The organism is Caldanaerobius polysaccharolyticus DSM 13641 (assembly GCF_000427425.1).
In the GTDB taxonomy this organism is placed as follows: domain Bacteria; phylum Bacillota; class Thermoanaerobacteria; order Thermoanaerobacterales; family Caldanaerobiaceae; genus Caldanaerobius; species Caldanaerobius polysaccharolyticus.
On sequence record NZ_KE386494.1, the window covers coordinates 845,279 to 902,949 of the forward strand.

General features: G+C 45.8%; 55 protein-coding genes and 2 other annotated features (2 of these 57 running past the window's edge). Of the genes, 9 read left to right on the forward strand and 46 right to left on the reverse strand.

What is annotated here, in order from left to right:
- The 36 genes from CALPO_RS0105000 to CALPO_RS0105175 all read right to left on the reverse strand — a co-directional run.
- Positions 1-869 carry the 5' portion of a SpoVR family protein gene (locus tag CALPO_RS0105000; protein WP_026486348.1) on the reverse strand. 442 nt of this gene lie to the left of the window's left edge, so only the first 869 of its 1,311 coding nucleotides appear in the window; its start codon is at positions 867-869; its stop codon lies off the left edge, out of view.
- A 4-nt stretch (positions 870-873) separates the two neighbouring features.
- Entirely contained in the window at positions 874-2,034 is a 1,161-nt protein-coding gene (yhbH, locus tag CALPO_RS0105005; RefSeq protein WP_026486349.1) for a sporulation protein YhbH, read from the reverse strand.
- Between the two features lie 3 nt (positions 2,035-2,037).
- The gene (locus CALPO_RS0105010; protein ID WP_026486350.1) at positions 2,038-3,960 is read right to left on the reverse strand and encodes a PrkA family serine protein kinase; all 1,923 of its coding nucleotides are present in this window, start codon (positions 3,958-3,960) and stop codon (positions 2,038-2,040) included.
- 116 nt (positions 3,961-4,076) lie between these two features.
- Positions 4,077-4,727 carry a DNA repair protein RecN gene (locus tag CALPO_RS0105015; protein WP_026486351.1) on the reverse strand — a complete coding sequence of 217 codons (651 nt, stop codon included), beginning with the start codon at positions 4,725-4,727 and terminating at the stop codon, positions 4,077-4,079.
- A 3-nt stretch (positions 4,728-4,730) separates the two neighbouring features.
- Positions 4,731-5,006 carry a hypothetical protein gene (locus tag CALPO_RS0105020; protein ID WP_051585835.1) on the reverse strand — a complete coding sequence of 92 codons (276 nt, stop codon included), beginning with the start codon at positions 5,004-5,006 and terminating at the stop codon, positions 4,731-4,733.
- 20 nt (positions 5,007-5,026) lie between these two features.
- Positions 5,027-6,475, reverse strand: coding sequence for an AAA family ATPase (locus tag CALPO_RS14150; RefSeq protein WP_051585836.1), 1,449 nt, complete (start codon positions 6,473-6,475; stop codon positions 5,027-5,029).
- 1 nt (position 6,476) lies between these two features.
- Positions 6,477-7,460, reverse strand: coding sequence for a metallophosphoesterase family protein (locus tag CALPO_RS0105030; protein ID WP_026486353.1), 984 nt, complete (start codon positions 7,458-7,460; stop codon positions 6,477-6,479).
- Positions 7,461-7,468: 8 nt separating this feature from the next.
- Positions 7,469-9,334, reverse strand: a complete 1,866-nt coding sequence (locus tag CALPO_RS0105035) for an ATP-binding protein (RefSeq protein WP_026486354.1) — start codon at positions 9,332-9,334, stop codon at positions 7,469-7,471.
- 12 nt (positions 9,335-9,346) lie between these two features.
- Positions 9,347-10,312 (reverse strand): DNA double-strand break repair nuclease NurA, encoded by a 966-nt coding sequence (locus CALPO_RS0105040; protein WP_026486355.1) that lies wholly within the window; start codon positions 10,310-10,312, stop codon positions 9,347-9,349.
- Between the two features lie 12 nt (positions 10,313-10,324).
- Positions 10,325-12,790, reverse strand: a complete 2,466-nt coding sequence (locus CALPO_RS0105045; protein ID WP_026486356.1) for an O-antigen ligase family protein — start codon at positions 12,788-12,790, stop codon at positions 10,325-10,327.
- 21 nt (positions 12,791-12,811) lie between these two features.
- Positions 12,812-13,237, reverse strand: a complete 426-nt coding sequence (fabZ, locus tag CALPO_RS0105050) for a 3-hydroxyacyl-ACP dehydratase FabZ (protein ID WP_026486357.1) — start codon at positions 13,235-13,237, stop codon at positions 12,812-12,814.
- Positions 13,238-13,244: 7 nt separating this feature from the next.
- Positions 13,245-13,574: a rod-binding protein gene (locus CALPO_RS13295; RefSeq protein WP_051585837.1), complete on the reverse strand. Its 330-nt coding sequence runs from the start codon at positions 13,572-13,574 to the stop codon at positions 13,245-13,247.
- 5 nt (positions 13,575-13,579) lie between these two features.
- Positions 13,580-14,380, reverse strand: coding sequence for a flagellar basal-body rod protein FlgG (gene flgG, locus CALPO_RS0105060; protein ID WP_026486358.1), 801 nt, complete (start codon positions 14,378-14,380; stop codon positions 13,580-13,582).
- A gap of 18 nt (positions 14,381-14,398) precedes the next feature.
- The gene (flgF, locus tag CALPO_RS0105065; protein WP_026486359.1) at positions 14,399-15,148 is read right to left on the reverse strand and encodes a flagellar basal-body rod protein FlgF; all 750 of its coding nucleotides are present in this window, start codon (positions 15,146-15,148) and stop codon (positions 14,399-14,401) included.
- A gap of 9 nt (positions 15,149-15,157) precedes the next feature.
- Entirely contained in the window at positions 15,158-16,195 is a 1,038-nt protein-coding gene (mreB, locus tag CALPO_RS0105070; RefSeq protein WP_026486360.1) for a rod shape-determining protein, read from the reverse strand.
- 31 nt (positions 16,196-16,226) lie between these two features.
- Positions 16,227-16,526 (reverse strand): sporulation transcriptional regulator SpoIIID, encoded by a 300-nt coding sequence (gene spoIIID, locus CALPO_RS13300; protein WP_051585838.1) that lies wholly within the window; start codon positions 16,524-16,526, stop codon positions 16,227-16,229.
- A 63-nt stretch (positions 16,527-16,589) separates the two neighbouring features.
- The gene (locus CALPO_RS0105080) at positions 16,590-17,417 is read right to left on the reverse strand and encodes a M23 family metallopeptidase (RefSeq protein ID WP_051585839.1); all 828 of its coding nucleotides are present in this window, start codon (positions 17,415-17,417) and stop codon (positions 16,590-16,592) included.
- A 54-nt stretch (positions 17,418-17,471) separates the two neighbouring features.
- The gene (spoIID, locus tag CALPO_RS0105085) at positions 17,472-18,542 is read right to left on the reverse strand and encodes a stage II sporulation protein D (RefSeq protein WP_026486362.1); all 1,071 of its coding nucleotides are present in this window, start codon (positions 18,540-18,542) and stop codon (positions 17,472-17,474) included.
- A gap of 61 nt (positions 18,543-18,603) precedes the next feature.
- A complete protein-coding gene (locus CALPO_RS0105090) occupies positions 18,604-20,091 on the reverse strand; it encodes an S-layer homology domain-containing protein (protein ID WP_026486363.1) in 1,488 nt (495 codons plus the stop codon).
- Positions 20,088-22,619, reverse strand: a complete 2,532-nt coding sequence (locus CALPO_RS0105095) for an S-layer homology domain-containing protein (RefSeq protein WP_026486364.1) — start codon at positions 22,617-22,619, stop codon at positions 20,088-20,090. Before CALPO_RS0105095 ends, CALPO_RS0105090 begins: the two co-directional genes overlap by 4 nt.
- Positions 22,616-28,057, reverse strand: coding sequence for an IPT/TIG domain-containing protein (locus CALPO_RS0105100; protein WP_026486365.1), 5,442 nt, complete (start codon positions 28,055-28,057; stop codon positions 22,616-22,618). Before CALPO_RS0105100 ends, CALPO_RS0105095 begins: the two co-directional genes overlap by 4 nt.
- Before the next feature lie 53 nt (positions 28,058-28,110).
- Positions 28,111-28,794 (reverse strand): endonuclease III domain-containing protein, encoded by a 684-nt coding sequence (locus CALPO_RS0105105; protein WP_026486366.1) that lies wholly within the window; start codon positions 28,792-28,794, stop codon positions 28,111-28,113.
- A 91-nt stretch (positions 28,795-28,885) separates the two neighbouring features.
- Positions 28,886-30,139 (reverse strand): UDP-N-acetylglucosamine 1-carboxyvinyltransferase, encoded by a 1,254-nt coding sequence (murA, locus tag CALPO_RS0105110; RefSeq protein ID WP_026486367.1) that lies wholly within the window; start codon positions 30,137-30,139, stop codon positions 28,886-28,888.
- Between the two features lie 14 nt (positions 30,140-30,153).
- Positions 30,154-30,885, reverse strand: coding sequence for a YwmB family TATA-box binding protein (locus CALPO_RS14155; protein ID WP_026486368.1), 732 nt, complete (start codon positions 30,883-30,885; stop codon positions 30,154-30,156).
- 143 nt (positions 30,886-31,028) lie between these two features.
- Complete coding sequence (locus CALPO_RS0105120; protein WP_026486369.1) at positions 31,029-31,424, reverse strand: hypothetical protein; 396 nt, start codon at positions 31,422-31,424, stop codon at positions 31,029-31,031.
- Positions 31,425-31,543: 119 nt separating this feature from the next.
- Complete coding sequence (locus tag CALPO_RS13310) at positions 31,544-31,771, reverse strand: AtpZ/AtpI family protein (RefSeq protein WP_169736183.1); 228 nt, start codon at positions 31,769-31,771, stop codon at positions 31,544-31,546.
- A gap of 23 nt (positions 31,772-31,794) precedes the next feature.
- Complete coding sequence (gene hydF / locus CALPO_RS0105130; RefSeq protein ID WP_026486370.1) at positions 31,795-33,024, reverse strand: [FeFe] hydrogenase H-cluster maturation GTPase HydF; 1,230 nt, start codon at positions 33,022-33,024, stop codon at positions 31,795-31,797.
- A complete protein-coding gene (locus CALPO_RS0105135; protein ID WP_026486371.1) occupies positions 33,024-34,436 on the reverse strand; it encodes an aspartate ammonia-lyase in 1,413 nt (470 codons plus the stop codon). Before CALPO_RS0105135 ends, hydF begins: the two co-directional genes overlap by 1 nt.
- 48 nt (positions 34,437-34,484) lie before the next feature.
- A complete protein-coding gene (gene wecB / locus CALPO_RS0105140; RefSeq protein ID WP_026486372.1) occupies positions 34,485-35,636 on the reverse strand; it encodes a non-hydrolyzing UDP-N-acetylglucosamine 2-epimerase in 1,152 nt (383 codons plus the stop codon).
- 13 nt (positions 35,637-35,649) lie between these two features.
- Positions 35,650-36,690: a glycosyltransferase family 4 protein gene (locus CALPO_RS0105145; RefSeq protein ID WP_026486373.1), complete on the reverse strand. Its 1,041-nt coding sequence runs from the start codon at positions 36,688-36,690 to the stop codon at positions 35,650-35,652.
- Between the two features lie 93 nt (positions 36,691-36,783).
- On the reverse strand, positions 36,784-37,221 hold the full coding sequence (locus CALPO_RS0105150) for a deoxycytidylate deaminase (protein WP_026486374.1): 438 nt from the start codon (positions 37,219-37,221) through the stop codon (positions 36,784-36,786).
- A gap of 15 nt (positions 37,222-37,236) precedes the next feature.
- Positions 37,237-37,884, reverse strand: a complete 648-nt coding sequence (gene upp / locus CALPO_RS0105155) for a uracil phosphoribosyltransferase (RefSeq protein WP_026486375.1) — start codon at positions 37,882-37,884, stop codon at positions 37,237-37,239.
- Positions 37,885-37,897: 13 nt separating this feature from the next.
- Positions 37,898-38,338 (reverse strand): ribose 5-phosphate isomerase B, encoded by a 441-nt coding sequence (rpiB, locus tag CALPO_RS0105160; protein ID WP_026486376.1) that lies wholly within the window; start codon positions 38,336-38,338, stop codon positions 37,898-37,900.
- The gene (locus CALPO_RS0105165) at positions 38,335-38,811 is read right to left on the reverse strand and encodes a low molecular weight protein arginine phosphatase (RefSeq protein ID WP_026486377.1); all 477 of its coding nucleotides are present in this window, start codon (positions 38,809-38,811) and stop codon (positions 38,335-38,337) included. Before CALPO_RS0105165 ends, rpiB begins: the two co-directional genes overlap by 4 nt.
- An 11-nt stretch (positions 38,812-38,822) precedes the next feature.
- Positions 38,823-39,875 carry an L-threonylcarbamoyladenylate synthase gene (locus tag CALPO_RS0105170; RefSeq protein ID WP_026486378.1) on the reverse strand — a complete coding sequence of 351 codons (1,053 nt, stop codon included), beginning with the start codon at positions 39,873-39,875 and terminating at the stop codon, positions 38,823-38,825.
- Between the two features lie 15 nt (positions 39,876-39,890).
- Complete coding sequence (locus tag CALPO_RS0105175) at positions 39,891-40,625, reverse strand: ZIP family metal transporter (RefSeq protein ID WP_026486379.1); 735 nt, start codon at positions 40,623-40,625, stop codon at positions 39,891-39,893.
- Positions 40,626-40,743: 118 nt separating this feature from the next.
- Positions 40,744-40,978, forward strand: a binding site (T-box leader).
- A 51-nt stretch (positions 40,979-41,029) separates the two neighbouring features.
- Between CALPO_RS0105175 and CALPO_RS0105180 the strand changes: the two genes are divergently transcribed.
- Entirely contained in the window at positions 41,030-41,542 is a 513-nt protein-coding gene (locus CALPO_RS0105180) for a tryptophan transporter (RefSeq protein WP_026486380.1), read from the forward strand.
- Between the two features lie 34 nt (positions 41,543-41,576).
- Here the strand turns inward: CALPO_RS0105180 and prfA are convergent, their stop codons facing one another.
- The 3 genes from prfA to metG all read right to left on the reverse strand — a co-directional run bounded on the left by prfA (position 41,577) and on the right by metG (position 45,413).
- Positions 41,577-42,650, reverse strand: a complete 1,074-nt coding sequence (gene prfA, locus CALPO_RS0105185; RefSeq protein WP_026486381.1) for a peptide chain release factor 1 — start codon at positions 42,648-42,650, stop codon at positions 41,577-41,579.
- Positions 42,651-42,731: 81 nt separating this feature from the next.
- Positions 42,732-43,493 (reverse strand): TatD family hydrolase, encoded by a 762-nt coding sequence (locus CALPO_RS0105190; protein ID WP_026486382.1) that lies wholly within the window; start codon positions 43,491-43,493, stop codon positions 42,732-42,734.
- Entirely contained in the window at positions 43,494-45,413 is a 1,920-nt protein-coding gene (gene metG / locus CALPO_RS0105195) for a methionine--tRNA ligase (protein WP_026486383.1), read from the reverse strand. It abuts the gene before it with no gap.
- A 47-nt stretch (positions 45,414-45,460) separates the two neighbouring features.
- Positions 45,461-45,699 (reverse strand) — a binding site (T-box leader).
- 114 nt (positions 45,700-45,813) lie between these two features.
- On the opposite strand from metG, the gene CALPO_RS0105205 reads away from it, so the two are divergent.
- The 3 genes from CALPO_RS0105205 to rsmI are packed head-to-tail and all read left to right on the forward strand — an operon-like array spanning position 45,814 to position 48,797.
- Complete coding sequence (locus CALPO_RS0105205) at positions 45,814-47,178, forward strand: hypothetical protein (protein WP_026486384.1); 1,365 nt, start codon at positions 45,814-45,816, stop codon at positions 47,176-47,178.
- Positions 47,179-47,213: 35 nt separating this feature from the next.
- Positions 47,214-47,942, forward strand: coding sequence for a tRNA1(Val) (adenine(37)-N6)-methyltransferase (locus CALPO_RS0105210; protein WP_035172185.1), 729 nt, complete (start codon positions 47,214-47,216; stop codon positions 47,940-47,942).
- A gap of 24 nt (positions 47,943-47,966) precedes the next feature.
- Positions 47,967-48,797: a 16S rRNA (cytidine(1402)-2'-O)-methyltransferase gene (gene rsmI / locus CALPO_RS0105215; protein ID WP_026486386.1), complete on the forward strand. Its 831-nt coding sequence runs from the start codon at positions 47,967-47,969 to the stop codon at positions 48,795-48,797.
- A 2-nt stretch (positions 48,798-48,799) separates the two neighbouring features.
- On the opposite strand, the gene CALPO_RS0105220 is transcribed toward rsmI, so the two are convergent.
- Positions 48,800-49,051, reverse strand: coding sequence for an AbrB/MazE/SpoVT family DNA-binding domain-containing protein (locus tag CALPO_RS0105220; protein ID WP_026486387.1), 252 nt, complete (start codon positions 49,049-49,051; stop codon positions 48,800-48,802).
- A 161-nt stretch (positions 49,052-49,212) separates the two neighbouring features.
- Here CALPO_RS0105220 and CALPO_RS0105225 point away from each other — a divergent pair, with 161 nt between their 5' ends.
- The 4 genes from CALPO_RS0105225 (at position 49,213) to argF (ending at position 52,085) form a co-directional block, all read left to right on the forward strand.
- Positions 49,213-49,788 carry a nucleoside recognition domain-containing protein gene (locus CALPO_RS0105225; protein WP_026486388.1) on the forward strand — a complete coding sequence of 192 codons (576 nt, stop codon included), beginning with the start codon at positions 49,213-49,215 and terminating at the stop codon, positions 49,786-49,788.
- Between the two features lie 6 nt (positions 49,789-49,794).
- A complete protein-coding gene (locus tag CALPO_RS0105230) occupies positions 49,795-50,325 on the forward strand; it encodes a spore maturation protein (RefSeq protein ID WP_026486389.1) in 531 nt (176 codons plus the stop codon).
- A gap of 59 nt (positions 50,326-50,384) precedes the next feature.
- Positions 50,385-51,026 carry an MtnX-like HAD-IB family phosphatase gene (locus CALPO_RS0105235; RefSeq protein ID WP_026486390.1) on the forward strand — a complete coding sequence of 214 codons (642 nt, stop codon included), beginning with the start codon at positions 50,385-50,387 and terminating at the stop codon, positions 51,024-51,026.
- Between the two features lie 117 nt (positions 51,027-51,143).
- Positions 51,144-52,085, forward strand: coding sequence for an ornithine carbamoyltransferase (gene argF, locus CALPO_RS0105240; RefSeq protein WP_026486391.1), 942 nt, complete (start codon positions 51,144-51,146; stop codon positions 52,083-52,085).
- A gap of 14 nt (positions 52,086-52,099) precedes the next feature.
- Here argF and CALPO_RS0105245 read toward each other — a convergent pair whose 3' ends face one another.
- From CALPO_RS0105245 to tmk, 5 genes are read right to left on the reverse strand one after another with little or no spacing between them, the layout of a single operon-like run.
- Positions 52,100-52,969: a PSP1 domain-containing protein gene (locus CALPO_RS0105245; protein ID WP_026486392.1), complete on the reverse strand. Its 870-nt coding sequence runs from the start codon at positions 52,967-52,969 to the stop codon at positions 52,100-52,102.
- Between the two features lie 2 nt (positions 52,970-52,971).
- Positions 52,972-53,889, reverse strand: a complete 918-nt coding sequence (locus CALPO_RS0105250) for a DNA polymerase III subunit (protein WP_026486393.1) — start codon at positions 53,887-53,889, stop codon at positions 52,972-52,974.
- An 11-nt stretch (positions 53,890-53,900) separates the two neighbouring features.
- A complete protein-coding gene (locus tag CALPO_RS13315) occupies positions 53,901-54,344 on the reverse strand; it encodes a YaaR family protein (protein WP_051585841.1) in 444 nt (147 codons plus the stop codon).
- Positions 54,345-54,346: 2 nt separating this feature from the next.
- Positions 54,347-54,676 (reverse strand): cyclic-di-AMP receptor, encoded by a 330-nt coding sequence (locus CALPO_RS0105260; RefSeq protein ID WP_026486394.1) that lies wholly within the window; start codon positions 54,674-54,676, stop codon positions 54,347-54,349.
- Complete coding sequence (tmk, locus tag CALPO_RS0105265) at positions 54,673-55,284, reverse strand: dTMP kinase (RefSeq protein WP_245589889.1); 612 nt, start codon at positions 55,282-55,284, stop codon at positions 54,673-54,675. The genes CALPO_RS0105260 and tmk overlap by 4 nt, the downstream gene beginning before the upstream one ends.
- A 138-nt stretch (positions 55,285-55,422) precedes the next feature.
- Between tmk and thrC the strand changes: the two genes are divergently transcribed.
- Positions 55,423-56,919, forward strand: coding sequence for a threonine synthase (gene thrC, locus CALPO_RS0105270; protein ID WP_026486396.1), 1,497 nt, complete (start codon positions 55,423-55,425; stop codon positions 56,917-56,919).
- 25 nt (positions 56,920-56,944) lie between these two features.
- Here the strand turns inward: thrC and CALPO_RS0105275 are convergent, their stop codons facing one another.
- Positions 56,945-57,671 carry the 3' portion of an aminotransferase class I/II-fold pyridoxal phosphate-dependent enzyme gene (locus CALPO_RS0105275; RefSeq protein WP_026486397.1) on the reverse strand. Its footprint extends 719 nt past the window's final position, so only the last 727 of its 1,446 coding nucleotides appear in the window; the start codon falls outside the window, past its right edge; the stop codon is at positions 56,945-56,947.

The following is a 57,671-nucleotide window of genomic DNA, read 5'->3' on the forward strand; positions in this document are numbered from 1 at the left end:
TAAATTTTAAAGCCTAAATAGTAAGGGTTTATACCCCCTTTTACAGGGGCTATCACCTGATTGTGGTGGCTTAAAAATTCTATGTAAAAGCCTTGGGGCAAACCTATAGACTTGAGTATCTTGTAATGCCATAGGCTGGCCCATCCTTCGTTCATTATCTTGGTCTCTATTTGAGGGATGAAGTAAAGCGTTTCTTCTTCCACAATTTCCAGTATGTCCTTCTGCCACTCCTCCAGATCACCGTATTCCCTCAAAAAATACAGCAAATCGTCCTGAAATTCCTGTCTCACTTTGTTTAAATCCCTGGGCTTATCCCGCACCTCACCCTGTTCTTCTGGCTCATACGCCTTTTTAACAGCAACCCTCGGTACCTGAAACCTTATTCCATGAGCGGCGTTGAGCATTTTCTCCACTCTTTCATAACCTATACTCGGATTAGCTATATACCCCCTAACCCTGTCAGCGTGGTTTTTAAACATCTCAACAGCCATGTCGGCCCTGGTGCCTTCCATAAAAAGCCTGTTGTTCTTAAAAAAATCGTTGTGGGCGTAGACGTGAGCCATGGTTAAAATCTGCAAAAGCAGTGTGTTATCCTTCATAAGGTAAGCAATGCAAGGATTTGAGTTTATCACCAGCTCGTAGGGCAGGCCTGTCAAATTGTACCTGTAAAATGTCTTCAAGCGCTCATAGGCTTTTCCAAAACTCCAATGGGGATACCTGGATGGCATCCCCATGTAAGCTTCGTATTCCAGCATATCTTCATAATTTACCAGCTCAAACTCCTGAGGGTAAAAATTCAGCCCCATCTCCCGGGCTTTTTTTTCTATCACCTCGTTCCAGTATTCCAGGTCTTTAATGCTATAGTCCATTTTCTTACACCTCCTGGTCGACCTCTAGCATCTTCTTTAACGACGGCCAAAGATCTTCTTTTTTTGAAATGGTGCACATGACAAAATTCTTATAGTGTATCTCGGCCCTGTACCTGTTTTTTATGGTGCTGGAATAAAATCCTGGCATGATCTCGCCATATCCAAACAGGTTGCACACCTGGCACAGTTTCTTCGCCAGCTCCACCGCTTTGTTATCATCCTCACTCCAGTTGTCGCCATCACTGCTATGAAAGGCGTATATGTTCCAGTGCCGTGGGTTGTACCTCTGCTCTATTATCTCCAGCGCTTTCTGATACCCGCTGGATATATACGTACCACCTGCCTCCACCTTATGAAAGAACTCCTCTTCGGTTACCTCTTTGGCCACCGTAGAGTGGGCTATGAACACCACTTCAACGTTTAAATACTTCATCTTGACAAACTGGTACAACAAAAAGTAAAAAGACCTGGCCAGGTACTTTTTGGTCTGATCCATAGAACCTGATGTGTCCATGATACAAATAACTACGGCATTGGATTCTTTTCTTTTATCCTCCTTTACCCTTTTATACCTGAGGTCATCTTGTTTAAACGGAAATCTACCTATGTCATCTTCCTGGCCTTGTTCCCTTAAAGCCCTCTTTGTGGCCTGCTTGCGCTTGATCTTCTCTATAACAGTTCGCTTTTTAGAAAGCCTCGGCGGTATGCCTTTCTTTTGGTATCCCCATCGCTTTATAGAGCGCTCAGATACAACCTCCGAAAACTTCTTTTTGTCCAGATAGGGAAGATCTAAGTCTTCAAACATGTAATTGACCAATTCTTCAATAGTCACTTCTGTCTCGTATATATCTTCGTCTTCCAGTCCTCCCATTCCTGCCCCCCTTTGGCCCTTTTCAGCTTTACCGCTTATTTTATCCCCTCTCTTTTCATTGCCTTCCCCGCACCCTACTGCCGGCCCATTGTTTGCGTATATAAACTGGTATTCTTTAAGGCTTTTTATGGGGATCTTGACCTTTTTATTTTTGCCCTGGCCTATGATACTCTCCTCTGACAAAATGTCCACTATGTTTTTCTTTATAGACTCCTCTACCAGCTCTCGGTGCCTCCTTCGGTCTTCAGCAGCCCTGTCTGAACGGGATCCCCGATAGTCCCTAAATATAGCCATACCTCAATCCCTCCACAGGTTATTGGCTGCATACTTTAGCACCACATCGCAGCAGTGATCACAGTAACCGCTGGCCTTCATCTCCTCCACCATGGCGTTGTACTTCTCGTCCTGTTCTTTATCCCTTACTTTCGCCTTGGTTATCACCCTGGTCAACTCTTTCACCGACACCATGAGCTTTTTTTCTATGGCCTCTTTTAGCGGCTCATAACAGGTGTAATCGATCTTACCCCCATTTCTCATGAGGTAAAACATGTACGACGTCACGTCCTGCCTGAAGCCTTTAGCAGAGCTCTCGGTAATGCCTATCTGCTCTTCAATAGACCTCATAAATTTTTCATCAGGCTCCAATTGCTCCCCCGTAGACCGATCTTTTAACTTGGTCCTGTTTACGTAGGCTTCAGCATGGTCCAGGTAGTTATTAAAGAGGCTTTCTGCCTGTTCTTTAAAGCTGTGAATAAAGGCCCTGGTTATCTCCTTTTCTAAAATCCTGTTGTACTCTTTTCTCAAGGTATCCTGTAAAAACCCCAGGTACTTCTTTTTATCGTCCTCGGCTATATCCATCTCTTTTACCGATTTTATAAGGCACTCCATGACGCTTAACGGATTTATGCAATCGTATTCCGATTCCGATAGCGCTCTGTCAATAGCTTTTATTATAAACCTGGTGGATATTCCAAACATCCCCTCTCTGTTGCCGGCCTCTTCTCTAAGCTCAAGGATATCTATTTTTTTTGTAGTGCCCTTTTCCACTATTTCCTCTCCATTGTATATCTTTAACTTGGTAAGGGGGTCTACTTTAGAGGAAGGCGCAAGACGGGTTAATATGGCGAACATGGAGGCTATCTCCACCGTATGAGGCGCTATATGGGCTTTAAACCTGCTCTGCCTCAGTATCTTATCGTATATTTTGACCTCTTCGTTAAGCTCCAGGCAATAAGGGACCTCAATTTTGACGATCCTATCTAAAATAGCCTCATTGGTATGGTCTGACTTAAACTTGTTCCATTCCGCCTCGTTGGAATGAGCCAGTATAACTCCGTCAAAGTATATCATGGAGCCCTTGCCCGGTGACGGTATGGCTTTCTCCTGAGTTGCGGTAATGATGGTATGAAGGTATTCCACGTCGTTTTTAAAGACCTCTATGAACTCCACAATCCCCCTGTTGCCCACATTAAAAGCGCCGTTTAAAGACATTATCCTCGGATCGTCTTCTGGGTACAGGTCCATCTTGGATATATCCACAGACCCCGTCAACACCGATGTATCTTGATTGTTGGGGTCTACAGGAGGAACCACCCCGATGCCTTTTCTCGATCTTATGGAAAAATCCACAGTAACCACAGGCATCTTTTCGTACTGACCTCCGTACTCCTCTTTTAACCTGTACCGGCAGACAGGGCACAGGTCCCCCTCTATCTGAACTCCCAGCATTTCTTCAAATTCTTTTCTCAAGTGTTTTGGCACCAGATGCAAAGGCTCTTCCCTCATGGGACATCCCTTTATAGCGTAAATGGGCTCGCTCCTCTCCAATGCCCTTTTTAACGCCTCCATTATGGAAGACTTACCTGATCCCACAGGCCCCACAAGGTAAAGGACCTGCCTGGCTTCCTCGCCCTTCATCGCCGCCGAGTGAAAGTAATTCACTATCTTCATTAACGCTTTGTCTATGCCAAAGAAGTCATTCTTAAAAAAATTGTATCGCTTAATAGTCTCATTGCCGTATATCCTCTTTATCCTGAGGTTTTCTTCTGGTTTTAACACCTCATACCCTTCTTTGATGATAATATCGTATAACCTCTTATGGGCCAATTTAGCCACATCGGGGTTCTCTTTGACTATCTTTAAATAATCAAGAAATGTGCCTTCAAAACCCATGTTTTTCCTGCTCTCTCTGTCTCTCTTTATCAAATCCTCAAACTCCAACCGCTATACCCCCTTTGTAGGACTAACCTTAGTAATATTTATGTGGCGGGGTTTGCATTTATACAATAACATAGAAAAAAGGCTATGGTACTTAATAGTCCCATAGCCTTAGCCCTCTAGCGTATCCTCTCAACACAGCTAATGCCATCCTTTAAATATATCCTGTAGGCTATTTCACCGCTTTCCGCCAGGTGCTGGTTGTGGGTTATCATTATAATCTGCCTCCCCATATCCTGGCTGATTCCCCTTATGAGCTCTGCTACCGCCGCGCTGTACTCCCCTGATACATGTTTGGCAGGTTCATCGTAAACCATTATGCCCTCTAACCTGGGATACATGCCTTCCAGCAGCGCGCTTCTCAGCGCCATAGACACCACGTCTACCACGCCACCGCCACGGGAGTCTTCAGGTCTGTTGGCTATCCTGGCAGTGCCTCCGTAAGTGGACGCCACCAGAAATTCTACCTCGGGCCTGTCCCTCTTGTCCTCCAGCACCACTTCAAAAGATATATCAGGCCCAAAGACGCTTTGAAGCGCCGATGTCACCATCTGCTGGATATGCTGCCTGGCCTGTTCCCTGGCGTTTTCCGATGCTACCTGAAATACCAGCTTAACTTTCATGAGGACATCTACATCCCGCTGGAGCGCTTTTAACTCATCCCTCTTTTTTTCTATTTGCTGTTTGAGCTTATCGCATTGCCCTTTTCTCTGGTTGTAATAAGCCGTAAGCTCCTCCAGGCCTCTCTTAAGCTCATCTATACTCCTCATAGCTTATTTGGCCCTCTCTATAAGGCTCCAGGGCATCATCTCGTCGGCCTGTTTGATGTACTCTTGGATCTGGCTTTTTAGCCTCTCTATTTCTTCATCCAGCTTGTCAGGGTCCACGCCCAGCTCCTTTATCTGGTTTTTCAATTCCTCCTGTTGTTTTAGCAAAAACTCTTTTTGGGTCATGGCTCTTTGCCGCAAGCTCTTAGCCTTTTCAATCCCCTCTTTTAGCCTGGCTATGCTCTCGTTGACTTTGTCCAGTTCATCACCGGCATTTTTCACACTACACCCCTCCTTACCACTTAACCTGCCATGTCATGAGCGATTTTGTGAGCTTTTTCATCGGTTATAGGAGAAAAGCATACAGGGCATACCTTTAAGGCCCTGAGCAATTTCTCGTACCGAGCCACCAGCTCCCTCAAAGATCTCTCGCTGGTGCTCAATTCTCTTTCGGCGTCAGCAATACGTCTATTCACGTCTTTTAATCGCTCATTTAATATCACCATCTGCGCATACCTGTCCAGGGCGTCTTTTGCGCTCTGGGATATACGTTCTACCTCGGATATGTTCTCTGATGCGCTGATAAAGCCATTCACATGATCAAGCTGCTCTTTTAACCCTTCAAGCTTGCTCCTGGCAGACACAAGAGATGCAAGTCTTTGCCGCATATCGTCGGCTTTAATACAAGCCTTATCCGCTTCTCCTATCAACCTCATGTCTTCCATGGCTTTATCGATCACTTTCAGGTCTTTTTCACACTTTTTATACCTGTCTCCAAGGCCTTTAACGAGGCGACACTTGTCTACCAGCACCTCCATATCAGACAGGCGCTGGCTGCACAAGCTGATCTGCTCCGTACTCCTCAGCACCCAATCAGCTGCGCTTAAACCCTTTGCCACATCCTCCATAGAAGCTTTAGCAACCGCCACAGCGCGATACCTCTGGTACAGGGCATCTGCCTTTAAAACAGCGCTCTCCACGGATTCTATATTACCTATATCCTTTATAACGTCTTCTACCCTTTGGAGCTCCTCTACATTGCTTTTAACAGCCTCTCTTTTTTCACAAAGCCCTGCGATTTTAGCGCTGAGCAAATCCACCGTAGCGACTATGCTTTTTAACTTTCCCAACGTATCTTCTAATAAAGGCAAGTCGTCGTATTCTTTCAGGCTATCTTCCAACTGATCCAGTTCGGCGCTTACTTTCTTCAAATCCTCTCTCTTTTTATTGAAATCCTGGGTAGCCTTTTTATGGGCCAGGTCAAAAATATCAGTACCTGTAAGCCGACCTATGGCCCTGGCCTTAACAGATCCGCTTTGCATGAGCAAAAACGGAGGTTCCAGCTGAGGCGATGTGTGCAGGTCTATAGTGACGTCATCGTCTATCCTGATCTTTTTTACTCCAGTAATCTCTACCACTTCTTCGGGCACCGACGTACCAAAGCCCTCAAAAACCCGATCTTCTTGCCCTGGCCTGGATATGACATACCGGTTCTTGCTGCCAGAGGCGCTCCTAACCCTGGTCACCGACACGCCATTGTCGTACACGAGGGATACGCTGCACTCGGCCGTTCCCGCCCTCACAAAATCCGATCCCCTGGGCTCGTTAAAAAGGACCCACCTTATCGCCCTAGCTATGGCTGATTTTCCGTTGTCTGATTCTCCCACGATTACCGTAAGGGTAGGCGCTATCTCTATCTCAGTGTGAGCGTGGGACTGAAAGTTGTTGAGCACCACTTTTTTTAAGAGCACTTCACACACCACCTTTCAGCATGGCCTCAGCCTCTGCAAAACGCCTTCTAACCTCATCTACTACTTCTCTTGACAGCCCTTCGCTGTCCTGCCTATCTTTTATTACCTCTTCCAAAATGCCGTAGGGGTCTTTCCTGGAAGTACCAGCAGCAGCCCTTATCTCCTGAAGAAAATACGCCCTCTTTTCAGCTCTAAAATGCGCCTGTTCTATCTTTGTCCTGTCCAGCACCTCAGGCCCTGGCCTCGCGCACTTCAATTTTATATACCTGTAATCAATTCTACCATTAAGATCAAGGAGCAAAACCTGGGGCAACCTCCTCATCTCCGCAGGATGGCTGCTAAGTCTCACGACGCTGCCAGGGTTAAAAAAGTACTTGCCGTTGTATACGACCTCATCAAACCCCATATGGTAATGTCCAACCAGGGTTATATCCGCCTCTGTCCTGTCCTTCACGTCATCTATAAGGGTGTAATTACCACCGGGAAATACCGCCTTATCTAACAGCATACCGTGTGCCACGTGAATAGCTATATCGCAGTTTTTCTTTGACACCACATAAGATGAGGGGTCATCGTCTATATCGTAGTGGTAGCCTGCACCTGTGAGCTGAACCCTCACATTGCCGTCGTCCACGTATACAGGTTGTCTGCTGAGAATGGTAAAACTCCCCATAGCTATCAAAAAGCCCAGCAGGGTACGGCTTAGCGTGGAGATGTTGTGCCCGTATATGTCGTGGTTACCGTTGATTATATATACAGGAGCTTGCAGGCGATTAAAGATGCCCACCAGATCCCCCATGGCCCCCAACCCCGGGCTGGGCATGTCAAAAAGGTCGCCTCCGTGTATTACAGCTGTTACGCTATAGCCATTGGCTATTTCCACGATTTCGCTCAATTTCTTTTTCATGGTCTCAACCATGTCGTCCGTTCTACTCTCAGGAGTGGTACTTCTTAAATGGGTGTCTGTAAAAAAGAGTAATCTCATAGCTCTAATCACCTCGCCGTGTACACCCTCATGTTGCCCATGCGCCCTATGCTGGATTTTATCCTGCCTTGTTCTAACCACCGCTCCAGGGCTTCCTTGAGCTCCTCAACCGATACAGCCCTGCCCAGCTTTTCAGCGCATTTTTCAGCCACCGCCGCTAGCTGCATGGTGTTAAAAGGCAAAAGCTCCTGCACAACGGGGTACAGATCCTCCCCTTTAGAACCTACATAAGCCCTCCATTCCTCAAAAGGACTTTGGGCGTGAGGACTGGACGTCCATGACGCCCTTATTCTCACAGGCACAGTCCTACCCGTAATGGCAGAGGACACAAAGGCGTTTCCTGATGTGAGGTAAGGTAACCTTGCGGTCTCCGACGGTGCAAGATCTGTTTCCCTCTGTATCGTATCTATATCCTGTGCCCTTACTGTTCTCAATATAAACTTGGTATTGAGCTGGGCGTTTACAGTGTCATCGAGGAGAGCAGGCCTTTGGGTTGCCAACACCAAGAATACGCCGTATTTACGCCCTTCCTGGGCTATTTCCCTGAAAATAGGCCTAGCAGGTGCGTAATCATTTAACCCTGTGGCCTTGGGCACCAGATTATGGGCCTCATCGGTGACGATGAAAAAAGGAGGAAAAAACTCTTCTGTAGCCCTTCCCGTATGGGTCACCGCATCCCTGTACGCCCTTCGCTTGTTGTAAAAGTGCCTTATAACGTAAACAGCGTAGATATTCAGGTTTCTGATAGGTCCCCTTACCACCACGGTCTTTCCGCTCTTTAAACCCTGCTCTATGGCCTCGGAATCCTTTTTAAACAGGCCGCTCATCTCTAAGGCATCTACCCTCCTGACCACCGCGCTGAGGCTGTATTCGCTGAGCTGAGCCTGGGAATACTGGCTATAAAGCTCTACTAGGCGGGCTTCTCTGGTGTCCGGTTCAGGATTGACTTTTACCAGCTCTTCCACCTCTTTTTTGTGGGACAAAATCCACATAACATCCTCAATCCTCTGCCTATAAGACTGAAGGCTATCTCCCTTCCTGTAAAGCCTCCTGGCCGCATGTTCCATGTTCTCAGTAAATTCCCCCATGGAGGATTTCAGCAGCACCATCAGCTCTGCCTCTGTCAGTGAGTCAAATCTTATGCCCACATCAGTACCCAGCTCAAGGAGTACAAACTGATCTTTAAGCGCGTAACACATTTCGGGATCTACACCAAAAATCGGCTGAGAAAAGTCCAGCTCGTAATGGGGATCAAAGACCAGGACGGGAAGCCTCTTGGCCATCAGCTCTTCTATCAGCACCCTCATAGCATAAGACTTGCCTGAACCCGATCCTCCAAAAATCCCTATATGGGGGTATTGTTCCATTTTTTCCACATCAAAAAAGAACGGCACACCGTTCTGAGGCAACAATTCACCGCTTTTGGGATCTACGGTATATTCCAGGTCTTTTAGCGAATCAGGAAGGGTCTTATAAAGCTCTTCAGTACCCCTTATAACTCCCATGAGAAGGCTTTTTGAAACATCAGAAGGAACCAGTATATCCTGTATTTCGCCGAAATCCGGTACCCTTGCCTGCGCCCCTACGGTTATGGGCGTATCTAATTCGCTTAACACCCTGACCTGGGCAATGTACAGCGTCTCCTCTTCAGGGACAAAACCCATGGCCCTTAACGTGCTCAAAGTCGTATCGTCCAGAAGCCCTGTTCCGTAATTGCTTTCAGGCAAAAGGGGATTTAACGACTGAGTCCTGATCACCTCTGCCCGTACATCTCCCCTGGTATCCTGGATTATCAATATCTCATTTATGCGAAAGGGCCTTTGCCTGGACACCAGCAAAGCTTCATGCTCTGTAGTAGTGCCAACTACTCTCATCCCATCCACCTCTTAGAATAATCTCCTGTCCCTTTGCGCCCGCAACAGCATCTCCCTGGCTATAGGGTCCAGAGACACCTCTATGAGCTTCTTGATTTCTGGAGCCGTCAGGCGCACGGCTCTGTCCACTAAATCCAATACCAACGGTATTCCCCTGCTGTGCTCCGGCGTCATGCTGTATATAGCGTTCATCACCTCTTCCACCCGCTCTCGTTGCTCAAACAAAAAATCGCAGGCTATAACCTGGGGCTGTCTTGAAAATCGAGCAAAAGCGGTCATAAAGCCTTTCTTTGTGCAGTAATCAGGGTGAACCAGGAACCATTGGCCCACTTCCAGATTTCCGTAAAATACCTCTCTGTCGTAAGGCTGTGAAGGTATTCTGTTCTCCAGGACCTCCGAAATCATGTGAGTGGAAACCTCTTCTATGACCCCTACGATGAGCGTACCCGCCTCCAATGCCTTTTTTACAAATTCATCCCACAGTTCAGGAGCCTTTATGCGGTACTGGACAAAGCCCCCGTCCAGCATCAGCAAATATGGGCTATACCTTTGGACGGCCTCCATAGCAGCTCGCATTTCCAGCTGGGACATCAGCTTTTGTGCCGTCTTGATGGCAGCCATCTCCAGCTCAGATACGTCGTCCTGCTGCCCCTCAGCCCTCATCCTTTCAAGGTCATCGTCTAACAGAGGTGAAAACACCCTAGCAAAGGATATGTCGCCTTTGTCCCGGGGAAGGACGTAAGCGTAAGATTGACAGCACGCCAGCATATACGGGTAAGTGCCCCCATAGGTGAAAAGAGAGCCGTCTACAGCCGCTATTTTCATCTCCTTATTTTCACATCTTTTATCAGCAGTATAAAACGTACCTATTTCCTTTATTAAGTCCCTTAAAGCGCGTTTTTCTGGTGGCCTTTTATTTTTTATAGCGGCATTAAAATCTTTAAGCTCTTTTAAAATCTGATCATTTCCTATAAGCACGACACCACGACCTCACATCTGCTGCACGTACTTTCTCGCCTCATCGATTATATTCTGCGTCTCAGGCGTCATCTCCACAGGCTTTAAGGCCTTGCGGTTTACCTTTTCCACATCCTGAGGTATCTTTAAAACCACATCAAAGTATCTTTTCGCAGCGGCTTTATCGCCCTTAGACATATAATACTGCCCTACCTTAAAGTAAGCATCAGCCTTTTGCTGGTAGTTCTGAGGCCTTAAAGGCTGTACTGCCATAGATCTCTCTATGCTATCAAGCCCTTTTTGAATAGCGCCGTGGCGCAGGTAAAAAGCCCCTAACTCTGCGTTGTACTGAGAATTATAGGGTTCAAGATTTACAGCTTTTTCAAACATCTGCTGTGATCTAGCTAAGTATGCACTGTTCCCCGTCTGCTGCCCTAAGGCCTCCAACGCTTTACCGTAATTCAACCTAAAGCCGGCATTTAAAGGATCAAAAGCCACAGCTTTGCTATACTGTTGAACAGCCCCCGCATAGTTATTAGCTTCAAGCATAGCCAACCCGCTTTTGCTGTACTGTAGACCCAGCCTGAGCGACGCTGAAAAGACCAAAGCCGCAATGGCCAGGACTATAGCCCCTGAACAACCTATGTCGAATTTAAACGTAGGCGAAGGGCTTATACCTTCCAGCCTTAAAAACGCGTACACCAACCCCATCAGCGCCCATAAAAATATGGACACAGCCCCCAAGGATAAATCGAAATCCAAAGCGGAATGCCACCACAGGGCAACGGCAGAGCAAACCACTCCTACCAGCATCACCTTATTCCATTTATCCTGTACCTTTAGGCCTTTGTAACAACCGTATATAAAACCTATTATCAGCATCGCTAAAGCTATAAGGCCCAGGGTACCTGTCTCTACCATAACCTGCATAAAATAGTCATGGGTCTGCGTGGTCCAGTAAAGGTAAGACTGGTACATAAAGTACAGAGAAGCCCATGCTCCTCCACCGGCTCCTAAAAGGGCATAATCCCTGTAAATCTTAAAGGCATCTCTGTAAAACACCATGCGCTCTGTAGAATTTTTAGTGGTAAAGCTTATGTCGTTAATCCTGCTGGCTATGCTCTCAGGTATGTATTTATATTTGAGCTTGAGATATGACCTTTGACCGCTTCCTTTTTGCTCCACGTATGCATTGTCAATTATGGCTTCGGTACCCTCGAATTTGTTGGTAAACACGATGGCAACCCTTTTGGAGTCTTTAAGGGTCCTAAAATCCACTTTCACCGTCTCCCCTGTAGGAGAAGCCTTGCCGTATTTTTCAACAATGCTAGTGGGTGTATCCAGGTAATCTCTGCTCTGTACCACTACACCGTAATCCCAAGGCTTGTCGGATAATTCCCTCGTTTTTACATCAAAAGAAAGCACGTAATCGGTATTGGGTTTTACATTCACAAATCTTATCACAGATATATCGCTGTTTGTCTTATCCGATATATGGCTCATAACCAGCTGTGTCTGAGCTGTAAAAAGGTAAATACCCACCAAAATCACCGCTATGGCCGTAGGTATACCCCCATAGGCTATGGCTCTGATATTGCGGTTGGTAAAGCCGGTCACACTTTGCAAGGCCAGCCCTACCACCAGCGACGTTGCAAATCCTATCAAATACCACTTCCACGCTGCGCTACCAGCCCCTGTGGCTATAGCGTTGCCAAATCCTCTCATCGCTACAGCCGTTGGGACAAATGTACCTATAACGTCTATCGTAAATCCGGATCTCGTCCCTTTAGGCAATAAAATACCGTATAGCAATAAAATAAACGGCAATATCACCCATGCACCCCGAGAATAAGTGAATACAAAGGCTAAAAGCAGCGTATATTCCGCGGCATTTAAAAACGCTTTGATCCACCTGTTACCAGCTGTATTCATCAAAGCCAGCACTAGCACGTATCCTGCCATCATCAAAGCAGCTGCTGTATTGGGGTACTGGATGGTTGAATTTATCCTGCCACCTACCCATGCGCCGTTATACTTGATAGTACCAGCTGCAGCGCCTATGCCCACAAACGCCACGCCAAAAGCGCTGAGACCCAGCGCGTAAATAGACCCTCTTATCTCTCTTATATTGCGGGGCAGCTTGCTGGCCATCAGCAAAATCAAAAAATAATTGACGTACTTTAACACCTCACCCCACGCCGCCCTGGGGTTTACAGCAAACAACGACGCCAGCACGTAGACAGTCAGCAAAGCCAATCCTCCGTAATCCACAGGGTCTTTTAACAACCTCTTTTCTCCCGAAACCAACTTACTTATAAGCCATATGATGGCCAGAATTGATGTGATGATATGAGCCACCAGAAATTCGTCGTCAAAATACATTCCCCTGAAAAAAGGGGGATAGATCAGCGTGACAAGATAACCTGCCAGTATAAAGTAGCTTATGTTAAGCTTACTGCCTGTCCTCTTTTTAGTTTTGCCGCGACTCTTACCGCTCATCTTCTATCCCTCAAATTCCCCTCAATTTTCTACCGCCGCAAACAGAATATCGCCTTCACATGCGATTTCGCCTTGAACCGTAGCTATACCATGTCCCTTTCCTATGTTCTTCTTCATGCTCAAAAACTCTACTTCCAATTTGAGCTGGTCTCCAGGTAGTACCTGGCGCCTAAACCTGAACTTATCTAATCCCGCTAAAACCATAAGTTTATCCTTAAACTCCGGCTGCTGTTTTATATAAACAGCACCCAGTTGCGCCAGCGATTCCGCAATAAGCACCCCTGGCATAATGGGAATGCCCGGGAAATGCCCCTGAAAAAACGGCTCATTGCCGCTCACATTTTTTATCCCTACAATCTTATTATCGCCTATTTCTAAAACCCTGTCAATTAGCAAAAAAGGATACCTGTGAGGTATCAGCCCCTGTATATCCTTTAAATCTAGAATCAATTTCTCAATTGCCTCCTCTGCTGTCTGCTTGAGATAGTTGATCGTATAACTTCTGGGCGATGCCAAAATCCTGCCTTTGCACCATAAGGGCAGCGTACTGATCATCCAGCATAGATCTGAACACATCTTCTCCAAAGGTATCAGGTATAAGCCCGTCCTCCGGCACCGAAGACCTCATGGATTTTATCATCATGCTCACCATGATCGCCTCAAAATCCTTGCACAGTTCCTTTAGTTTCTCATCTTCCTGCGCTTTTGACCCTTTAGCAACCCCACTGCTGTACCAGTTTCCATATACCGCACCTATGCCCTGCACTGCTATGGGATCTACCATAGCTCTTACCTCCTAAGGTTATTGGCTGTATTCATCATCTCGTCAGCAGCCTGAATGGACTTGGAGTTTATTTCGTAAACCCTTTGAGCAGTTATTAGGTTTACCATCTCCTGTACCACCTTAATATTGGAAGTCTCCAGAAAACCCTGCAGCACCTGGTTTTGAGGATTCGTCGGGTCGTCGTATATGGGCTGACCTGACGATACCGTCTCCGCGTACAGGTTATCTCCTTGGGCCTGGAGTCCATCGGGATTTATAAAATTGACCACGGCCAGCCTTATCCCCAGATCCTGCACATTGCCCATATCGTCCTTGGCGCTTATCTCCCCTGTTCTGGATATGCTGATCTCTTTCTGAGTGCTATCAAATGTTATGGGATTTCCCGTATCATCTAAAACCGGGTATCCTTCAGATGTGACCAGCATAGCTTGATCGCCGCTTACGCTTAGCTTAAAGCTCCCATCCCTGGTGTAAAGCCTCTGTCCGTTTAGCCCCTGTACCACAAAAAATCCCTTGCCATCTATAGCCAAGTCAAAGGGATTATTGGTCTGCTGCAAATTGCCTTCAGAAAAATCCCTGGCAGTAGCCGCCGGCCTTACCCCCACTCCCACCTGTATATTAACAGGTGAACCCACGTACTGCTGATTGGAAGGCCCTTGTATCGTATCGTAAATCAAATCCTTAAATTCGGCCCTCGCAGCCTTATACCCCGTAGTATTGGCATTGGCCAGATTATTGGAAATGACATCTACGTTTAACTGCTGAGCATTCATTCCCGTGGCAGCTGTCCATAGAGCTCTTATCATTTGTGTTTCTCCTCCTCCTTAAATTCTGCCTACTTCATTTACCGCTTTGTTTAAGGTGTCGTCCATGGCAGTAATCACTTTTTGATTGGCCTCATAGGCTCTGGTCACCTCTATCATATCCACCATTTCCTCTATTGGATTGACATTTGATGCCTCAACGTAACCCTGGCGAATCCCCCCCACAGGTCTGTTGCCTATAGGACCTGTAATCAGGTTATCACCAAACTTGGTTATGGCACCCCCATTGCCCCCATTGATGTCCACTAACCTGAGGGTATCAACGTAATTGCCATTTACGTATATGTCTCCATTGGGATTTACAGTTACCTGGCCTTGAGGAAGATTGATGACGCCGTTTACGCCCAAAACAGGCATACCCTCGGTAGTAACTAAAAGCCCATTGCTACCTCTGGTAAAGCGGCCATCTCGCGTATACAAAACCCTGTTGCCGCTTTGTACAGCGAAAAAGCCATTGCCGTCAATAGCCAAATCTAAAGGATTGTCTGTCTTTTGAAAACTTCCTTGGGATAAATCCGTATATATTCCTCCGGACCACACGCCGTAGTTGATGGTGCCTATATCAGGTTTTTTCAGAGAGGCATCTGTATAACCCTGCCGGTCCATAAGAATCTCCGGAAAAGACCTGGTCACGTTGTAATCTTTTTTAAAAGCCGCAGTATTGACATTGGCCAGATTATTGGATATAGTGTCCATTCTAGCCATCTGATCTACCATACCAGTAGCCGCTATGTACAAACCTCTTATCACAGCTTATCTTCACCTCTCCACAAAGACCATCTTCGCATCAGAATAGATGCTGCTGGCATCCAACGTACCTATGTATTCTAACGCTTTGCCTGTTCCCAGAGCTACACAGGATATAGGGTCGTCAGCCAAATACACAGGCACGCTTAGCTTGTCCTGCAACAGCTTATCTAAATTCCTGAGGAGAGAACCACCCCCTGTCAGCACAATACCCTTATCGCCTATATCACCTACCAGCTCAGGAGGTGTTCGTTCCAACACACTGTGTATGGCATCCACAATCACGCTTAAAGACTCGCTCAAAGCTTCCAGGATCTCATCGCAACTTACTTCAACGATCATAGGCAAACCCGTAACCAGGCTCCTGCCCCTCACGTTCACTTTAATAGGCGGATCCAAGGGGATGGCCGTACCTGCGTTTATCTTAAGCTCCTCAGCAGTCCTCTCGCCTATCATGAGGTGATATTTTTTCCTTATGTACCTCGCTATGGCTTCATCAAAGTCGTCGCCAGCTGTCTTTATGGACATGCTCACCACCGTTCCACCCAGTGATATAACCGCTATATCCGTAGTGCCTCCTCCTATGTCTACAACCATACAGCCACTGGGCTTTGATATGTCAAGACCTGCTCCGATAGCCGCCGCTATGGGCTCTTCGATCAAAAAGGCCTTCTTTGCTCCGGCTTGATACGCGGCATCAATCACAGCTCGCTTCTCCACTTCCGTTATACTGCTGGGGACGCTTATCATAACCCTCGGCCTAAAAAAAGACCTCTCGCCACAAGCCTTATTTATAAAATACCTCAACATCTTTCTAGTCACTTCAAAATCCGATATAACTCCTTGTCTGAGAGGTCTTACAGCTATTATATTGCCAGGAGTTCTTCCTATCATCCTTCTCGCTTCACTGCCTATGGCCAGCAACCTCCCCGTCTTGGCTTCCACTGCCACTACCGACGGTTCCATCAGGACAATGCCCTTACCTCTAACGTATAAAATTACAGAAGCCGTGCCCAAGTCGATGCCTATATCCATACCGAAACCGAACATCTAAATTCGTCCTTTCACCTATACTCGTTCATTAATTAATTCTATATGATTCTGAAAAATCCTCCTTTTTTGCTGTTAAATGTTTTAAATTTTTGTATTTCAACCGGGTGGCTTTACCTCCCCTTATATGTCTCTCAGCTTTATTTTTTTCCAGCACGTTCTTTACGCCTTTATAAAGTTCGGGATTTATCTTAGGAAGCCTCTCAGTCATATCCTTGTGTACAGTGCTTTTGCTTACGCCAAAGACACTGGCTGTCTCCCTGACTGTCGCTTCAGCCTTTATGACGTATTTGGCTATTTCCACGACCCTTTCATCAATGTTGCCTTTCACAAAAAAGCCCCCTTTACCCGACTTTGTATTAATATATGCAAAGCGGATAAGGGGTAGAACACGTCACTTCTTTATATAGTCATGAGGGTTGACATTTTTTCCGTCTTTCAAAACCTCAAAGTGCACATGGGTCCCATCGGCGATTTCAAAGCTGGCAGACTGTCCCACATAGCCTATCACATCGCCTTGATTAACCGTCTGCCCTTCTTTTACTTTTATATCCTCTGCTAAAGAAGAATACCTGGTCTCATAACCGCCGCTATGCTTGATGACCACTGTATTACCCAGTTTCAGATCCTTGTACACCTTCTCAACAATTCCCGACATAGCAGCTTTAACAGGCGTCTCCGCCTTCGCCGCCACATCTATGCCGTTATGGGTTCGCCATTCGTCCAGGGTCTTTGAGTAAATCAGGTTACTCATGGCATAATCCATTGAAATCGTACCTTCTGCCGGCATGATCATACTGGCCGCCACAGTAGACGCCACCGGACTGGCGTCAACTACAGGCGCTGTCACGCTTTTGATAGGCTTTTCAGAAGTGCCTGCGCTAGCAGGGACCTGGTTTTGTACCGTTTTTTCTCCTTGACTAGTTTGATTATCTTTATCGCTTTTTTGCGCCTGTGACTGTACCTTCTGTTCTGACTTTTGTGTGTTTTCCTGCGCCGTGCCGTTCTTCAGATCTTTATTTATGTCCCCTATGATAATATCGCTGTCGCTCTTGTTCACACTGGAGCCTACCTGATTTTGGGCCGTATTTTTAGGCAGGACCTCCTTTTTAGCCAGCTTATTGATATTGTGGTTAACCGTAACCATCGCTGCAATGGCCACTATGACAATACACGATAACAGGATGACATAAAAACTGTTCTTTTGTAAAAATTTTTTCACCCTATTCCACCTCCAACAATAGTATAGCCATATATTGGTGGAATATACTTTACATCACTGTTTTTTGTAAAACTCCCTTATGCTCGCGATAGTCACATCTTTATAATAGTGCTTTAATATGTCTTCATAGTTGCTCCCATGCTCTGCCATGCCGTCAGCCCCAAACTGGCTCATGCCAACACCGTGTCCGTACCCGGTTACGTCCATTACGACGTCATTGCCATTAAAGGCGAACCGGACATTGGTGGAATTAAGCCCGTATATATTCCTCAGCTCTTCGCCGGTCAAAACCTGATCTCCTATTCTGATCTTTTTTACCCTGTTGGTCTGAGAATACTCCAGGACTTTAACTTGCGATGGTAGGTTAGAAACATCAACCCTGGCCATAGGCCTTAGCGCTTTTAACCTCTGTATAAACTCGCTTTTCGCCATCACAACCCTTGATTTATACTTGGGTGCGCTCTCCTCGTAAGGACTATCCACGCTTACCAAGTATGGGATATTTTTACCCCACACGTCTGCCGCGCTCTCGGTTCTGCCTCCGCTTATAGCGTGAAAAACAGGCTGTATAAGTTTATCCTCGTATACGAGAACCTGCCCTTTTGTGCTGTCTACCGCCTCATCTATTTTGGCCTTATACATGCTGTAATTTTTCCCCCACCTTGACTTTAACTCCTCGTCAGACGCCCATGCCTGACAGTGGTGTGAATCTGTACACACATCAGCACCCGGGTGCTCCCCATCGCCTTTGCCTCCAAATTCCCTCATCTTGCTCACCGCGTAAGTCCTGGAGGCAACAGCCTGGGCCTTTAACGCTTCTATGCTAAAATCGGCAGGCATCTCTGCAGCCACCACTCCTTTTACGTACTGTTCCAACGGCATGCCTTGAATTTTACCCTTTTGGACCACGTACACGTTTATGTTCACATCTTTGTAATCCTGCTGACTGCTCACGGTACCAGATGCGTTGTTGTCGCTGGTTATTATGTACGAGGTCTTAGCACCTCCCTTGCCCGATACCAATGGCTTTTCGGGGGATATGGCGTTCCAGCTAAGCACGATACTCACCGGCAAAAACACCACAGCCGCAAATAGCCCTACAAGAAAATAAATGAGCATCTTCATAAAAATTCCTCCTTTGCGCCTTTACAGTAAATTTATATGCGCTCAAGGAGGATAATTGTCTTTAAAAATTCAACACTCTATTCACATAATCCTTTACCATGTCATCGCTGAGGAATTGAATAAACCGATCTAAAAAAACAGATACCTCTGCCCTTGTCATAACCTGCTGGGGATTTACCCTGTTGTACTCATCCCCCTGGATAAGCCCTACGAGATGGGCCACGTAAACGCAATCCCTGGCCCACGGGCTTATCTTAAAATCATCGGCAAAAGGCGTGTGGTATTGACCTGCAGGGGCCAGGGACTCCAGTCCCAGCGCCCTTATGGCTATGGTTATAGCCTGTTCCCTCGTAAGGGATTGGGAAGGCGAAAAGGTATTAGGTGAAGTCCCCTCCATAAGGCCGCTAGAAGCCACTGCCTTTATGTACTTGTAATCGCTGTTGTTTACTGACACATCTAAAAATGGAGATACCTCTGGGGTGTTACTCCGATTGCGCACGGAAATAGACATGCTGCCAGTGCTGTCATCGATTTTAATGCCCGCAACTATAGCTATTGCCCTGGCGAAGTCCGCCCTCTTTACAGGCAACGCTGGTCCAAAGTAGTCAGAGCTGCCCTGAAATACACCTAAAGCCAGTATTTTTTTTATAGAGTCCTCTGCCCAGTGCCCTTTTATGTCTCTTTTTTCCCCTACTGCCAGCGGCTGTGTTATCTCAGGAGTCATGTTCACCGCCAACATACCGCTCTTCTCTACCCTTTCCGATGACAGCACGCCGTTGTTCCACCGTGGGAGGTTGTAGGTATATTGAAGTACATCCTGACCCTGGCTTTTAACCACGTAATTGCCTTTAAAGCTTATATACTGAGGATCATTTTTGGTGTACACGATGCTTTTGGCACTGGAATTGCCACCCTCTTCGTACACAGATCCCTGCCACCGAACTGATCCTCCATTTTTAGGCATCCTGTTATAAGATATGCTGATATTTACCTTTCTCTCCTCTGACGTCCCCCATGCGCTACTATAGCCCGAGGATTTGCCTGTCATCTCCACTGTGACATTGCCTTCTGTGCGGTTTATGTCGTACACCTTTTTATACACCCAGTTTGAAGCAAAGTAACTTATAGCAGGTCTCTCGTCTGTGACGCTAGAGGCGCTAAAGGAATAATTGGGAGACCTCAGGCTATAGCTTACGCCGTCTATAGTGGCATTTTCACTCATGTTAGCCATAGAAACCGTAGACAACACTTGATTGCCGGTGCTTTTAAACTGCACGTTTAGCGTCACTGTGCGCCTCAATGTAGCCTTATGCTGGCTGTTTGCAAGGGTATAGGTATAGGTGATCCTCTGGGAATTGTTCCTCGGGGGCGTAGAGGACACCCTGAGGGTACCCTGAAATTCTATAGGCTCTCCGGTTATATAGACCATCTCTTTGTACTGTACGCCATCGGATACGCCGCTTTCATAGCCCACATCAGCGGCAAAAGCTGCTGTACACGCCATCGTGGACAACAAAAACACTGCAAAGGCCATCAAAAGTCTCTTCATCTCACCATCACCACATACCCTGTACTTCCATCCCGCACCACAAATACCTCATCCCCTGCTACAATATCGCTTAAATCAGCAGGCCTGCCGTTTTTGACAATAACGCCTTTGCTCACATTTACGCTGTCAATACCGCTCTGGTACCATGATTCGCTATGCTCGCTGTAATCCCTGGCATCCTCCAGGTTTAACACCTTATTGCCTTCGTCCACCGAAGCCACCCTGGCCACAGTAAGTCTGTCACTCCATTGGCTTGCTGTAATGCCTTTGTTTCCTACCACGTTTACAGCTATAGCGTTTTTGTTACCATCAGTGACCGCGTATGTAAAACAGCTCCTAAGGTCTACATTGGAATCCATATACCTCATGGACGTAAAATCCTTGAGGTCAATGGACCTACCGGGTACAGAGGTGTTGTCCATAATAATGGTATCTTCATTTAAATACATATATTCGCTCCCCACCCATTCCCATTGGTTATTTTCCAGTTCCTGTGCCTTGGTGAGCTTAAATCTATCGCTGTATATGCCGTCGTATTCTTTACTGTTTTCCAGGCGTTCATTCATTATTTTACCCCTAAACACCTGATAAGGAGGCCATTGGGGGGTTTGTACCAGGACAATGCGCGCTGTGCTGTTATCTCCGTCTTTAGAGGCTATAACCAAAAGGTCCTGCCCTTTTGTAAGCCCCTCAGCTGGCATCAATCTGCTGGCGTTTATCACGGCGGTGGAATCATCGTATACGAGCCCATTATTGCCTACGGTCATTTTCCTCGCCGCGTAGTCAATGCCATCCAAAGGGTATTCGTATATATACTCGTAACCGTTAAAGGCATTTACATACCCTACTTCGGGACCTTCGTAGCCCTGGATCAGGATAACGTACGCTCTCAAGGACCTGTAGCCGCTTAAATTATCAGGATCTACTTTGCTGCCGTTTACATATAGCCTGGCATCATCTGAGATGCTGTAGGCTGCATAGCCTGTGTCATAGACCCATTGACCGTTTTTGTACTGCTGTACATCTGATATGGCCAACTTTCCATTAGAATACCCTTCTAGATTCCCTTTTATTATGGCGTCCACACTGCCATAGCTGTTTTGAACGGCAATTTTTGAAGGATAGCCGTAATAAATAGAGTCAAAATACAAGACCACATTATCCCCATCTAAAATGTCCTGTACGCTGCCGGTCCTTTCAGGTAACGAAACGGGTACATCGTCGTAAACAGTGTATTTTTTTATTGTGCCATCTGAGGTCAAAATGTTTATGGTATATTCGTCCCCGTCCCTTGCGATATTTAAAACCTGTCCATATACCCTTATGCTGCCTGGATCTACATAACCCGGGGCGCCCTCGTCCATGTAAATCGATATGCTCTTGACCTGCCCGTTTACCACTTTTAGACTCACCGACTGGCCGTACTTGAGGTCGTCAATGCTGCCAGGCAGGCCGTTTACGTCCACAGGGGTGTACTGATTGAGGATATACGTCCTGCTGTCGCCATCCAGTTCCTCTACAGTCAGGCGATCAAAAGATACATCTGTCACCACTCCTTCCACCTGTTGGGCATCGGATTTACTGTTTGCTGCCTGGGCAAACAAAACATTATTCCCTTTGACGTAATAGACAATGCCATCACCGCTTTTAAGGGACAACGCCAACCCTACGCTGTTTCCCCTCAATACCGGCACATCGTATCCGCTCTGTACCTCCAGTGTAGCCATAGACCCGTCATCGTTTTCCACGTAATAATCCCTGACAGGCGCGTCATTAACGTATCTAACAGATACATCAGTTATAACTCCGCTTTTGACTGTAATACCGCTCACCTTTGAACAATAGGGCAAAAGGAGAAAAACCATGCTGGCCAGCTCATTTCTTTTAAGGGAGGCAGTAGGCCTGAAGCTTATAGAGTTACCCGAAAAGCTTCCTTTGATAGCCCCAATGCGCACCAATGGCTCTATATAAGGAAGGTAATCGGCATTTATTTCCCTCCAGTCGTCAAAGGCGTACACAGCCCCCTGCTGCGTACCGTAAACAGGTTGTACACCGGACAGCTTGCCCAACCAGTACGCCACTACCTGTCTCTGAGCAGGAGCTGTCCAGTCTATGGAAGCATCAGTTTTGGAAAGTATGCCTTTACTTAAGGCGTAATCCACATAGGCATATGCCCACGGATCTGCATTTACATTCACCGTAGCTTTTTTGCCGTTGCTGAGGGTGGCAGCGTATCTCTGAACATTTTCCTCCTGCCCTGCCGCCCTTAATGCCACTGCTAAAGCTTCCTCATAGGTAAGAATCCTATCAGGGTAAAACTTACTGCCTGACCCTCTGAAAATAGAAAGGGCGGTGAGAGCTTTTATGGGTTTTTCCGCCCAATTGCCCTTAATATCCTCAAAGGAAGACAGCTTGGCCAAGTACGGAGCCTGCTGAGTACCATAATAAACATCATTCTGGGCATTAGCCGTATTTACTTGCAGGGACACAAGCAACGCAATCAGCAGTATTTTTAAAAGTTTTTTCATCTTTTCACCTCGCTAAAAAGGGCAAACCTGCCTGTTTCGCTTCTGCTGATTATAACACTATCCCATTGAACATAGCCCGTAGTCTTTAACCATCGGTCTAAACCAGGATTGTAATAGTACATCTGTACTGACCTTATATCTATCAAAGGATCATAATCTAAGGCCATGCTGTAATTCATCACCACACCATCGTCTACGTATTTTTCGCTGCCTTTTTGCACGTATATATTTACGTCGTACACATCGCTTACCAGCTTATAGCCTTTGCCCATGGCTATGCTCGCTCTCTCCTTTACATCTCCGCCCATCCTGTTTATCTCTAAAACCACATAGTCCGCATCCACCTGAGGAGAACCTATCTTTTTCCCTATATTACTGGTATTAAAGCTTATATCGCCACCACTAAACCGCACATCAAAACTCTTGTTCTGCCCTTTAAGCCCCCATGGTATATTTAAAACGTATTTATTGATTCCCTTATACATCGAACCCGTGAGGTCTACAGCCGTACTGCCTTTTATCCCTAACGTCACGATAACCTTATTACCGCTGACCATTATAGAATTACTATAAGATTTACTTTGATTCTCATCTTGCTCTTCATCTTCCATGCCATAAGTTTTAACACGGCAGGTTTCTTCACCCGACACTCCGCTGGCATTTATAGCTCTGAGCCTGAAGCTGTAAGTGGTACCGGGGGAAAGCCCCCTGACATAATAGGTAGTCACAGAAGCGTCTAGAGAGGTTATAAATATCCATTGGGACTGGGTGTTGTTTCCGTTTTTTAGGTATAACTCGTATTTTAATGCCCCTTTTACTTTGTCCCACCACAACTTTACCGTAGTGCCGCTTTGTGCCTTGGCAGAAAAATTCTTCGGTGTTTCTGGATTGGTCACGATATACTCATACCCATTTTTCAGCGTGGCTTCAGAGCCATCGGGATTTCTCACCGTCACGTCCACCCATCCTTCCCTGCCCGGAGGCGTTATGACCGAAATGGCAGTGTTGTCGTCCATGACCTGAGGATTTGATGCCTCAACGCCGTCAAAGTAAACCGTGGCTCCCATCTGAAATCCCGACCCGTATACGATCACTCTATCCCCGCCATTGGTGGAGCCCGAATCGGGAGCAACTTTTGAGACCACAGGATTAGAGGCTGTAGCAAGGTACTTAAAGGCATTGGGCATATAAGCGCTGCCGCCGTCGCCGTTATCCACCATTATATCTACCCACTTATCTGCATAATCCTGGGGTACCTGAGGAGAGAACACCACTAGATACGTATCATCGTCGGCGTGCTGTATAATAGTAGCCTGTCTGCCTCCAAAATACACCTTCGCCGTCTTTCTGAGGTCTCTTCCGTATATAGTCACCCTGGTACCTCCATTTACTGAACCAGATACCGGGGTTACCGACGATATAACAGGGTCACTGAGAGGGGCCACTGCCTTTACAGTCCCGGTAGCGGTACCGCCGTCAGGGTTTACCACTTCTATCACCTTATTCCCTTGGCTTTTAAGAGGAGGAATAGTTACTACTATAGTAGATGCATCCAGCACTGTTACACTGTTGTCATTAGGGTCATCAGGATTAGAGGGTAACTTTATGACATCAGCCCCATCGTGTACTTTTACTACGCTCATTATAGTCTTGCCGTCACTTCCCGTACGCCTCATGGTAAAGTTGCTACCCTTTATTATAACCGTATCGCCTTTGACTGATATCACTTGAGGTATTATATCTGAAATAGTGGGCTTGGACTGGGTATATGTGTAGCCGCCTTTGAGCACCGCTACGCCTCCGCCCTTATCGCCGCTAGCGGGGTTTACCAGCGTCACATCCACGCTTTTAGCAGCAGGGTACGCCGGCGTGGTGACCTCTAGGGTATATTCGTCGATGTATGCAACCTTGTCGGCCTTTACACCCCCAAAGTAGACATCGGGGGCATGATATACCGTAGAGCCATTAACATCCACCGCTACCCTCCTGAAATCCCTGCCCTTCACGGTAACCACATCTCCACCCATCGTAGAACCTTTGTTGGGGCTTATAGAGGTTATTACCGGATTGCTATCCGGTACAGCGTACTTGTATTTATATTCCCACGTATCGTTGCCACCGTCGTAATTTACCACCATTACGTCGGCATCTCCAGCACCCTGTTTAGATGGAGGGACTATTACGCTTATGCTCTGCAGTCCATCGGCATCTACCCGGGAAAAATCAAAATCCGAAATCTGTGCCTTTTCGCCGTTGAAGTACACCTCTACCCCGTCCTTAAAGTTTTTACCCTTTATAACCGCAATATTGCCGCCGCTTACCGGTCCTATAGGAGGTATTACATCCTGTATATCAGGAAGCGTATCCTGGGAAGGAGTGAGGTATTGAAATTTCACAGGTGAATAAGCAATAGAGCCGTCGGGGTTCTCTACCGCTACGTCATAAGCAACAGGTTCAGGCATCTGTGGCATTTTAAACTTAATCAGGCTATTGTCTACTACGTATACATCTCCTTGGGGCACCGTTACATCTCCTACCCGCACCACAGACTGGGGCAAGATGATATTGCCGTTACTGTCTTTAGCCTCTTTTACAAAATCTTTACCCCTGATGTAAACCCAGGTGCCCGCTGTACCATGATCAGGAGCCATTTCGTCAATGGCAGGACTGGTCTCAACCCTCACGTACTCAAACCCTTGACCTTTTCCAGCGTCGTAGTATGTAACTGTAGCTCCAGTATCCAGGTCCACCACTTGCACAGGCTTTAAACCCGGGGTACCAGGTGGGGTTACAGCCTTTATCTGCCCTTGATCCAGGCGGGTTATGCCTGTAGCTGGTTTGCCGTCTATCGTGACCATCAACCTAAGGCCAAAATTCGCGCCCTTTATTGTAACAGCAGTACCCCCTTCTATAGGGCCTTTTGACGGGGTAACCGAATCAATTGTCATCTCTTTGTCAGGCTTTTTAAAAATAAACGCATCTGCTGCTATCACATGGGCACCGGTGGACACATCTCTGTAACTTTCATCGTAATCGGGATTTATAACCTCTATATCGTGGTAACCCACTGCATCTGAACTTATGGCCACTTGTAATTGAGTCCCAAAAGAAGTACCTCTCCCGTCCACCACATTTCCGCTATCGTCGGTAACACATATAGGCGTATAATCGCTGTACACATCTGAAGCCACAGTGCCATCCGGGTTGTATTCCCTGTAATGCACCCTCACTCTAGGCATCCTGCCGTACGGCGTATCGTTCGGCACTACGTAAAATTCACTGCCCTTTATAGTCACGTACACGGCTTTACCCGCTTCCCCTACAGAAGGGGTTATAGAGGAGATCTTAGGAGCCGTCTGGTAAGTGAATATACAGGCGGGATCTGTGGTATCGCTGGTACCCCCTTCGGTATTTACGATCTTAACAGGAACTTTTCCGATAGACTTAGAAGGAGGTACGACAACCACCACCGTAGATCTGATAATTTTATACACATCATCTAAAACCGCGTCAATAGACTTAACCTGGGCCTGAATGCTTCCAAAATACACTTTAGCTCCATCTCTTATATCGTATCCTTTTATGGTGACAGCGTATCCGCCTTCCCTGGAACCTACAGGGGGAGTAATCTCAGTTATGCGAGGCTGGGTAAGATCAGGCTTTAGCATAAACCCCGATTTTACATACTGCTCTGTGAGGTCCAGGAGCTTTTTGCCTTGATCGTCCTGGATAATCGTATGGGTGGTCAAGATCACATCTGCAGGGGTATCCTGTCTGGGATCCAGGGTAAAAGGAGGCATCTCAGCGGTGATGGTCTGTACGCCGTTGTCGTCGCCGTCGATACCCGTAATGACCGCATTATTTCCTATGTTAAGCTTGATTCGCTTTTCAATGCTCACATTGTCATTGTCGTAATATCTCCCTATAGCTTTTACGATGTACTCGTCGGTATTGTTGTCGTAGGATGTGTATACCGATCCAGTCACCGTGAACTTATCCACGTTAAAGTTCTTGATATTCCGGCCCTGGACGTTGACAGTCCTAGAACCGGTGGTCTCCCTCATCTCCATAGGATAGACTGTGCTTATGGTAAGTTGATTGCCCACCGTCAAATAGGTGAAGCCGCCAGCATAGGAGTACGACGTGCCGTCCAGCGGATTGTAGAGTATGATGTCTTTAGGACCTGGGTTTTCACCTGATGGCAATTGAGGTATCTGTACCCGTACGGTAGAATAGGCGTCCTGCCCTGGAAGTAATGGAAGCTTCTGGGCCAGGTGTTTGTTGGAACCATCTTTAAGGTACTGATCCAGCATATCGGCTTCGCCTACAAATACTTGAAGGGAATCCACAAACCCCGAACCGGTTATGGTGACCACTGTTCCACCTGAGACAGGACCTGCATTGGGCTCTACTTTTGTTATGCTGAGCCCCGGTGGTGTCTGAATGACCGCAAATTCCCCCTTTAATGTCACCCTGGTTCCACCAAAATCAGCCTCTCCCCCTTCGTAATCAGTAGAGCCTGCCTGGCTTATGACAATATCCTTTACCCCAGGATCCATTCCCACCGGTACTGTAAACACTACCGTCTGCCCGTTTTTTACGGTATAGCTGTCAGCAGATAGCCTGGTATTGGATATGGCAATCATCTGGATGTTTTCAAAATTATCGCCAGTAATGGTAACCTGCTGCCCTGGATAGGCTTTAGATTTATCCAGATAATATATATACGGCGTCACATTGTACTTAAAACTTTTTGTATCCTGTCCGCCGTCGTTGTTTATGACGGTTATATCCTTCACATCGCCGCTCATCACGTTTACAGGGGTCTTTACCACTATTTTCTCGCTGTCGGCATAAAGCAATTGAACCTCCGGATCGCCATTGCTATCCCTTTTAATGGAAGAAAGGGATCCTATTTTTACTTCCTTTAAATCAAAATTCTTGCCCTCTACCACGGTTTGCAACACCTTGTTGTTACCAATTATGCGGCCATTAGCATCCCTTACAAAAGTAGTCTCTACGTTCTGATAAATATTTGTTATAACAGGATCCGTGGAAATCACAGGACCGGCTATGTACTTAAACCGCACGATATCTGATATAAAGCCAGCAGAGGAAGCTTTCACGACTAAATAGGCGTCTCCCGTATATCCACTAGCTTCCGGCACTTTAACCAGGATCTTATCCGGCGCCACATTGATATCTTTACTGTCAACAACTATGCTGTTAGAACCGTAAGTGACAGTTATGGTGGTATTGGAATCAAACTGCTTGCCGTTTAAAGCCGTCAAAACCACATATCCACCGCTGTCTGCGGAAACCGTACTGGGGCTCATAGAAATATCGCCTGTTGACGCTGTGACAACCTGCGGTCGTATAATGCTTATGGCCGACATAATAATCAATGCGCTCAATAAAAAAGACAAAAATCTCTTCAATTTTTACGACCCCCTGTAGTTTATACTTCATATGTATATATCGACCCCATGGATCACTTCTTTAGAGAAAGACAGCCGATACAAGGCATGGCATTCAGCGGACATTTATCGCAGACAGGGTTCTTTAAAGTGCAGTACTCCTTGCCCAACGCCACAATCAGAGCATGGTATTCGTTAAACATTTTGACATCTGACGGCAGGTTGGACATAAAGAAATCCTGCATATCCTGGTAACCTTCATCCTCTTTAAAAAACCCCATTCGATGAAAAATTCTCCTGGTGTAAGCATCCACTACAAATATGGGCTTTTGAGCTGCGTAAAGGATTATGGAGTCAGCAGTTTCTCGGCCAATGCCCTTTATGCTCAACAGCTCTGACCTCAGATCGGTTGTATTCTTATCTAAAAGTTTTAAGATGTCGCCTCCGTAATTTTCCTTTATATAAGCGCAAAACCTCTTGAGCTTATCGGCTTTCTGGTTATAATAAAGCGTAGGCTTTATAAGTTGTGCCAGTTTATCCCTTTCTATCCCGGCTATACCTTCAACGGTGAGAAGTCCCTGCTTTTTAAGGTTGTCTATTGCTACTTCTACGTTTTTCCACGAAACGCTCTGAGTGAGTATAGCGCCCACAATTATTTCAAATTTTGATTCCCCTGGCCACCAATGCTGTGGCCCAAAAAAGCGATAAAGTCTATCGTAAATTGCAATAAGTTCTTCTCTCACATTTTTATTCCACATAAAGCCAAATGCGCCCCCACCACTATTTTAAACCAAGGGTGGTATTCAAGCAATATAAAAAGCAGAGCTTTAAGTTAAAAGCCCTGCATAACTATTGAACACGAGTTATAATTGCTCCCAGCCCTTTAAGTTTTTCTTCAAACCTCTCATAGCCGCGGTCTATATGGAAAACATCGCTAATCTCCGATACCCCCTCAGCCACAAGTCCCGCTAACACCAAAGCCGCACCAGCTCTTAAATCCGTGGCTTTTACCTGGGCTCCTGTCAGCCGCGGCACCCCCTCTACAATAGCGCTGCGGCCTTCGATCTTAATCTTTGCCCCCATCCTCTTTAACTCTTCTACGTGCAAAAACCTGTTCTCAAACACTGTTTCAATGATGACGCTGTTGCCTTTAGCCACGCTCATCAAAGCCATAAAAGGTGCCTGCATGTCCGTAGGAAAACCGGGATAAGGAAGCGTCTTTACGTCTGTAGCCTTAAAGCACTCTTTGCCTTTAACCCTCACGGAACTGCCGTAGGGCATTACCTCTATCCCAGCTTCCTTTAACTTGGCCGTAATTGATACTACATGGTCCATGATGACATTGTCGATTATTATATCGCCACCGGTGATAGCCGCTGCTATCATAAAAGTCCCTACCTCTATGCGGTCAGGAATCACCGTATGTTCTGCAGACCCCAGTTGCTTTACGCCCTCTATCCTTATAGTGTCGGTACCTGCGCCTTTTATCCTGGCCCCCATTTTATTTAGAAAATTGGCCAGGTCTACAATCTCAGGCTCCTCTGCGGCATTCTCAATCACGGTCTGCCCTTCTGCCAGGCACGCTGCCATCATTATGTTCTCAGTAGCCCCTACGCTGGGAAAATCCAGGTAAATCGTAGCCCCTCTCAGTTTTTTCGCTTTTGCCTCTATATAACCGCGCTCCTGAGTTATTTCTGTCCCCAAGGCGGAAAAGCCTTTAAGGTGGAGGTCCACAGGCCTTACACCTATATTACAGCCCCCTGGCATGTACATCCTGGCTTTTCCCTTCTTGGCCAGAAGAGGACCCATGACCAGGAAAGACGCCCTCATTCGTTTAACCAGATCATTAGGGGCCTCGCAGGACCATATTGCTGGAGTCGTTATTTCAACAACGCCTTTATCCTCTTGTTGTACCTTGCTTCCTATTGCGCCAAGCACGTCCTTCATTACCACTACATCTTCCAGTTCAGGTATCTCCTTAATCGTAACAGTCCCTTCACTCATCAGAGATGCCGCCATAATGGGTAACACAGAGTTCTTGGCACCGCTCACCTTTACTCTGCCTTTTAACGGTGGGCTTTTCTCTACTAATAATCTGGCCACACCTCTCAACTCCTTCAATATTCGGTTGTAATAATGGGCGAAGCTAAGTAGATATGGGTTTTGTCGTCATAACTGCTGTATCTCATCGCCACGTTTATATTTATCTTTTCACCTCCTATTGCCACGTATTCTTTTATCTCTGGCGAAAAAGCTGTGACGCTCAAAAAATCATCGTAAAAGCCATCGTTTACTACCGCAGCGTGTATTGAAGCCAACATATTACCTTTTATTTTTTCTAGTTCATTATAAGATTTACGGCCTTTAAAGGTTCCTTCACACACCATGGAGATCTGCGGCTCCTTGCCATAACGTTGATATAATTTCTCCAATGTAGACCTATCTTTCATGTAAGTGAGATCTCCGGCATACTCGTCGACTATTAAATAGGTTTCGGGCTTACCTTCATTCAGCGACTGAAATACAATCACAATTCTCCTGTCCTCATCGCTATACTCCATTTTGACTTCGTTAAATCCCCTATAGCTCTTTTCTGTAATCCTCACGCCATGGAGATTTAACTGTTTTATCGCGTCCTCCATCCAGTTCTTCATAACACTTTGGTCAACAAATTTATCCTGAATCATAGCCCATCCGTTTATGTTCACCGCGTTTATTTCAGCTCCGCTGGCGTAAAAAGCCTTCTCCAGCACTTCTCCCATTGCTCTATTTTCTCTGGACTGGACAGGGTTGTCCACCATAATCGCAGATATCAAAATGATGATTCCTATAAATATCTTTTTAACCATATTCGTACCTCCAAAACCAAAAATATAGCGGCAAGGTAGGCAAATTTACAAGGGGGAGAATAAATTCACCTGCGACTTGCCGCTTACATATTTAATTATTGACAGCGTCGTCTAAGTTTATACATCTTTGTAACAATTTTTATTTAATTCATAGTCGTTATAAGGCCTCTTAAATAATTGATTATACTATCTACCATTATTACCGAAATAACGAGCATAATACCTATAAGTGCGCCATAAAACATGGTAACGTTTTCTTTAATGATAATAATTAAAATAGTTGCAGCAATCCCGTACCTCACGCCAAAGCTTAAAAAAGCGATGGGTTTGGAGATGACCACATGGGCTGCATGCAACGACAGGACATGAGCTATGATGTGAGAAAGGTGATACATGCCTGCGATGTACATTCCGTGGCCTATGGCAAATCCATAAAATAGCGATAGCTTGCCTGTCAGAATAAAGTACAGAGAGAGTATTGTGAAAGCGATTGCTGTCTCTTTCGTCAGTTCTTTGAGATTTATTCCGTTCTGATCCAATTAACTCCCCCCTCATTCCCCCTTTAATTCTGTTATAGCACAACATCTGTTACATATCAAGGAAAAGACATCCCTAGATGACACCCGTGTTTTTTCGCGCTCAAAAAGCGCTGATGGACTCAGCGCTTTTTGTTCATATCCGCACCTTTCATGGCGATCCTTATCATGTTGTAAAAGCCATCTACAAGCCCCAGCCCCAGCAGCACAAAGGTAAAGACATGCCCCGTCTTAAGCTTTCCATCGAGATAATACCCCAGCAGTGTCCCTCCTATTATAGGCACAGCGATGGCAAACCCTATATACGAAAAGATCCCCACATAGTGAAGTAGATCTCTATTAATACGCACCCGCTCCTTTCTCTTAAACCAGATCACACCAAACCGTGAAATGTCATCTTAGCCAAAGGAAAGGGATCCAAAGCCCTATCCAGTACACCAAGCACATAGGCAATGAGCACACCGTAATTCACTATAGGCACACCTTTTTCTGCAGCCACAGATAAACGGTACATCATCTCTCTCCTGTTGATCATGCAACCGCCGCAGTGCACAATGAGCTTGTATTCCTCAAGGTCCTCAGGGAAATCCCCTCCGCTTGCCCACGAAAACTCCAGATCCCCACCTACCAGCTGTCTCAGCCATCGGGGTATTTTTACCGTGGCAATATCGTCGGCCTGCCTGTGATGGGTGCAGGCTTCAGCTATAAGCACCTTATCGCCCGGCTTTAATCCCTCTATAGCTTTTGCGCCAGCGACCAGCTGGTTTAAATCGCCTTTGTAGCGGGCGAAGAGGATAGAAAAAGACGTCATGGGTATATCTTTGGGAGTATCTGCATCCACCTTTAAAAAAGCCTGAGAATCGGTTATAACCAGCGCAGGCTTACGCCCTAGGCTGTCTAAAGTCTGCTTTAACTCGTGCTCTTTTGTGACGACTGCTATAGCGTCGTGGTCCAAAATGTCCCTTATAACCTGCTGCTGAGGTAATATCAGCCTGCCTTTAGGTGCTGCCTTATCTATAGGGACCACCAGCACCGCTATCTGCCCATCTCTGACCAGGTCTCCTACTATGGTCATCTCCCTGTCTTCATAAGGGGCATTGACCACAATAGCCCTCTTTAAATCGCTTATGCCGCGCTTGGAAAGGGCGCTCACTTTAACAAATTTTATACCCCATTCCTTCTCCCAAAGCTGGATTTCGCTTTCAGGCACTTCGCATAGGTCTGCTTTATTTACAACTCCTACCACAGGTATTTTCTTCTCTTTTATCCTGTTTAGAATATCCTTTTCGTATTCCTCCATTCCTTGCGAGGAGTCCACTACCAGTAAAGCCAAATCGGTTTTATTGAGCACTTCGTAAGTCTTTTTTACCCTCATCTGGCCCAACTCGCCCACATCGTCCACACCAGCCGTATCTATAAATAACACAGGGCCTATGGGCAGCAATTCCATGGACTTGTACACAGGGTCAGTAGTGGTGCCTGCCACATCAGAAACCAGCGACACGCTTTGATTGGTCAGGGCATTTATAATGCTGGATTTGCCCGCGTTTCTCCTGCCAAAAACGGCGATGTGCAATCTCTCAGATTTTGGCGTTGTGTTCATCAAACCCCGTCCCTCCTGATACCTTTAATCCCTGGTTTAGTCATATCATAAGGGTTAAGCGCCCTTTCAAGCTCTTGCCGAGACATCAACCCCATATCCAGTACCGCCTGTTCCACAGCCTTGTTTTCTTTTCTGCACACATCGGCTACTTTAGTGGCGTTGTCATAACCAATATAAGGGACCAATGCCGTAACCAGCCCTTTGCTCCCGTAGACATACTTGTTGCAAACCTCCACATTGGCCTCGATACCCGATACACACCTTTCAATAAAGATCTTTACAGCATTGGTCATCATCTCAATAGATTCCAGAAGATTGGAAGCTATAAGAGGTATCATGGCGTTAAGCTCCAACTGGCCCGACTCCGCCGCCATGGTTATGGTCAGATCATTCCCTATAACCTGATATACCACCATATTAACCATCTCAGGGATAATGGGATTTACTTTACCTGGCATGATGGAAGAACCCGCTTGCATGGCAGGCAATTTTATCTCTCCTAGCCCGCATTCAGGACCAGAGGACAAGAGCCTGAGGTCATTAGCTATCTTGCCCAGGTTTACCGCCGCAGCTTTTAACAGCCCCGACACCTCCACAAATACGTCGGCATTTTGTATTCCGTCCATCATGTACTCGGTTCTTGCTAATCCCAGCCCTGTCAAATCTCTCAGCACATCCACCACCGTATAAATATAGCGCACGTCTGCGTTGAGACCTGTCCCCACCGCTGTTCCACCTAAGGGAACCTGCCTTAGCCTCTCTTCCACTTTGTAAAGCCGCCATCTATCCCGTGCTATAGCCTGGGCATATGCCCCAAATTCCTGGCCCAGCATAATAGGCACGGCATCCTGTAGCTCTGTCCTGCCCATTTTGATGACTGATGAAAATTCATTTTCCTTTTTCTGCAACGCCTCTTGTAAGGCAGCAAATTCCTCGCTTAATGGCTTCAAAAGGTTTATAGCCGCAATGCGCAATGCCGTGGGGTATACATCATTGGTGGATTGGGACATATTCACATGGTTTAAAGGGTGCACCAGTGTGTAATCGCCCCTTTGGCCCCCCATCTGCTCTATGGCTACATTGGCTACAACCTCATTGACGTTCATGTTGGTAGACGTCCCGGCGCCACCCTGTATTCTATCCACTATAAACTGATCGTCAAATTCCCCTCTGAGGATTCTGTCACATGCAGCTACTATGGCATCGCCGATTTTTTGTTCCAACAAGCCCAATTTCATGTTGGCTATCGCTGCGGCTTTTTTTATTACAACCATCGCCTGAATCAATTCCCTGTGCACAGGCCTACCGCTTATGGGAAAATTATGGCTGGCCCGCAGAGTGTGTATTCCATAATAGGCGTCTTCAGGTACCTGCATCTCGCCTAAAAGGTCGTGCTCTAGCCTGTAACCCATAACGTCACCTTCCTCCTCGACCAATGCGAATATAACAAAAATGCCGCATCAATCCTGCGGCACAAAATCCTCTGGCTTATCATCTGCCAGACCAAACCTGTACTTGATCGCTTGCACAATACGCTCGGACGCGTTCCCGTCTCCGTAAGGGTTTACTGCATTGGCCATCCTGGCGTATTCAGCTCCATCGCCCAGCAATTTTTTGGCGCTTTTTACGATCTCCTCCTTATCCGTTCCTACCAGCTTTACCGTACCCGCTTGTACCGCTTCAGGCCTTTCAGTGACATCCCTCAGCACGAGCACAGGCTTGCCTAGCGAAGGTACTTCTTCCTGTAATCCACCAGAATCCGTCATAACAAAATACGATCGTTTTACCAGGTTGTGCATATCCACCGTGCTCAACGGGTCCAAAAGCACAACCCTCTCCGTAGAACCCAATAAGCTATACACCACGTCCCTCACTGCTGGGTTTAGGTGAACGGGATAAACTACTATCACATCTTCATAGGATTGCACAATATCCTGTACTGCACGGCATATATTCTCCAAGGGTTCACCCCAATTTTCTCTCCTATGAGCCGTCATAGCAATAACCCTGTGGGATTTATAATCAATGTCATTTAAAGCGCGATTTTCAAAAACGTAATCTTCCCTTATCGTCCATTTAAGGGCGTCAATTACAGTATTACCCGTTACAAAGATGTTATCAGATCCAATCCCTTCGCTCAAAAGATTGTTTTTGGCATTTGCCGTAGGAGCAAAGTGCATATCTACCAGAGGAGCCGTAAGCCTTCTGTTTATCTCCTCAGGATAAGGGAAAAACTTATCATGGGTTCGCAGGCCCGCCTCTACATGACCTGCCATGATCTTATGATAATACGCAGAAAGCGCAGCCGCAAAAGTAGTGGTAGTATCACCGTGGACCAACACCAGATCTGGCCTTTCGCTGTCCAGCACATCGTCCATCCCCATTAAAACCCTCGACGTAATCTGGGAAAGGGTCTGCCTCTGAGTCATAATGTCCAAGTCATAATCAGGGATTATATTAAAAAAACTCAAAACCTGATCCAGCATATCCCTATGCTGAGCGGTAACGCATACCTTTGACTCTATATCAGAATCCCGTTCTAATTGCTTGACCAGCGGCGCCATTTTTATGGCTTCAGGCCTAGTACCAAAGACGCTAAGAACTTTAATCATCGCAAACCTCCATCTACCTCGTAATGCCCCTATACCTGTTGTTATTTGTACTCATAAGGTTCATGTGTTTTGCCGCGATAAACGCCATCAAGATAACTGCCAAGACCACAAAAATACCTGTCAACGTGCTGGCGGCGCTGACCACAATAGCGCTGATGCCTAACACTACGCACATGATGTACATGTATATCACCGCACGCCTCTGGCTCATACCCATAGCCAGCAACCTGTGGTGAATATGCCCTTTATCCGCCTGCATAATGGGCATCCCGTTTATACTCCTCCTTATGATAGAAACCACCATGTCAAATATAGGAAGACCTAAAACCAGCACAGGCACCACTATAGCTATCGCCGCAGCTCCTTTTATAGCCCCTTCCACCGATATAACCGAAAGTATAAACCCCAAGAGCAGAGCGCCTGTATCTCCCATAAAGATTTTTGCAGGGTTAAAATTAAAAGGCAAAAATCCCAGGGATGAACCAGCCAGGACAATGGTCAAAATCGCAGCCAAATCCCTATGGTTGAGGATAGACACTATGAAAAGGGAAAGGGATGCAATCCCCGACACTCCTGCTGCAAGCCCATCCAAACCATCTATGAGGTTTAACGTGTTGGTTATAGCCACTATCCATATCAGTGTGACGGGGTAAGCCCATAACCCCAGGTTAAAACTTTCGCCAAAAGGGTTGGAAACCACTTTTATCGTCATGCCGTACATGATAACGACGATTGCAGCCATTATTTGTCCAATCAGCTTAGCCACAGGGTTGAGCTCGTATTTATCGTCTATTATTCCCACCAGCATTATAATGGTAGACCCTATCAAAAGGCCTATAATATGTGGATTTTTATGTGCAAAAATAATAGCACCCATCATAAACGACAAATATATCGATAATCCCCCTAACAACGGAACAGGCTGCTTGTGAACCCTTCTCTCATCTTTAGGCACATCTATAGCTTTTATTTTATAAGCCAGCTTCTTCGCAAAGGGTGTAAACGCACACGTCAAAACAAAGGCGGTAATAAATGCAAGGATATATCTCAACATCATATCATCCTTCCATGCTCAAATTACCAAAATAATTTATCATAATAAGTATACAATAACCCTAAATGCAAGTCAATTGAAAGAGGCCATTGTTCACAACTTATTCACATCTACACCTGCTTCATCCAACAAAGCAGCAGCCAGCGCATCGGGGTAATCCCCTTTGTATATCACCTTTTTTATCCCTGCATTTATTATCATTTTAGCGCAAAGAGAACATGGATGATGGGTTACATACATCCATGAATCTTTTATGCTTACTCCTGACATAGCAGCCTGAATTATAGCGTTTTGCTCGGCGTGCAACCCCCTGCACAGCTCGTGTCTTTCCCCTGAGGGTACATTCATCTGATCTCTCAAGCACCCTACTTCTGAGCAATGAGCTATACCTGAAGGAGCTCCGTTATACCCAGTGGCCAGTATGCGTTTATCCTTGACTATTACCGCTCCGACCTGCCTTCTAAGGCATGTGGATCTTTTCATCACCACATGAGCTATTTCCATAAAATACTCATCCCAATCGGGCCTCATCAGATCATCTCCAGATCACTTTGTGCCAAAAAGCCTGTCTCCTGCATCCCCCAGTCCAGGCACGATGTAACCATGCTCATCCAGCTTCTCGTCAACAGCCGCGACAAATATCTCTATTTCCGGGTATTTCTCTGTAACGGCCTTTATGCCCTCCGGAGCTGCTATTAAATTTACCAGTTTGATGTTTTCAATAACAGCGCCCCGTTGAAGCAAGAAACCAATAGCCGCAATCGCTGAACCTCCTGTAGCCAGCATAGGATCAACCACTATGAGCTCTCTTTCGTTAATGTCTGTAGGCAACTTGCAATAATACTCTACAGGTTTTAAGCTCTCAGGATCCCTGTAAAGTCCTATATGGCCTACTTTAGCGGCAGGTATTAGCTTAAGGATTCCATTAACCATGCCTAATCCTGCCCTAAGGATAGGTATAACCCCCAGTTTTTTGCCTGACAGGGTCATCGCCTTTGTTTTGCATATAGGTGTTTCAATCTCCACTTCCTCCAGTGGTAGGTTTCTGGTCACCTCGTAGGCCATGAACATAGCAATTTCCTCAACAAGGTCTTTAAAATCCTTTGTCCCCGTGTTCTTATCCCTGATTATGGAAAGCTTATGCTGTATCATCGGGTGATCGACGACGTGGACATTTTTACAGTAATCGTACATCCAAAAATCCTCCTTAATATTTTTTCTCCAGTTGAGCTATCTTGTCTATGCGCCTTTGATGCCTGTCTCCCTGAAACTCTCCACTAAGCCATTCTTCTACTATCATCACAGCAAGGTCTTTGCCTACTACCCTGCCGCCTATGCACAGCACATTGGCGTTATTGTGCTCTTTGGCCATCCTGGCAGAATAAGGATCGCTGCAATTTGCAGCCCTGATGCCAGGGATTTTATTGGCAGCTATAGAGACGCCTATGCCTGTCCCACAAAAAAGTATGCCTCTATCGCATTGACCTGCGATTATAGCCTGCGCCACCTTTTCAGCGATATCAGGATAGTCTACAGATTCTTTGGTAAACGTGCCCACATCCATCACTTCATACCCTTTTCTTACCAGATAATCTTTTATCTCCTCTTTTAAATCATAACCACCATGATCTGCACCTAACGCTATCATCCTTTAACCTCCTCTACCATATCTAGGATTTTATCAATGGATTTCTCCAGAGCCTCCTTTATCTCCCTGGCGCTCTTACGGTACTCTTCTATGGACTTGCCAAAAGGATCTAAAATATCCGAGCCTTCTAATTGGGCAAATTCCTTCAACGTAAACACTTTGCCCTCAGCCTGGGGAACAATACTCAAAATCTGCTTTTTATGCTCATGAGTCATGGTAAGAATGAGGTCTACCTTTTCAATGATATCCTTTGTCAGAGCTCTGGACCTGTGAGGTGATAAGTCGATGCCCAACTCCTTCATAACCTCGATAGCTTCGGGAGAAGCCTTTGCCCCCGGAAATGCACTGATACCTGCTGATAAAACCTTAATGCCTTTGCCCTTTCCTCTCTTGTTAAGCATATCCCTAAATACGTACTCTGCCATGCTGCTTCTGCAGGTATTTCCCGTGCACACAAATAGCACTGTTTTCATAGAAGTCCTCCTCAAACATTTAGAATTTTATATCCCGCTGCTTTAATCAATCGATTCATTATAGCAAAGCCCAATCCCTTTTCGTCTACAGCTTCGGCGTATATTATGTCCATTCTCTCCCTGTCAAATTCTCTGAGAGCATCAAAAAGATTGTGAGCAATGCTCAATGTATCTTTTCTATCTCCAACCAACATTACATTGCCGTACTTGTACATTTTGTACGTCTGCGCTGTAGCCATTATACCTACTTTCTTCCCCTCTGACAAGTCTTTTTCTGCCAGCCTGTTGATCTCGTCTACCACGTCTTCTACTTTGCCTTTGACAATGTAAACCTCCGCCTCCGGGGAATAATGCTTGTATTTCATGCCTGGCGCCTTGGGTTTAAAATCTCTCCGGCCAGCATCTCCTTTTACCGCAGGATCGATAGCAACCTCTCCTATCACATCCTCAATCTGCTCCCGGGTTACTCCACCGGGTCTGAGTATAAAGGGAATACGCCCAGTCACATCTATAACCGTGGATTCTAACCCTACATCACAAGGGCCTCCATCTATTATAGCATCTATTTTTCCGTTTAAATCCTCAAAGACATGCTCCGCCCTGGTGGGGCTTGGCTTTCCAGATATGTTGGCACTGGGAGCTGCTATAGGCACCCCACATGCCTTTATAAAAGCCCTGGCCACCGGGTGATCTGGCATTCTTATGCCCACCGAATCCAACCCTGCTGTTATCACGTCTGGTATAATATCCTTCTTCTTTAGCACCAGTGTCATCGGACCGGGCCAGAACCTTTCCATAAGTATTTTAGCTTTATCAGGGACCAATTCCGCGTATTTATACACCTCATCAAAATCCGAAATGTGGACAATCAGCGGGTTATCCTGGGGCCTTCCTTTAGCTTGAAATATCTTTTTAACAGCATGGGGATTCAGGGCATTAGCTCCCAATCCATAAACGGTCTCGGTAGGAAACGCCACTATGCCACCTTCTAATATAAATCTGGCAGCTTGTCTTAACGCGTCATTTTCTGGGTGCTCTCTGGTCACGTGAAAAACCTTGGTCATGAACTTCAACCTTCTTCACCTTAAAATCCTAGTGATTATTATACCTCCAATCACGCCAAAAATCATCCCGAAAATCGAAATTCTTCCTACATATATACTTCGAGAACGAGGTATCATTTCGCCACAGGTAACGTAAAGCATCGCTCCCCCTGCAAAACCCATAGATTGAGAAATTACTGCAGGGGATATTTTCCCAATATAAAGACCTATTAGGGCAGCTATACCTGTAGGCACCCCTGACAACAGCGTGTATAAAAACGCCTTGTACTTATTTAAACCTCCAATGCTCATGGGTGCAGCCATAGCTATACCCTCAGGAACATCGTGCAGACCTATCACCAGCATCAAACCCATACCCATTTCTGGTGAAGTGGAAAAACCGGTACCAATGGCTAGCCCTTCGGGGAAATTGTGCACAGCAATGGCCATGCCCATGAGGATCCCCATTTTTATGTAATCCACTCCTCTGGCGTTGCTTCTGTCAGGTAAAACTTCCCCTACCTTCATATCAAAATACGTAACCAGCAGAACCCCTATAACCATACCCAAAATGCCGTTTATCAACCCACCTGTGTCAAAGGCGTGGGGCAGGAGGTCAAAGCACACCACAGCCAGCATCAGGCCGCTGGCAAAACCCAATGTAGTACTTATGAGCTTATCAGTAGGTTTTTTGTATATAAAGGCTATGAGCCCACCAATCCCCGTCCCGATTATCCCCGTAAAAAAGCTAAATATTATTATCTCAAACAAATACAATACCCCTTTCGACAATCTGGTAAAATGTATTCTGAGAACAAGCCAAATATGCTTTAAAATCTTATTGCAAAAGGGGAAGGGATATGATATATTAGAAGTGAAATGTAATAAAGTAAAATCGATGAACGGAAATAGTAAATGGGCCGATGGTCAAAGCGAGTCGGGGGTGGTGGAAGCCGATACCTCAAGCGCATTGAATGGGTCCGGGAGATGCGTGGTGAACTGCAGTAGCCATAGCCAGGGTTGGTCTCCTGTTAACAAAGACCGGGTATATGATCACATGTACCTTGAGTGAGGCGTAGCCTAAATGGGGTGGCACCGCGGAAGTAAAGCATTTCGTCCCTTGGGATGAAATGCTTTTTGTATTTTTAAAATCTAATTTTTGAGGGGGTTTTAAAATGAAACTAAGGCAGGAAATAACTATAGCGCTCTTGCTTGTCATAGGGTTGTTGTTGCACTACCTCACTCCTCCGATCTTCGCTACAGTTAAGCCAGACCTGTTGTTGTCCATGATGTTCATATGCATTTTGCTGTTTCCCACTTTTAAAAACACCCTTTTGACAGCATTTTTGAGCGGTATATTTACAGCGTTGACCACAGGCATGCCGGGAGGGCAGATCCCTAACTTTATCGAAAAATTTATAACAGCCTTTATCGTCCTCTTTATTGTTTACGCACTGGGTAAGCTTCATAACCAAATCAAACTGGGAATAATCTCCCTGGTGGGCACAGCCATAAGCGGCACGGTGTTTTTGTCGTTGGCAGCTGCTTTTGGCGCGTTTAAAATGGCCGCGTTTGTGCCTACTTTTATAGCAGTGGTAGTACCCGCGGCTGTACTCAATTTCGTCGTATCGTACATCCTCTACAACGTGGTTCTCGCCGCTAAAAAATCCACCAATGTGACCTTTTAATCGCAAAAAAGAGCGCATACGCGCTCTTTTTAAATTAATCTCCCTGGGAAGAATTCACCTTGCGCTTTTGGTCTTCGGCTATAAGGGCGTCGATCAATTCGTCTAGATCTCCATCGAGAACGCTCTGCAATCGGTATAGCGTCAGGTTTATCCTGTGATCCGTAACCCTCCCCTGAGGGAAGTTATACGTGCGTATGCGCTCGCTCCTATCCCCTGTTCCCACCATGGATCTCCTCTCAGAGGCCAGCTGTTCCTCTTTCTCCCTTTGGGCTTTCTCGTAAAGCCTTGCCCTCAACACCTTCAAGGCTTTTTCCTTGTTCTTAAGCTGGGACTTTTCATCCTGGCACGTAACCACAATACCCGTAGGGATATGAGTTATTCTCACCGCAGAATCGGTGGTATTTACGCTCTGCCCGCCATGGCCCGAGGACCTGAACACGTCAACTCTTATATCGTTGGGATTTATCTCCACTTCCACCTCTTCAGCTTCAGGTAAAACAGCAACCGTCGCCGTAGACGTATGTATTCTACCTCCTGCTTCCGTCGCAGGCACCCTCTGTACCCTGTGGACTCCGCTTTCATATTTCAACCTGGAATAGGCCCCTTTTCCAACGACCATAAACACTATCTCTTTGTAACCGCCTATATCGGTGTCGTTGGAATTCATTATATCTATCTTCCACCCCTTGGATTCTGCGTACATTACGTACATTCTGTAAAGGTCAGCAGCGAACAACGCCGCCTCATCGCCTCCGGCACCAGCTCTTATCTCCATGATGACATTTTTTTCGTCGTTGGGGTCCTTGGGTAACAAAAGAAGCCTTATCTCACCTTCCAGCCTCTGTTTGTCTGATTTGAGCTGTTCTATCTCGGACTTCAGCATATTCTTATAATCAACGTCATCGGTTTCATCCAACAATTCGTTGGCAGCATCAATATCGTCAATTACCCTTTTGTATTCGTCATATTTTAACGCAATACTCTCTAACTCTGACCGCTCTTTCAAAACCTTTGTGTACCTGTCCACATCCTGTACGACCTCGGGATCGCCTATCATCTTTGTAAGTTCATCGTACCTTTTTTTAATCAATTCCAATCTGTCGAGCATAGGGCATTTGTTCTCCTTATCACAAAATTTGCACAGATAATAATTATAGCTTATATGCGGCTAATATGCAATCACAATCCACTATCTCACTTTTGGGAAAACTCTCTTGACATTCTGGTAGACAATCCTTTCCACCTCTTCGCGGTCAATTCCCTTTATCTCGGCGATCTTCTCCACCACGTATTCTACGTAAACAGGCTTATTGCGAGTCCCTCTGTAGGGCTCTGGCGTAAGATAAGGACAATCAGTTTCAGTGAGGAGGCGCTCCAAAGGCACCTTCTCAATTACCTCCACCGTCTTTCTGGCATTTTTAAAAGTGAGCACTCCACCGATGGATATGTACATGCCCATATCCAGGCACTGTCTTGCCATCTCGTAGCTACCCGAGAAACAGTGCATAACCCCTGTCACTTTCATGTGTTTTTTTAATATATCCATAGTATCGCCATGGGCATCCCTATCGTGCACAATCACAGGCATTTTGTACTCATTGGCCAGCTCCAGCTGATCTATAAAGGCCTTTTGCTGCAACTTTTTATCAAAATTCTCCATATGATAGTCAAGGCCTATCTCCCCCACTCCAATTACCTTGGGGTGGGACAGCAGCTGTGCCATTTTATCCAGCTCTTTCTCATTTACTTGGGCTGCTTCGTAAGGGTGCACTCCTAAAGTCGCATACACAAAATCGTTATTTTGAGCAAGTTCAAAGGTAGAAGCAATAGTAGGCAAATCCGAAGCGGAGTTGACCACTATCATACCCTTGTCTTTTATTTCCTTGATGACCTGTTCTCTGTCTTGGTCGTACGCAGCATCGTCTAAGTGTGCATGTACATCTATCAACATTTATCTCACCTTGCTCCCGCTGGGGATGTCACCATCCAAAGTGACCAGTACCAGCTTACCACCATCGTCAGAGGACGCAGCCAGTATCATGCCTTGGGAATCTATTCCTCTTAACTTTACAGGCTTTAAGTTAGCCACCAGTACCAGGTCCTTGCCTATCAATTCTTCAGGAGCGTAATGCTGGGCTATACCTGATACCACCTGTCTCACCTCATCGCCTACCTGGAGCTTCAACTTAAGCAGCTTGTCGGTCCCCTGCACGCGCTCGGCTTCCATCACCTTAGCTACCCTCAGATCCAATTTAGCAAAGTCGTCAATGGTTATATAAGGCGTATCAGTACTCGGAGCATTGGAAACAGTGATTTCATGAGGAGCCTCTGGCCGCTCTGATTTCTCTTCTATCCTCGGGAACAGGTTTTCGCCCCTATGCACCTCGGTCCCTTCGCGCAACCCTCCCCACGCTTTCAGGCTATCCCACGTAGTGAGCTCATCACTTACGCCTAGCTGAGCGTATATCTTGGGAGGTGTGTCAGGCATATAAGGCGTGAGGAGAACCGATATATACCTTATGGCCTCAGCCAGGTTATACAGGACCGTCGCCAGCCTTCCTTTTTTAGCTGCATCCTTCGCCAGAACCCATGGCATCGTCTCATCTATATACTTGTTGCATCTGTCTACCAGCTTGAATATCTCCGCAAGAGCATTGCTTATCTGCAGCGAATCCATATATCTTTCCACCAGCGCAGGTAAATCAACGGCCATTTGAATGAGGTCATCATCCACGCCCTCTCTTTGCGACGGCGCAGGAATCCTGCCGCCAAAATACTTTTCTATCATGGTTACTGTTCTGCTGACGAGATTTCCTAAATCGTTGGCCAGATCGGAGTTTATCCTCTTGACCAGGGCTTCATTGGTGTACGTGCCGTCAGACCCAAAGGGTATCTCCCTGAGCAGATAATACCTAACCGCATCCACACCGTACTTCTCCACCAGCACCCAGGGATCTATCACGTTGCCCTTGGATTTAGACATCTTACCTCCTTCCAGCACCAGCCACCCATGGCCAAAAACCTTTTTGGGCAACGGCTCTCCTAGAGCCATAAGCATGGCAGGCCATATTATGGTGTGGAACCTCACGATCTCCTTGCCCACCAGGTGCACGTCAGCGGGCCAGAACTTTTTGTATGCCTCGTCGTGGTCTGTAGAATAACCTAAGGCGGTGATATAATTGCTTAAAGCGTCAATCCACACGTATATGACGTGCTTGGGGTCAAAAGGCACAGGTATACCCCAGTCAAAAGACGTCCTGGATACGCACAAATCTTCCAGCCCCGACTTTATAAAACTTACCATCTCATTAAGCCTGGACTCAGGTTGAATGAAGTCAGGGTGCTCCCTGTAGTACTCCAGCAACTTATCGGCGTATTTGGACAACCTGAAAAAGTAACTCTCCTCTTTAACCAGCTCTACGTCCCTGCCGCAGTCAGGGCATTTGCCATCAACCAATTGCCTTTCCGTCCAAAAGGATTCGCAAGGGGTACAGTACCAACCGGTGTATTCGCTTTTGTATATATCCCCTTTTTCGTAAAGCCTGGTAAATATATTCTGCACAATGGCCATATGCTGTGGGTCAGTGGTTCTTATAAACTGATCGTAGCTTACATTGAGCAACTTCCACAGCCCTTTTATCCACTCCACAATGCCATCCACGTACTCCTTCGGCGAGACGCCTTTTTCCGACGCTATCCTCTGTATTTTCTGCCCGTGTTCATCGGTGCCGGTCAAAAACCACACGTCGTAACCCGTCAGCCTTTTAAACCTGGCCAAGGCATCCGCCGCTACTGTGGTATAAGAATGCCCTATATGCAGCTTGTCGCTGGGATAATATATCGGCGTGGTTATGTAATACGTCTTTGCCATTTAAATACCCTCCTATAAAAAATCTATAAAATAAAAGGCTCTCACCCCCAAGGGGCGAGAGCTCTCGCGGTACCACCCTTATTCGCCATTTCGGCCTCATTACAGACGACATTATTATCGCCCTGCACCATAACGGGTGCTCCCGTCTACGCCTACCAATGCCTCTTCGGCAATTCAGCGCAGCAGCTCCAGGACCATCTTCAGGTGTTATTGCCCGCGCCGGCTCTCACCTTTCCCGGCTCTCTTTAGCGGATTTAGACCTTACTCTTCCCTTCATCGCCACTTTAATATAATTTCCCATTTTCACCTCAATAATATACAATGATAGGGTTTTTGTCAAGGGAAACTGTGCATAATAAATTACAGTACAAATATAAGGAATAAAAGGAGCTGCATGTATATGGTCACACTAACCCCAAGCCACTGGATCTTTATAGCGACGATATTAGTCATACTGATTACTATGCTGTTGAGAAAAGACATATTGATACCGTGCATCGCAGGTATTTTTTTCACAGCCTTGGCAACCACCAACAGCGCGATCAAAGCCGTTCAGGCCATATACAGAAGTCTCATCATATCCGGTGAACAGCTGTGGAGTATTATCCTTATAATAGCCCTTATAGTAGCTATGGCTGAAGCCATAAGGGATACAGGTGCCGATTACATAATGACAAAACCTCTCCTAAAATACTTTGAAAGGCCTCTGTTCTCCTACGCACTCCTAGGGGCATTTACCATGGTCATCTCCCTGTTTCTATGGGCATCCCCTGCTTTAAGCCTTCTTTCCACCATGGTGGTGCCTGCTGTTCTAAAGACAGGGTTATCAAGAATGAGCACAGCTATGGCCATAAATATATTTGGGTTTGGCATAGCCATGTCCGGCGACTTTTTCCTTCAAGGAGCCCCTTCTATAACTGCCAGCGCCGCCGGAGTGCCTGTAGCCACTTTTATGAGAGAGAGTTTTTTGCTGTGGCTCACTATGTCGTCAGTCACTGCCATAGCGTCCTTCATTTACATATGGCTCGCATGGAAAAAAGGCAAAACCAACGAAGAGCCCCATGACCAACAAATCTCCAGGGACGCCAAGATAAGCAGAGCAAGCTATTTTATAGCCCTATTCACTCCAACGGCTTTTTTATTTGACATCGTGTTAATGATGGCGCTGAGGCTCAAGGGTCAATCCTCAGAATTGCTCATAGGCGGCACAGCCGTAATAATATTGATCCTGTCGCTTATCGCGCAATATAAATGGCAATCGCTGTTAAAAGTGACTGATTACATAAAAGAAGGCTTTACAACCAGCATAAAAATATTCGCTCCCGTCATCGTCATAACAGGCTTTTTCCTGCTAGGCAACCAGGATACAGCCAGGGAAATACTAGGAAAAGGAGCCCATGGCCTTCTGGTGGACGTGAGCAAGTACCTGTCAGGCATCATCCCTTTAAACAAACAAACAGCGGCTCTCATGCAGGTAGCCATAGGTGCTTTTACAGGGCTATCGGGATCAGGCTTTGCCGGACTGCCGCTAGTGGGATCCCTATCAAGGACTTTTCATAGCATAACCCAAGGCAACACCGTGACCCTGGCCGCTCTAGGGCAGCTAGCATCCATATGGGTGGGCAACGGTACCCTCGTACCCTGGAGCGTGATAGCCGTATCAGGGCTGTTAAAAGTGGATTCAGTTCAGCTGGTTAAAAACAACCTCATACCTGTCATCATAGGCTTTATAGCCACTTTTATCGTAGCCACATTGCTGTTATAATATAATGGTATATAATTCATATCGATGGTGATCGTATGGAACAAAACGAAGTAGTAGACGATATAGGCTATGGCCTTAAGATAATTCAAAAGCGCAAAGGGGTTAAATTTGGCATAGATGCCGTTTTGCTTTCCCATTTTGTTACCGTAAAAAAACACGACTCGATAGCAGACCTGGGCACAGGGTGTGGAATTATACCTCTTTTGCTATACGGAATACACCGCGGCTACATAACCGTTACAGGGATAGAAATCCAGCCATCATATGCAGACATGGCACAAAGGAGCGTAAAATTAAACAGGTTAGAAGACCACATAAGGATAATAAAAGGGGACTTAAAAGAGGCCTCCCGCATACTGGGCTCACAAAACTTTGACGTAGTGATCACAAATCCTCCTTACAGGAAAGCTTCAGACGGGAAAATAAGTCCTGATGACGAACGGGCTATAGCCAGGCATGAGATCTTATGCACCCTTGACGACATAATCAAAGCCGCCAATACCCTGTTAAAATACAGAGGGAAATTTGCCATGGTACACCTGCCGGAGCGATTACCTGAAATAATGTGCGCAGTAAAAAAATACTCTTTAGAGCCCAAGCGCATGAGGCTTGTTTATCCTTACAGCCAATCGCCCCCCAGCCTTATGCTCCTCGAGTGCATAAAAGGGGGCAACCCTCAGTTAAACATCTTGCCTCCTCTCGTGGTGTACCGAGAGGACGGAAGCTATACCGATGAGATATTGGATATATACGGGAAATCCTGAAGAAAGATAAAAGGGGAGATTAAAATGGCAAATTGGGGGATTCTATACTTATGTCCCACCCCTATAGGCAACATGGAAGATATAACCCTGAGGACTTTAAATGTGTTAAAAACCGTAGACGTCATCGCTGCAGAGGACACCAGACACACTATTAAACTGTTAAACCATTACGGCATATCCAAGCCTCTCATAAGCTACCATGAGCACAACGAAAAAAGCCGTTCACAGGAAATCATAAAGACCCTTAAAAATGGAAAATCAGTAGCTCTCGTATCCGACGCTGGCATGCCTTTGATATCAGATCCCGGACAGGAGCTAGTAAAGCTGGCAATAGATGAGGGTATAAAAGTAGTACCTTTACCAGGACCTTCCGCTGCTTTAACCGCCCTTATCGCCTCAGGTATCGCCACGAGACGCTTTTGCTTTGAAGGTTTTCTACCCGAAAACAAAAAAGAGCGCCAAAAAATCCTAGAGGAACTCAAATCAGAAAGGCGCACGATAATAATATACGAATCCCCCCATCACCTGGCAAAAACCCTTAGGGATCTTTTTAGCTCACTGGGCAATCGCAAAATAACAGTGGCCCGAGAGCTTACAAAAATCCACGAAGAATTCTTTCACGCCGACTTAAGAAGTGCCCTGGAGCACTTTAGCCAAGAGGTGAAAGGGGAATTCGTATTGGTACTTGATGGAAATCAAGAACCTGCCCAAGAAAATTGGAATAATCTGTCCATCTTAGATCATATAAATCTTTACATGTCATCAGGCATGTCTAAAATGGAGGCGATTAAAAACGTCGCCAGGGATAGAAATATGCCCAAAAGCGAGGTTTATAAGCACGCTATTGACAAATAGCGCTATTTTATGACAGTATTTTTTAGTTCTTCAATGCAAGAAGGGCATATATTCTTCCCTTTGTAATTTATAACTCCCTTTGCATCACCGCAAAAGATACATGCTGGTTCATATTTTTTCAATATAATACTGTCTCCATCGACGTAAATCTCAAGGGCGTCTTTTTCATTGATGTTCATCGTCCTCCTGAGCTCAATGGGTAAGACCACCCTTCCCAGCTCATCCACCCTTCTTACAACACCTGTCGATTTCATTTTCCCCTCTCCTTTCATGTTTGTATAATATAATACATATTTCGACATGGTTTCCAATATATAATACCAGTTTTTACAATTAGAGTCAACACTTTTTTTCACTTTGCAGTAAAAAATCATAAATAAATTACGCCCTTCATATAAATAACCAGGTGATCGCCTTGATAAATACCATATGGTTTCTCCTCATATTTCTGAGCCTGGTAATAGGGTCAATAAATGGAAGGATTGATCAGGTGGTAAATGCAGCTGTGGAATCTTCCACAAAGGCTGTAGAAATGGCCCTAGGCCTTATAGGGGTTATGTCTTTATGGCTGGGAATAATGAAAATAGCGGAAAAAGAAGGGTTGATACAAAGCCTCTCCCACGTCATAATGCCTTTTATCAGGAGGATCTTCTCAGACATACCGCCGAACCATCCATCTATCGGAGCCATGGTGATGAACATATCGGCTAACATGCTGGGATTAGGCAATGCCGCTACCCCTTTTGGCATAAAGGCCATGAAATTGCTCCAGGAGCTAAACCCTCACAAAGATACCGCCACTGACGCCATGTGCACCTTTCTCATAGTAAATACAGGCTGTATCCAGTTGTTACCCACCACTATCATAGCCATCAGGGCCGCTGCTGGTTCTAAAGACCCAATGGAAATTGTAAGCGGTGTAATTATAACCTCTACCTTAACGCTGGTATGTGGCATCTTTATCGCAAAGTCCTTTGAAAAAGACAGGTGATGAAATATGACCGCTCTTCAGATCATATCCCGCTGGACCATACCACTCATTTTGTTTATTGTACTCCTCGCAGGCCTTTTAAAAAAAGTGCCCCTTTATGAGGTCTTTATTGAAGGTGCAAAGGAAGGGTTTGATACCGTAGTCAAGATAATACCGCCACTGATAGCTATGTTTGTAGCTATAAACATGTTCAGAGCATCAGGTGCCCTGGATGCTATCGTCAAATTTTTATCGCCTATCACGTCACTGATAGGAATGCCTGCAGAAGCACTCCCTTTAGCCCTCATGAGACCCCTCTCAGGAGGAGCATCTTTGGGAATAGTTTCAGATCTGTTGAAAAATTACGGCCCCGACTCTACCGTTGGCAGAATGGCCTCTATCATGTACGGTTCCACGGAGACAACTGTGTATGTCCTCACGGTGTATTTCGGCGCAGTAGGTATAAAAAACATACGATATGCCCTCTTAGCAGGACTACTCACAGACCTGTGCAGCATAATCCTTGCCGTGCTGATAACTCACGTGATGTTCGGTTGACATATCATTATCCTTCCTATATCATTATATGTGAAGTCCTGTTAAAAAGGAGAGTAGCGATGAGGGCATATCTTTTGGATTTTGACGGCACAATGACCGTAGAAGATGTGGGAGACGGGATAATAAAAAACTTCGCCAAAGATGGATGGCAAGAATATTTGGAACTGTGGGTACAGCGCAAAATAACCACTGAACAATGCGCAAAGGGACAATGGGAGTTGATAGAAGGACCATCCCAGCAGCTTTACGATTACATCCAGTCAAGGGAATTGGATCCGTACCTACCAGAATTCTTGCAATACTGCAAGCAAGAGAATTACGCTGTGTATATAAACAGCGATGGCTTTGATTTTTATATAAAGCGAATACTGGAAAAATACCATCTCGACTTAAAGGGCTATTATAACCATCTGTCATGGGACGGCAACAGATGGTGTTTTGACTTTCCTTTCTCTGACAGCCAGTGTAAATTATGCGGAAACTGTAAAGCCAATAACGTAAAAAAACTTAAAGACAAAGGTTATGAAGTGGTATACGTGGGAGACGGCTATTCAGATAGATGCGCCTGTAGCTACGCTGATACGGTTTACGCTAAAAACCATTTATTGCAATACTGTATCGACATGGGCCTTCCCCACATACCCTTTAATAATTTCAAAGATATACTGGAAGGCGAAAAAAAACGAGCAAAAACAGTATAAAGCGCTTGAGCTTAAAAGGGCGGAACAACCGCCTTTTTTATTTTCACATACTTGCATAATAATAAAATATGTTGTATAATTATACATAACATGCGGGGAGCATGGGGAGGAGATAACTTGAATCTTTTAAACCGTTCGTTACTTACGCTTAAAGAGTACACTCAGGAAGAAATCACATATCTTTTAGATTTAGCTGACAAAGTAAAAGAGGAAAGGCGAAAAAAAATCGTGCATCAGCGATTTATAGGCATGACGCTGGCCATGATATTCGAAAAACGCTCTACCAGGACCCGGTGCGCCTTTGAAACCGCTTTTGGAGAGGAAGGCGGCCACGCCGTATTCTTATCCACCGACGACATCCAGTTAGGCGCAAAAGAATCCATAGAAGACACTGCCAGGGTACTGGGCAGGATGTTTGACGCTATAGAGTTTAGAGGCTATAAGCAGGAGACCGTAGAAACTCTAGCGAGGTACGCAGGAGTGCCAGTTTACAACGGGCTTACAGATATGTACCACCCCACACAGGTGCTGGCAGACCTCATGACATTGCGAGAAGAATTTGGCAGATTAAAAGGCCTCAAACTCGTCTATATAGGCGACGGCAGAAACAACATGGCCCATTCACTAGCTATTGGATGCGCAAAGATGGGAATTGACTACGTAATAATAAGCCCAAAAGAGTTGTTCCCCGATCAAAGCTTCGTGCAGGAAATGAGGGAAATCGCTGAAAAAAGCGGCGCTTCTATCACGGTGACATCCCAAATAGAAGGCAACATCGCTGGGGCAGACGCTATTTACACCGACGTATGGGCATCCATGGGAGAAGAATCAAAAGCCTCTGAACGCATTAAGCTGCTCACTCCATACAAGGTAGACAAAAAAACAATGGAGATGACCCAAAATAGAAACTGCATATTCATGCATTGTTTGCCCGCAGTAAAAGGTCAAGAGGTGAGCTTTGACGTAATAGAAGGCCCTGCCTCAAGGGTATGGGATGAAGCTGAAAATCGCAAACACACTATAAAAGCGCTTATGTTGGCGACATTAGGAAAAGCCTGACAGTTGTCAGGCTTTTAAAAATCCAACGACTCCAGATCACTGGTGTCGCAGTCGTAATCCTCATCGTATTTGTTTACAACGACCACCTCGTCGGTATTAAAGTACTTGTATATCTCAATGCCATCCTCTTTTATTATCTTCACCTTCACCTTCCTGCTTATGGCGTTGATCTCGCATATAGTACCCGTTTCATCATCTGGGGTCATAACCAGGTCATTTACGCGCGGCAGGGTCTCTAAAAGCTGTTCATAACAGGGTTGCTCAAAATTAAGGCAGCACATAAGCCTTCCGCACAAGCCCGAGATCTTAGACGGATTTATAGTGAGCCCTTGATCCTTCGCCATCTTTATCGAGACAGGTTCAAATTCTCCCAGGAAAACTTTACAGCATAGCGGCCTTCCACACGGTCCCATACCCCCAACGATCTTGGCTTCATCTCTTACGCCTATCTGCCTGAGCTCAATTCTGGTTTTAAACACCGACGCCAAATCCTTTACCAGATCCCTGAAGTCCACCCTGCCTTCAGCCGTAAAATAAAAAATTATCTTGTTGTTATCAAAGGTGTACTCTACGTCCACCAGTTTCATCGCCATGCCGTGCTCTTGAATTTTTTTAAGGCAAATGTCAAAAGCCTTTTTTTCCCTCTCCTTGTTTTCGGCGTAGTGTATCTTATCTTCATCAGTAGCTACCCTTATGACCTTTTTTAAAGGCATCACGATCTCATCGTCAGCTACTTCCATCTCGCCCATAACCACTTCTCCAAATTCCACACCTCTTATGGTTTCAACTATGACGCAATCCCCTTTTTTTATACTCAACCCATCGGGATCAAAATAATAGGTCTTACCTGCTTTTTTAAACCTTACACCTATAACCTTAGCCATATCTACACCAACTCCTGTAAACCGATCACCATATCTTCCATGGTGGAAAAGAAATTTACGTATTTATTAATCCGTCGCCTTGCCTGCTCTATCAACTTTATAGATTTTACCAAGGCCTTTAGGGATAATCTCAGCGAAATAGATTTGGCCTCTTCTAACTTATCCCCATTGCTTATTATATCATACATCCCCAGCTTTGCATATATCAAATCCATATACCATAATTGCAATAAATTCAATATATCGTCAATGTGATCCTGCCTGCTCTGCAGCTTTTCCACGTCTTCAATGCTCTTAAGCATCTGTTTGTCCAGTACATGGCAGAAAATCCCCCAGGTAACCTCTCTTATCTCATCAAATTCTGCCGAGGTGGACACAGCCAGCGCCCTGGATACCGATCCTCCTGACAAGCTGGCGGCAAAAGCCGCCTTGGTCGGGTGGATTCCGTGGCTTTTTACAAGTATATCCGCTATATCCTTTTTGCTCAACGGGCCAAAGTGAAATACAATGCATCGGGAACGAATAGTAGGTAAAAGGGAACTTAAGCTGTTACACGTCAATACGATAACCCCATAGGAGGGCGGTTCCTCCAGAACCTTCAAAAAGGCGTTCTGGGCCTCTGCCGTCATTTTTTCCGCATCTCTTACAATGTACACCTTGCGACCGGACCCAGACGGCACTATATTTATATCCCCTCTAAGCCTTCTTATATCTTCAATTTTTATGGTCTTCTCATCAGTCTGAAAGACCTTTATATCCAGTGAACAAGCGACAGCATTGGCCATAGCCAATGCTGTCGCAAATTTCCCCACACCCTCAGGGCCTTCAAATATATACGAGCTGGCTATCCTACCAGATTGTATCGCCTTAACCAAAGCCTTTATCACTGTTGTATGCCCTGTTATACTGTCAAAACCCATAACCACACCCCTCAAGCGTATAAATCTACCAGCATACCCCGTATATCATCCATCATCTTGACCAATTCTATCACGTCTTTATTGTCCTGAATAAACTGTTGGGCCATCATATCCAGCTTCTCTTCTACTTTTTCCACCACAATGTAAACCTTTCTTCGGCCTTTATAGTCCATGGACTCCCTTCTAAACAACTCATAGCCTTTTACCACTTCTGATAGAAATTCTTTAACCAGCTTTTTGTACTCAATTAAACGCTCTATACCGGGGTTTTCTTTAAAAGCCTTACTCACCTCATCAATGTGCGACAGCAATTTATTTAACCTCTCGCCGTGGACCCTCTCAGCGGCATTATGAAACTCCCTCTCAAATAACCCAGCAGGATTACCAGCTCTTGCACCTTCTTTAGCTGCTGGAGAAGAGATCGCCGTCTTAACTGTCAGCGGATCTACCCTCATCCTCACACCTTCTTAAACTTATCTACGTCTACCACAAATATAGTAGCGCCTCCTATTGTGACCTCTACAGGCTGCGAGTAAAACATGCCTGTGGTACCTCCCGCCGGCGGCACTGACGTGATATACTGGTCTCTGGTCTTGCAAACCCTCTCGATTATATCTATGACAGCATCCACCTTGTCCTCTTCAATTCCTATTAAAAGCGTGGTGTTGCCTGACCTCAAAAACCCCCCTGTGGTAGCTAGCTTGGTAAAGCTAAAACCTTCCTCTGTCAGCTTATTCATCAATTTATGGGAATCCTCATCCTGCACAATAGCGATAATGAGTTTCACAACAATCGCCTCCCCATTTTATTTTTGATTATGGACAATACATCCTCAAAAACCTGTTGAACGCCCTGCGCTGCGTCCACAACTTTAATCCTCTCCGGTTCTCGGTCTGCCAGATAAAGATAGCCTTCTCTCACCTTTCTGTAAAAATCCAGCTGTTCGCTTTCCAGCCTGTCTAATTTTTTTAGCCTGGCTTTGGCTACCATGGGATCCAAATCTAAAAGGATAGTCACATCAGGCTTTAAATCCCCTAATGCCATAGTATTCAGCTGATACACCGCCTGCAACCCTAAACCCCTAGCTATGCCCTGGTAAACCAAGCTGGAATCTAAAAACCTATCGCATATAACTATATTTCCTTTGTCTAAAGCCGGCTTTATTACCTTTTTTACCAGTTCCGCGCGAGAAGCCGCATAAAGGTAAGCTTCGGTTTCAGGAGCCATCGCATTTTCTTTATCCAATAAAATCTCTCGTATTTTTTCTGAAACAGGCGTGCTACCAGGTTCCCTTACCAAAATTATACCATATTTTAAATTTTTTATAAAGTCTGAAATTAATTTTATCTGAGTGGTTTTACCAGACCCATCTATACCTTCAAACGTGATAAACACGCGTATCCGCACTCCTTAACCTCGATATTTTAATATATATTACCACAAAAGAGCGCTGCAAAAAAGCCTTCAATTTTGCATTGTATGGCGCCGACCTTTGATGATATAATAAAATAAATTGTATACAGGGGGTATACCATGCATTACACAAGCACCAGAGATGCGAAAAAATCTTTCAATTCCGCTGATGTAATAAAGGCAGGGATTTCACCGGATGGTGGCTTGTTTTTACCCGAGTACATACCTAAAATGAGCAAAAGCCAGCTACAGCATATGATAGACAAGGACTACAGGGGTAGGGCCTCAGATATAATGCAAATGTTTCTCACGGATTTTAAGGAGCAGGAAATAGGTGCGATGATATCTACGGCATATCATCCCGCAAAATTTGACGATGAGCTCATCGCGCCGCTCCGCCAACTAAACCAAAACACCCACATCCTGGAATTGTGGCACGGCCCTACATGCGCTTTTAAAGACATGGCCCTTCAGGTTCTCCCACATCTTTTGGTGAGGTCAGCTCAAAAGACCGGCGATGCCAGCACCTTTGTTATCCTCGTAGCCACATCCGGCGATACAGGAAAGGCTGCGCTGGAAGGCTTTGCCGACGTAAGTGGAACCCGTATAATCGTGTTTTACCCCGAACAGGGCGTAAGCACCATGCAGAAGCTTCAGATGATAACCCAGAAAGGCGATAATGTAGCTGTAATAGGGGTTGCAGGCAATTTTGATGATGCTCAGACAGGGGTTAAAGCCATATTCAACGACAGAGGGTTTAACGAAAGATTAAGCGAAAGAAGTATTAAGCTATCATCAGCCAATTCCATTAACTGGGGAAGGCTTCTGCCGCAGATCGTCTATTATGTCTCCGCCTATGTGGACCTGGTTAAATCAGGGCATATCAAAATGGGCGAAAAAGTAAACGTGGTCGTCCCAACAGGCAACTTTGGAAACATACTGGCAGCATATTACGCCAGAGAAATGGGAATTCCCATCGGCAAGCTTATATGTGCATCCAACGCCAACAAAGTGCTTACAGACTTCATAAGGACAGGTGTATACGACAGGAGAAGGGATCTTAAAAAGACCATCTCGCCTTCCATGGATATATTGGTATCCAGCAATCTAGAAAGGCTTTTATTTGAGCTGTACAATAGAGATGACCATAAAATCAGGCAGATGATGCAACTCCTCATGGAAAAAGGCGTGTACCAAATAGACACCCCTGTGCTAGAGAAGCTACAATCGATATTTTACGCTAATTACGCTGATGACTATGCTACCATGAAGAGCATAAAAATTACGTATGATAAGTACCATTATGTGGTGGATACCCACACAGCCGTGGGCCTAAAGGTCCTGGAGGATTACAGAAAAGAAACAGGGGATGAGACCATAGCCGTTGTGGCATCAACCGCCAGCCCGTATAAATTCCCTAAAAGTGTACTTTCTGCACTCAATGTGCCTATTGAGGCCGATCAGGATGAGTTCTCGCTTTTGGAAATCCTATCGGATATCAGCAGATTAGCCATACCTGACAGCCTTAAAAAACTCAAAGGAGCAGAAATCCGCCATAAAACAGTATGCAAAAAAGACGAGATGAAAGAAACGGTCGCAAATACGCTCTCCGTATGATATGAAAACCAAGGATCCAAAAGTCTTAAAAGGAGGACACCACAGGAATGGATAAAGCGTCCTCTTTTTTTATTCCCTGTACCCTTTCATACCTCCCTATACACTCAATGGCCTCTTTTGTTATCATCTCTCCGGGGCAGAGGACAGGTATTCCAGGAGGGTATGGCACAATAAAATCGCCGCAAATCATACCTTCGGCTTGATCCAGCGGCACTTCTGCTTTTGGCGAATAATAAGCCTCTCTCGGAGCAAGCGCCATCGGTGGCAAAGGAATATCCACATTTTCCACAGGTAAATGCCCTCTTTTAGGGAACTTTTGGGCCATGTCCATGAGGGCCTTTTGCAATGCGCCCACAGTGGAATTGTCATCAGCCATCGTTATCATGGCCAGCCCGTTATACGGGTCTGACATCTCCAGCTGTACCTTATACTGTTCCCTCAATACCTTTTCAATGTGGTATCCACTGTATCCCCAATGGGACATGCTTATTATAAGCTTTGTGGTATCAAAGCCAGCAATTCCATATCGGCCTATCATCTCATCCCCAGGGCACACAATACCCACATCCTTTAATCGCTGTCGTATCTCTACAGCCAAATCAATAGCCACTTCCAGCATATCCTTGCCCTTTTCCTCCATCAACGCCCTAGCATAGTCCAGGGACGCCATGAGCATATAAGAAGGGCTGGTGGACTGTACCACCCTCAATGCCTCCCTCACCCGCTCTATGTTCACCCTATCGGACTTCACA

What these genes read in the sequence shown, in the direction of transcription:
- yhbH (WP_026486349.1), bottom strand. Translation starts at nt 2,034, where the DNA reads ATGGCTATATTTAGGGACTATCGGGGATCCCGTTCAGACAGGGCTGCT.
- CALPO_RS0105015 (WP_026486351.1), bottom strand. Translation starts at nt 4,727, where the DNA reads ATGAGGAGTATAGATGAGCTTAAGAGAGGCCTGGAGGAGCTTACGGCT.
- CALPO_RS0105030 (WP_026486353.1), bottom strand. Translation starts at nt 7,460, where the DNA reads ATGAGATTACTCTTTTTTACAGACACCCATTTAAGAAGTACCACTCCT.
- CALPO_RS0105035 (WP_026486354.1), bottom strand. Translation starts at nt 9,334, where the DNA reads ATGAGAGTAGTTGGCACTACTACAGAGCATGAAGCTTTGCTGGTGTCC.
- CALPO_RS0105045 (WP_026486356.1), bottom strand. Translation starts at nt 12,790, where the DNA reads ATGAGCGGTAAGAGTCGCGGCAAAACTAAAAAGAGGACAGGCAGTAAG.
- CALPO_RS13295 (WP_051585837.1), bottom strand. Translation starts at nt 13,574, where the DNA reads ATGGTAGATCCCATAGCAGTGCAGGGCATAGGTGCGGTATATGGAAAC.
- flgG (WP_026486358.1), bottom strand. Translation starts at nt 14,380, where the DNA reads ATGATAAGAGCTCTATGGACAGCTGCCACGGGAATGAATGCTCAGCAG.
- mreB (WP_026486360.1), bottom strand. Translation starts at nt 16,195, where the DNA reads ATGTTCGGTTTCGGTATGGATATAGGCATCGACTTGGGCACGGCTTCT.
- spoIID (WP_026486362.1), bottom strand. Translation starts at nt 18,542, where the DNA reads ATGAAGATGCTCATTTATTTTCTTGTAGGGCTATTTGCGGCTGTGGTG.
- CALPO_RS0105090 (WP_026486363.1), bottom strand. Translation starts at nt 20,091, where the DNA reads ATGAAGAGACTTTTGATGGCCTTTGCAGTGTTTTTGTTGTCCACGATG.
- CALPO_RS0105095 (WP_026486364.1), bottom strand. Translation starts at nt 22,619, where the DNA reads ATGAAAAAACTTTTAAAAATACTGCTGATTGCGTTGCTTGTGTCCCTG.
- CALPO_RS0105105 (WP_026486366.1), bottom strand. Translation starts at nt 28,794, where the DNA reads ATGTGGAATAAAAATGTGAGAGAAGAACTTATTGCAATTTACGATAGA.
- CALPO_RS14155 (WP_026486368.1), bottom strand. Translation starts at nt 30,885, where the DNA reads ATGGTTAAAAAGATATTTATAGGAATCATCATTTTGATATCTGCGATT.
- hydF (WP_026486370.1), bottom strand. Translation starts at nt 33,024, where the DNA reads ATGAACACAACGCCAAAATCTGAGAGATTGCACATCGCCGTTTTTGGC.
- CALPO_RS0105135 (WP_026486371.1), bottom strand. Translation starts at nt 34,436, where the DNA reads ATGGGTTACAGGCTAGAGCACGACCTTTTAGGCGAGATGCAGGTACCT.
- wecB (WP_026486372.1), bottom strand. Translation starts at nt 35,636, where the DNA reads ATGATTAAAGTTCTTAGCGTCTTTGGTACTAGGCCTGAAGCCATAAAA.
- CALPO_RS0105145 (WP_026486373.1), bottom strand. Translation starts at nt 36,690, where the DNA reads ATGTTGAGATATATCCTTGCATTTATTACCGCCTTTGTTTTGACGTGT.
- CALPO_RS0105150 (WP_026486374.1), bottom strand. Translation starts at nt 37,221, where the DNA reads ATGAGGCCCGATTGGGATGAGTATTTTATGGAAATAGCTCATGTGGTG.
- upp (WP_026486375.1), bottom strand. Translation starts at nt 37,884, where the DNA reads ATGTACGATTACTGTAAAAATGTCCACGTCGTCGATCACCCGATGATA.
- rpiB (WP_026486376.1), bottom strand. Translation starts at nt 38,338, where the DNA reads ATGATAGCGTTAGGTGCAGATCATGGTGGTTATGATTTAAAAGAGGAG.
- CALPO_RS0105165 (WP_026486377.1), bottom strand. Translation starts at nt 38,811, where the DNA reads ATGAAAACAGTGCTATTTGTGTGCACGGGAAATACCTGCAGAAGCAGC.
- CALPO_RS0105170 (WP_026486378.1), bottom strand. Translation starts at nt 39,875, where the DNA reads ATGACCAAGGTTTTTCACGTGACCAGAGAGCACCCAGAAAATGACGCG.
- CALPO_RS0105180 (WP_026486380.1), top strand. Translation starts at nt 41,030, where the DNA reads ATGAAACTAAGGCAGGAAATAACTATAGCGCTCTTGCTTGTCATAGGG.
- prfA (WP_026486381.1), bottom strand. Translation starts at nt 42,650, where the DNA reads ATGCTCGACAGATTGGAATTGATTAAAAAAAGGTACGATGAACTTACA.
- CALPO_RS0105190 (WP_026486382.1), bottom strand. Translation starts at nt 43,493, where the DNA reads ATGTTGATAGATGTACATGCACACTTAGACGATGCTGCGTACGACCAA.
- metG (WP_026486383.1), bottom strand. Translation starts at nt 45,413, where the DNA reads ATGGCAAAGACGTATTACATAACCACGCCGATATATTATCCCAGCGAC.
- CALPO_RS0105205 (WP_026486384.1), top strand. Translation starts at nt 45,814, where the DNA reads ATGGTCACACTAACCCCAAGCCACTGGATCTTTATAGCGACGATATTA.
- CALPO_RS0105210 (WP_035172185.1), top strand. Translation starts at nt 47,214, where the DNA reads ATGGAACAAAACGAAGTAGTAGACGATATAGGCTATGGCCTTAAGATA.
- rsmI (WP_026486386.1), top strand. Translation starts at nt 47,967, where the DNA reads ATGGCAAATTGGGGGATTCTATACTTATGTCCCACCCCTATAGGCAAC.
- CALPO_RS0105220 (WP_026486387.1), bottom strand. Translation starts at nt 49,051, where the DNA reads ATGAAATCGACAGGTGTTGTAAGAAGGGTGGATGAGCTGGGAAGGGTG.
- CALPO_RS0105230 (WP_026486389.1), top strand. Translation starts at nt 49,795, where the DNA reads ATGACCGCTCTTCAGATCATATCCCGCTGGACCATACCACTCATTTTG.
- CALPO_RS0105235 (WP_026486390.1), top strand. Translation starts at nt 50,385, where the DNA reads ATGAGGGCATATCTTTTGGATTTTGACGGCACAATGACCGTAGAAGAT.
- CALPO_RS0105245 (WP_026486392.1), bottom strand. Translation starts at nt 52,969, where the DNA reads ATGGCTAAGGTTATAGGTGTAAGGTTTAAAAAAGCAGGTAAGACCTAT.
- CALPO_RS0105250 (WP_026486393.1), bottom strand. Translation starts at nt 53,889, where the DNA reads ATGGGTTTTGACAGTATAACAGGGCATACAACAGTGATAAAGGCTTTG.
- CALPO_RS13315 (WP_051585841.1), bottom strand. Translation starts at nt 54,344, where the DNA reads ATGAGGGTAGATCCGCTGACAGTTAAGACGGCGATCTCTTCTCCAGCA.
- thrC (WP_026486396.1), top strand. Translation starts at nt 55,423, where the DNA reads ATGCATTACACAAGCACCAGAGATGCGAAAAAATCTTTCAATTCCGCT.